57 protein-coding genes (2 of these 57 running past the window's edge) are annotated in these 57369 nt (G+C 57.8%); 40 read left to right on the forward strand and 17 right to left on the reverse strand.

The genetic code is table 11. The features are described 5' to 3' along the window. The 3 genes in view from FIU94_RS17060 to FIU94_RS17070 are tightly spaced (at most 2 nt apart) and all read left to right on the forward strand, a layout consistent with a single transcriptional unit that may run on beyond the window. Positions 1-491 carry the end of an acetyl/propionyl/methylcrotonyl-CoA carboxylase subunit alpha gene (locus FIU94_RS17060; RefSeq protein ID WP_136340206.1) on the forward strand. The gene continues 979 nt to the left of window position 1, outside the view, so only the last 491 of its 1470 coding nucleotides appear in the window; its start codon lies off the left edge, out of view; it ends in the stop codon at positions 489-491. Next, the gene (locus FIU94_RS17065) at positions 479-994 is read left to right on the forward strand and encodes an acetyl-CoA carboxylase biotin carboxyl carrier protein subunit (protein WP_152467140.1); all 516 of its coding nucleotides are present in this window, start codon (positions 479-481) and stop codon (positions 992-994) included. The genes FIU94_RS17060 and FIU94_RS17065 overlap by 13 nt, the downstream gene beginning before the upstream one ends. A 2-nt stretch (positions 995-996) precedes the next feature. Further along, complete coding sequence (locus tag FIU94_RS17070) at positions 997-2604, forward strand: acyl-CoA carboxylase subunit beta (RefSeq protein WP_043753618.1); 1608 nt, start codon at positions 997-999, stop codon at positions 2602-2604. Between the two features lie 111 nt (positions 2605-2715). Here the strand turns inward: FIU94_RS17070 and FIU94_RS17075 are convergent, their stop codons facing one another. Then, a complete protein-coding gene (locus tag FIU94_RS17075) occupies positions 2716-3327 on the reverse strand; it encodes a transferase hexapeptide repeat family protein (protein ID WP_043753615.1) in 612 nt (203 codons plus the stop codon). Between the two features lie 253 nt (positions 3328-3580). Here FIU94_RS17075 and FIU94_RS17080 point away from each other — a divergent pair, with 253 nt between their 5' ends. The 9 genes from FIU94_RS17080 (at position 3581) to FIU94_RS17120 (ending at position 13634) form a co-directional block, all read left to right on the forward strand. Further along, positions 3581-4765: a lipid-transfer protein gene (locus FIU94_RS17080; protein WP_152467141.1), complete on the forward strand. Its 1185-nt coding sequence runs from the start codon at positions 3581-3583 to the stop codon at positions 4763-4765. A gap of 24 nt (positions 4766-4789) precedes the next feature. After that, positions 4790-5620 (forward strand): SDR family NAD(P)-dependent oxidoreductase, encoded by an 831-nt coding sequence (locus FIU94_RS17085; protein ID WP_027264429.1) that lies wholly within the window; start codon positions 4790-4792, stop codon positions 5618-5620. Positions 5621-5800: 180 nt separating this feature from the next. After that, entirely contained in the window at positions 5801-6430 is a 630-nt protein-coding gene (locus tag FIU94_RS17090; RefSeq protein ID WP_152467142.1) for a TetR/AcrR family transcriptional regulator, read from the forward strand. A 4-nt stretch (positions 6431-6434) separates the two neighbouring features. Continuing rightward, positions 6435-8033: an acyl-CoA carboxylase subunit beta gene (locus FIU94_RS17095; protein ID WP_043753606.1), complete on the forward strand. Its 1599-nt coding sequence runs from the start codon at positions 6435-6437 to the stop codon at positions 8031-8033. Between the two features lie 9 nt (positions 8034-8042). After that, entirely contained in the window at positions 8043-8837 is a 795-nt protein-coding gene (locus tag FIU94_RS17100) for a crotonase/enoyl-CoA hydratase family protein (protein WP_028288551.1), read from the forward strand. After that, positions 8834-10837 carry a biotin carboxylase N-terminal domain-containing protein gene (locus FIU94_RS17105; RefSeq protein ID WP_254702676.1) on the forward strand — a complete coding sequence of 668 codons (2004 nt, stop codon included), beginning with the start codon at positions 8834-8836 and terminating at the stop codon, positions 10835-10837. Before FIU94_RS17100 ends, FIU94_RS17105 begins: the two co-directional genes overlap by 4 nt. Next, on the forward strand, positions 10834-12000 hold the full coding sequence (locus FIU94_RS17110; protein ID WP_152467144.1) for an acyl-CoA dehydrogenase family protein: 1167 nt from the start codon (positions 10834-10836) through the stop codon (positions 11998-12000). Before FIU94_RS17105 ends, FIU94_RS17110 begins: the two co-directional genes overlap by 4 nt. A gap of 47 nt (positions 12001-12047) precedes the next feature. Next, positions 12048-12614: a biotin transporter BioY gene (locus tag FIU94_RS17115; RefSeq protein ID WP_136340106.1), complete on the forward strand. Its 567-nt coding sequence runs from the start codon at positions 12048-12050 to the stop codon at positions 12612-12614. A 201-nt stretch (positions 12615-12815) separates the two neighbouring features. Continuing rightward, entirely contained in the window at positions 12816-13634 is an 819-nt protein-coding gene (locus tag FIU94_RS17120) for an MBL fold metallo-hydrolase (RefSeq protein WP_136340210.1), read from the forward strand. Positions 13635-13700: 66 nt separating this feature from the next. Here the strand turns inward: FIU94_RS17120 and FIU94_RS17125 are convergent, their stop codons facing one another. The 3 genes from FIU94_RS17125 to FIU94_RS17135 form a co-directional block, all read right to left on the reverse strand. Continuing rightward, positions 13701-15035 (reverse strand): DUF6880 family protein, encoded by a 1335-nt coding sequence (locus tag FIU94_RS17125; protein ID WP_254702677.1) that lies wholly within the window; start codon positions 15033-15035, stop codon positions 13701-13703. Positions 15036-15222: 187 nt separating this feature from the next. Further along, complete coding sequence (locus tag FIU94_RS17130; protein WP_152467145.1) at positions 15223-16023, reverse strand: endonuclease/exonuclease/phosphatase family protein; 801 nt, start codon at positions 16021-16023, stop codon at positions 15223-15225. Between the two features lie 355 nt (positions 16024-16378). Then, a complete protein-coding gene (locus FIU94_RS17135) occupies positions 16379-16774 on the reverse strand; it encodes a RidA family protein (RefSeq protein WP_007120572.1) in 396 nt (131 codons plus the stop codon). A gap of 87 nt (positions 16775-16861) precedes the next feature. On the opposite strand from FIU94_RS17135, the gene FIU94_RS17140 reads away from it, so the two are divergent. Then, positions 16862-17581 (forward strand): YafY family protein, encoded by a 720-nt coding sequence (locus tag FIU94_RS17140; RefSeq protein WP_040701630.1) that lies wholly within the window; start codon positions 16862-16864, stop codon positions 17579-17581. A gap of 243 nt (positions 17582-17824) precedes the next feature. Here the strand turns inward: FIU94_RS17140 and FIU94_RS17145 are convergent, their stop codons facing one another. From FIU94_RS17145 to FIU94_RS17155, 4 genes are all read right to left on the reverse strand, one after another. Beyond that, positions 17825-18394, reverse strand: a complete 570-nt coding sequence (locus FIU94_RS17145; protein WP_007120574.1) for a contact-dependent growth inhibition system immunity protein — start codon at positions 18392-18394, stop codon at positions 17825-17827. Continuing rightward, positions 18391-18738 (reverse strand): hypothetical protein, encoded by a 348-nt coding sequence (locus tag FIU94_RS17150; RefSeq protein WP_040701632.1) that lies wholly within the window; start codon positions 18736-18738, stop codon positions 18391-18393. Before FIU94_RS17150 ends, FIU94_RS17145 begins: the two co-directional genes overlap by 4 nt. A 15-nt stretch (positions 18739-18753) precedes the next feature. Continuing rightward, positions 18754-18882, reverse strand: a complete 129-nt coding sequence (locus tag FIU94_RS21145) for a hypothetical protein (protein ID WP_007120576.1) — start codon at positions 18880-18882, stop codon at positions 18754-18756. A 258-nt stretch (positions 18883-19140) separates the two neighbouring features. Next, positions 19141-20514: an aspartate aminotransferase family protein gene (locus tag FIU94_RS17155; RefSeq protein WP_040701702.1), complete on the reverse strand. Its 1374-nt coding sequence runs from the start codon at positions 20512-20514 to the stop codon at positions 19141-19143. A 551-nt stretch (positions 20515-21065) separates the two neighbouring features. Between FIU94_RS17155 and FIU94_RS17160 the strand changes: the two genes are divergently transcribed. From FIU94_RS17160 to FIU94_RS17200, 9 genes are all read left to right on the forward strand, one after another. After that, positions 21066-22028: a helix-turn-helix domain-containing protein gene (locus tag FIU94_RS17160; RefSeq protein WP_152467146.1), complete on the forward strand. Its 963-nt coding sequence runs from the start codon at positions 21066-21068 to the stop codon at positions 22026-22028. Positions 22029-22115: 87 nt separating this feature from the next. Further along, positions 22116-24143: a hydantoinase/oxoprolinase family protein gene (locus tag FIU94_RS17165; protein WP_152467147.1), complete on the forward strand. Its 2028-nt coding sequence runs from the start codon at positions 22116-22118 to the stop codon at positions 24141-24143. Positions 24144-24147: 4 nt separating this feature from the next. After that, entirely contained in the window at positions 24148-26103 is a 1956-nt protein-coding gene (locus FIU94_RS17170; protein ID WP_152467148.1) for a hydantoinase B/oxoprolinase family protein, read from the forward strand. 89 nt (positions 26104-26192) lie between these two features. Further along, the gene (locus tag FIU94_RS17175) at positions 26193-26927 is read left to right on the forward strand and encodes an ABC transporter ATP-binding protein (RefSeq protein WP_232272177.1); all 735 of its coding nucleotides are present in this window, start codon (positions 26193-26195) and stop codon (positions 26925-26927) included. Continuing rightward, on the forward strand, positions 26927-27661 hold the full coding sequence (locus FIU94_RS17180) for an ABC transporter ATP-binding protein (protein ID WP_007120582.1): 735 nt from the start codon (positions 26927-26929) through the stop codon (positions 27659-27661). The genes FIU94_RS17175 and FIU94_RS17180 overlap by 1 nt, the downstream gene beginning before the upstream one ends. Beyond that, entirely contained in the window at positions 27658-28572 is a 915-nt protein-coding gene (locus FIU94_RS17185) for a branched-chain amino acid ABC transporter permease (protein WP_007120583.1), read from the forward strand. The genes FIU94_RS17180 and FIU94_RS17185 overlap by 4 nt, the downstream gene beginning before the upstream one ends. A 3-nt stretch (positions 28573-28575) precedes the next feature. Further along, positions 28576-29604 carry a branched-chain amino acid ABC transporter permease gene (locus FIU94_RS17190; RefSeq protein ID WP_007120584.1) on the forward strand — a complete coding sequence of 343 codons (1029 nt, stop codon included), beginning with the start codon at positions 28576-28578 and terminating at the stop codon, positions 29602-29604. A gap of 41 nt (positions 29605-29645) precedes the next feature. Next, positions 29646-30815 (forward strand): ABC transporter substrate-binding protein, encoded by a 1170-nt coding sequence (locus FIU94_RS17195; protein WP_152467149.1) that lies wholly within the window; start codon positions 29646-29648, stop codon positions 30813-30815. Positions 30816-31333: 518 nt separating this feature from the next. Next, positions 31334-32608 carry a hypothetical protein gene (locus tag FIU94_RS17200; RefSeq protein WP_007121030.1) on the forward strand — a complete coding sequence of 425 codons (1275 nt, stop codon included), beginning with the start codon at positions 31334-31336 and terminating at the stop codon, positions 32606-32608. Positions 32609-33185: 577 nt separating this feature from the next. Here the strand turns inward: FIU94_RS17200 and FIU94_RS17210 are convergent. Then, on the reverse strand, positions 33186-33518 hold the full coding sequence (locus FIU94_RS17210; RefSeq protein ID WP_007121032.1) for a type II toxin-antitoxin system HicB family antitoxin: 333 nt from the start codon (positions 33516-33518) through the stop codon (positions 33186-33188). Beyond that, positions 33515-33769, reverse strand: coding sequence for a type II toxin-antitoxin system HicA family toxin (locus tag FIU94_RS17215; protein WP_007121033.1), 255 nt, complete (start codon positions 33767-33769; stop codon positions 33515-33517). The genes FIU94_RS17210 and FIU94_RS17215 overlap by 4 nt, the downstream gene beginning before the upstream one ends. 154 nt (positions 33770-33923) lie before the next feature. Here FIU94_RS17215 and FIU94_RS17220 point away from each other — a divergent pair, with 154 nt between their 5' ends. Further along, positions 33924-34376: a helix-turn-helix domain-containing protein gene (locus FIU94_RS17220; protein ID WP_083790418.1), complete on the forward strand. Its 453-nt coding sequence runs from the start codon at positions 33924-33926 to the stop codon at positions 34374-34376. Positions 34377-34393: 17 nt separating this feature from the next. Here the strand turns inward: FIU94_RS17220 and FIU94_RS17225 are convergent, their stop codons facing one another. Beyond that, positions 34394-34972: a hypothetical protein gene (locus FIU94_RS17225; protein WP_007121035.1), complete on the reverse strand. Its 579-nt coding sequence runs from the start codon at positions 34970-34972 to the stop codon at positions 34394-34396. A gap of 132 nt (positions 34973-35104) precedes the next feature. Here FIU94_RS17225 and FIU94_RS17230 point away from each other — a divergent pair, with 132 nt between their 5' ends. From FIU94_RS17230 to virB11, 13 genes are all read left to right on the forward strand, one after another. Then, positions 35105-35419, forward strand: coding sequence for a hypothetical protein (locus FIU94_RS17230; RefSeq protein WP_007121036.1), 315 nt, complete (start codon positions 35105-35107; stop codon positions 35417-35419). 253 nt (positions 35420-35672) lie between these two features. Further along, the gene (locus FIU94_RS17235; RefSeq protein ID WP_007121037.1) at positions 35673-36056 is read left to right on the forward strand and encodes a lytic transglycosylase domain-containing protein; all 384 of its coding nucleotides are present in this window, start codon (positions 35673-35675) and stop codon (positions 36054-36056) included. Between the two features lie 47 nt (positions 36057-36103). Further along, a complete protein-coding gene (locus FIU94_RS17240) occupies positions 36104-36352 on the forward strand; it encodes a TrbC/VirB2 family protein (protein ID WP_007121038.1) in 249 nt (82 codons plus the stop codon). 15 nt (positions 36353-36367) lie between these two features. After that, complete coding sequence (locus FIU94_RS17245) at positions 36368-36646, forward strand: type IV secretion system protein VirB3 (protein WP_007121039.1); 279 nt, start codon at positions 36368-36370, stop codon at positions 36644-36646. Then, positions 36621-39011, forward strand: coding sequence for a type IV secretion system protein B4 (locus tag FIU94_RS17250; RefSeq protein ID WP_007121040.1), 2391 nt, complete (start codon positions 36621-36623; stop codon positions 39009-39011). Before FIU94_RS17245 ends, FIU94_RS17250 begins: the two co-directional genes overlap by 26 nt. Positions 39012-39210: 199 nt before the next feature. Then, positions 39211-40323, forward strand: coding sequence for a transglycosylase SLT domain-containing protein (locus tag FIU94_RS17260; RefSeq protein WP_007121041.1), 1113 nt, complete (start codon positions 39211-39213; stop codon positions 40321-40323). Continuing rightward, on the forward strand, positions 40320-41087 hold the full coding sequence (locus FIU94_RS17265; RefSeq protein WP_007121042.1) for a type IV secretion system protein: 768 nt from the start codon (positions 40320-40322) through the stop codon (positions 41085-41087). The genes FIU94_RS17260 and FIU94_RS17265 overlap by 4 nt, the downstream gene beginning before the upstream one ends. Beyond that, a complete protein-coding gene (locus tag FIU94_RS17270; protein ID WP_254702678.1) occupies positions 41087-41506 on the forward strand; it encodes a hypothetical protein in 420 nt (139 codons plus the stop codon). The genes FIU94_RS17265 and FIU94_RS17270 overlap by 1 nt, the downstream gene beginning before the upstream one ends. Next, positions 41507-42520 carry a type IV secretion system protein gene (locus FIU94_RS17275; RefSeq protein WP_007121044.1) on the forward strand — a complete coding sequence of 338 codons (1014 nt, stop codon included), beginning with the start codon at positions 41507-41509 and terminating at the stop codon, positions 42518-42520. It abuts the gene before it with no gap. Positions 42521-42539: 19 nt separating this feature from the next. Further along, positions 42540-43211, forward strand: a complete 672-nt coding sequence (locus tag FIU94_RS17280) for a virB8 family protein (RefSeq protein WP_007121045.1) — start codon at positions 42540-42542, stop codon at positions 43209-43211. Positions 43212-43215: 4 nt separating this feature from the next. Further along, on the forward strand, positions 43216-43947 hold the full coding sequence (locus tag FIU94_RS17285; protein WP_007121046.1) for a TrbG/VirB9 family P-type conjugative transfer protein: 732 nt from the start codon (positions 43216-43218) through the stop codon (positions 43945-43947). 2 nt (positions 43948-43949) lie between these two features. After that, positions 43950-45383: a TrbI/VirB10 family protein gene (locus FIU94_RS17290; RefSeq protein WP_007121047.1), complete on the forward strand. Its 1434-nt coding sequence runs from the start codon at positions 43950-43952 to the stop codon at positions 45381-45383. An 11-nt stretch (positions 45384-45394) separates the two neighbouring features. Continuing rightward, complete coding sequence (virB11, locus tag FIU94_RS17295) at positions 45395-46360, forward strand: P-type DNA transfer ATPase VirB11 (protein WP_040701958.1); 966 nt, start codon at positions 45395-45397, stop codon at positions 46358-46360. Between the two features lie 139 nt (positions 46361-46499). On the opposite strand, the gene FIU94_RS17300 is transcribed toward virB11, so the two are convergent. The 4 genes from FIU94_RS17300 to FIU94_RS17315 form a co-directional block, all read right to left on the reverse strand. Further along, on the reverse strand, positions 46500-47318 hold the full coding sequence (locus FIU94_RS17300; protein WP_007121049.1) for a hypothetical protein: 819 nt from the start codon (positions 47316-47318) through the stop codon (positions 46500-46502). A gap of 397 nt (positions 47319-47715) precedes the next feature. Beyond that, positions 47716-48705, reverse strand: a complete 990-nt coding sequence (locus FIU94_RS17305; RefSeq protein WP_083545780.1) for a TniQ family protein — start codon at positions 48703-48705, stop codon at positions 47716-47718. Further along, on the reverse strand, positions 48651-49508 hold the full coding sequence (locus FIU94_RS17310; protein ID WP_071974414.1) for a TniB family NTP-binding protein: 858 nt from the start codon (positions 49506-49508) through the stop codon (positions 48651-48653). Before FIU94_RS17310 ends, FIU94_RS17305 begins: the two co-directional genes overlap by 55 nt. After that, positions 49486-51114, reverse strand: coding sequence for a Mu transposase C-terminal domain-containing protein (locus tag FIU94_RS17315; protein ID WP_093455154.1), 1629 nt, complete (start codon positions 51112-51114; stop codon positions 49486-49488). The genes FIU94_RS17310 and FIU94_RS17315 overlap by 23 nt, the downstream gene beginning before the upstream one ends. Positions 51115-51297: 183 nt before the next feature. On the opposite strand from FIU94_RS17315, the gene FIU94_RS17320 reads away from it, so the two are divergent. Both FIU94_RS17320 and FIU94_RS17325 read left to right on the forward strand, forming a co-directional pair. After that, positions 51298-52137 carry an NAD(P)H-binding protein gene (locus FIU94_RS17320; RefSeq protein ID WP_152467151.1) on the forward strand — a complete coding sequence of 280 codons (840 nt, stop codon included), beginning with the start codon at positions 51298-51300 and terminating at the stop codon, positions 52135-52137. Then, positions 52137-52784, forward strand: a complete 648-nt coding sequence (locus tag FIU94_RS17325) for a glutathione S-transferase family protein (RefSeq protein ID WP_051372683.1) — start codon at positions 52137-52139, stop codon at positions 52782-52784. Before FIU94_RS17320 ends, FIU94_RS17325 begins: the two co-directional genes overlap by 1 nt. A gap of 568 nt (positions 52785-53352) precedes the next feature. Here the strand turns inward: FIU94_RS17325 and FIU94_RS17330 are convergent. Then, positions 53353-53691 (reverse strand): DUF736 family protein, encoded by a 339-nt coding sequence (locus FIU94_RS17330; RefSeq protein ID WP_065331505.1) that lies wholly within the window; start codon positions 53689-53691, stop codon positions 53353-53355. 1238 nt (positions 53692-54929) lie between these two features. Here FIU94_RS17330 and FIU94_RS17340 point away from each other — a divergent pair. Together FIU94_RS17340 and FIU94_RS17345 are read left to right on the forward strand one after the other, a co-directional pair. Next, positions 54930-56111 carry a Fic family protein gene (locus FIU94_RS17340; protein WP_152467152.1) on the forward strand — a complete coding sequence of 394 codons (1182 nt, stop codon included), beginning with the start codon at positions 54930-54932 and terminating at the stop codon, positions 56109-56111. Between the two features lie 44 nt (positions 56112-56155). Then, positions 56156-56590, forward strand: coding sequence for a hypothetical protein (locus tag FIU94_RS17345; RefSeq protein ID WP_254702672.1), 435 nt, complete (start codon positions 56156-56158; stop codon positions 56588-56590). 124 nt (positions 56591-56714) lie between these two features. Here the strand turns inward: FIU94_RS17345 and FIU94_RS17350 are convergent, their stop codons facing one another. Further along, positions 56715-57369 carry the 3' portion of a TniQ family protein gene (locus tag FIU94_RS17350; RefSeq protein WP_254702667.1) on the reverse strand. 68 nt of this gene lie beyond the right edge of the window, so only the last 655 of its 723 coding nucleotides appear in the window; its start codon lies beyond the right edge, outside the window; the stop codon is at positions 56715-56717.

The raw sequence follows: 57369 nt of genomic DNA on the forward strand, positions 1-57369 counted from the left end.
ATATTCCCCAAACCGGACACTCGATCGAACTGCGCATCTGTGCCGAGGATGCGACCGCCGATTTTCGCCCCGCGATCGGCAATATCCTGCTGCTGGACGAACCCCAGGGCGAGGGGATCCGCGTAGACAGCGGCATTCTGGATGGCGGCAAGGTAACGACCGACTTCGACCCGATGTTGTCCAAGCTGATCGTGCATGGCCCGGATCGCGCGCAGGCCATCGCCCGTGCCCGGAGCGCGGTGCAAAGCTATGTGATTCTCGGGGTAACGACCAACACCGGTTACCTGGATGCAATCCTTGCACATCCGGATTTCGCCTCTGGTGACGTTTCAACTGGCTTCCTGGCTGAACAATCCGAAACGCTAACCGCGCCGGGCGAAGATGTCTCTGACTTGCTGATAGCGGCGGCGGCCCTATCGGACGAGCGCCTGGTGAGTGACGTAATGCAGATACCGGAAATGTACCGCAAGATGGGTGGGTGGAGAAACTGATGCAACGGATTTTTCAGATCGACGGAGAAGAGACTGATTGCTGGCTGGGTCATGATGGCAGCCGGTTCGTGCTCAACACCCCCACTGGCGCTGTTGCCTGCCAATTGGATCCGACGGGTCTGCCGGGCGGTTACAAGCTGCGGGCCAAGGGTGTTGTGCGCGAATTGCGACTGGCCGTGGGGCCGGAAGCAACTTTTGTGCACATGGACGGGCGAACCTACGAAGTCGGGCGGGTTGATCCCGCCGAACGCCTGGCCGGAAGCGACGGTGGCGCGAGCGACGACCGATTGGTGGCGCCCATGCCGGGTGTCGTGGTGTCAGTTGCGGTTAAACCCGGCGATGCGGTTGAAGAAGGCCAGCCACTTCTGGTGATCGAAAGCATGAAGTTGGAAACCACACTGACGGCGCCGCGCGACGGGGTCGTTGCCGAAATGCCATTCGCCGAAGGCGACAGTTTTGGTCTGAAAGACATCCTGGCCCAATTGGCTCCGGAGGAGGAGTGACCATGCGCAGAATTGAAAGTCAGATCGACACCAATGCCGCCGACTACAAGGCAAATTTCGCCGCCATGTCTGAACGGCTGAAGGAATTCCACGCTCGCCAGCACGCGGCGCGTTTCGAACGTCCGCAACGCGATATCGACCGCCTCGCCCGCCAGAACAAACTGGGCGTGCGCGAGCGGTTGAAACTGCTGCTGGACCCCGGCACTCCGTTTTTGGAATTTTCAACCCTGGCGGCCTGTCGTGAATATGACGGGGTGGTGCCCGGCGCAGGCGTGGTTACGGGGATCGGCATCGTGCAAGGCCGCGAGGTCGCCATTCATGCCAATGATGCCAGCGTCAAGGGCGGTGCCTGGTATCCGCATACCGTGAAAAAGGTCGTGCGTCTTCTGGATGTCGCGCTGGAAAACCGTCTGCCGGTCATCCATATCTGCGACAGCGCGGGCGGTTTCCTGCCGCTGCAGCACGGGGTGTTTCCCGACCGGTATCTGGGCGGGCGGGTGTTCCGCAACCAGGTCAAGCTGAGCCAGGCCAATATCCCGCAGATTGCCGTGGTCGGCGGACACTGCACGGCTGGCGGTGCCTATGTGCCGACGCTGAGCGACTACAACATCATCATCGAAGGCACAGGCGCGATTTTCCTTGGCGGTCCCCCGCTGGTCAAGGCGGCTACCGGCGAAGAGGTCGGTGTTCAGGAGCTTGGCGGCGCGGTCATGCACACCTCGGTATCGGGCACCGGCGACTATCGCGCCGCGACCGAACAACACGCCTTTTCACTGGCGCGCGAGATTGTCAGCCAATGGATGCGCACCCCGAAAACGATCATCGAAACCGCCGCTTTTGAAGAGCCATACTACGACCCCAAGGAGCTTTATGGGATCATCCCCAAGGACCGGAAAACCCAGTTTGATATGCGCGAGGTTCTGGCGCGGATCGTCGATGGCTCGCGCTTTCACGAATACCAGCCCGACTATGGCACCACGATGGTTTGCGGCTTTGCCCATATCTGGGGTTACAAGGTCGGCATCCTTGCCAACAACGGGGTGCTGTTCAACGACAGTTCGCTCAAGGCAGCGCATTTCATGCAGTTGTGCAACCAGAACCGCACGCCTCTGGTCTTTTTCCAGAACATCACCGGCTATATGGTGGGCCGCGAATACGAAGAACGAGGCATCGCCAAGGATGGCGCCAAGATGCTGATGGCGCAGGGCGGCTCGGTCGTGCCGAAGTTTACCGTGATCGCCAATGCGTCTTACGGGGCCGGCAACTACGGGATGTGCGGACGGGCCTGGGACGCGCGCACGCTGTTCATGTGGCCCCAGGCCGAGATCGGCGTGATGGGGGCGGATCAGGCCGCAAATACCATGGCGGACGTCAAGATTCGGCAGCTTCAGCGCGAAGGCAAAGAGCTGACCGAAGAAGAAATCGCCGCGATCCGCGAACCGGTGCTGGAAAAATACAAGCGCGATGTCGAGGCTTATACCTCGACCTCGGAATTGTGGGACGACGGCATCCTCGATCCGGCGGACACACGCAACGCGCTTGGCATGTCGATTTCTGCCTCGCTCAATGCACCGATCGACGATCCGCACTACGGGATCTTCCGTCTGTAAAGGCTTGAGGGACGGCACACCGGGTCGGGGAGTGCCGTTCCGCGTCAAGGCGCTTCCATCTGGTGCTTTCGGAATCTGAAGTAGTCCTGACCGGTCCGGTTCCCGGACCGGTCAGGACGATGTCCGCCGCGCCTCCTGAATGGAGACGACGTCAGAGGCCGCCATGCCGGGCCGGTTTGCCTCGACCGCCTTCAGCGGCTCGACCGGCGTCAATCCGGCCAGACAGTCGCGCGCAAGTTGCTGGTATTCCGCGGTGCCGCGCGTTTTCCACGCGATTTCTTTCTCGCTGACCTCGCGGATCACCTTTGCCGGCGATCCCACCACCATCGAACGCGGCGGAATCACGGTTTCGCCACGCACAAACGCCTGCGCGCCGACAATCGATTCCGCCCCAAGCTCTACACCATCCATAATGACGGAATTCATTCCGACCAGAGCGTTCCGGCCCACTGTGCAACCGTGCAGGATCGCGCCATGGCCGATGTGGCCGTCGCTTTCCACCACGGCGTCGCGGCCGGGAAAGGAATGGATGATGCAATTGTCCTGAACATTGGCTCCATCCCCGATCACGATCCTGCCGAAATCGCCCCGCAAGCTTGCTCCGGGGCCGATGTAGCATCCATGACCCAAGATGACATTTCCGATCAGAACGGCCTGGGGGTGGACATATGTATCCTCGGGCACGACGGGTATAAAACCCTTGAACTCATAACAGTATGCCATTCCGACCACCTTTCGTAAGCTGAGTGCTAAACGCTTGTCAGCGGTTGCGCCGGGACCAGAATCCCTCAATTGTGCCGCCGATCAGGGCGTGTGGCCCGAAAACAAACACAAGTTAGAAAATAGCGCAAGCTCCCTACGTCACAGCTTGGCGATATTGACACTTCCCAAGGTTGGGATTTAAAATCTAACAAATGGTAGAAAATAGGCTGGCGGACCGATTAGGGTGGCCTGACCGAACTTGGGAGAGAGAGAAATGACAGACAAAGCCTATGTTGCAGGCGTTGGGATGGTCCCGTTCCAGAAGCCGGGAAAATCCGAAAGCTACGATGTGATGGCGACCGCTGCGACCCGGTCCGCTCTGGCAGACGCGGGGTTGGATTATGATAAAGTCCAACAGGCCTATGTTGGCTATGTCTATGGCGACAGCACCTGCGGTCAGCGCGCCCTGTACCATGTCGGAATGACAGGCATCCCGGTTCTGAATGTGAACAACAACTGCTCGACCGGATCGTCCGCCCTGTTCCTGGCCAGGCAGGCAGTTGAAAGCGGCGCGGTCGAATGTGCTCTGGCACTTGGGTTCGAACAGATGCAGCCCGGCGCAATCGGTGCGATGTTCCATGACCGGGTCAGCCCGTTTGCGGCATTCGACAGTGAAACCGACGATCTGGTTGGCCGTTCCGAAATCCCGCTGGCACTGCGGTACTTTGGCGGTGCGGGCAAGGCGCATATGGACGAGTTCGGCACACCCGTCGAGACCTTCGCCAAGATCCGCGCCAAGGCCAGCCGACATGCTGCGAAGAATCCGGTTGCCCTGTTCCGGCAGGAGGTGACGGCGGAAGATGTCATGGCCGCCCAGGTCGTCTGGCCCGGCGTCATGACCAAGCTCATGGCCTGTCCGCCAACCTGTGGCGCGGCGGCGGCGATCATTTGTTCCAAGGAATTCGCCGACAAGCACGGATTGGACAGTTCCGTTCGGATCGCGGCGCAGGCCATGACAACAGACGGACCGGAAACTTTCGAAGCCCATGACATGCGCGAAGTGGTCGGCTTTTCGATGGCCAAGCGCGCCGCCGATCAGGTTTACGAGGACGCGGGCATCGGGCCCGAGGACGTGGATGTGGTCGAACTGCACGACTGTTTCGCCCACAACGAGCTTATCACCTATGAGGCGCTTGGCCTTTGCGGTCGCGGCGAAGCGGCGAAATTCGTTGATGATGGCGACAACACCTACGGCGGAAAATACGTGACCAACCCGTCGGGCGGTCTTTTGTCCAAAGGCCATCCGCTTGGGGCGACCGGCCTAGCGCAATGTACCGAGCTCGTTCAGCAGCTTCGCGGCCAGGCAGATGCGCGCCAGGTTGATGGCGCACGTCTGGCGCTTCAGCACAATCTGGGCCTCGGCGGGGCCTGCGTCACCACGCTTTATGAAAAAGCCTGATAGCGCCTTTCGGGAGGAATCAATATGACTGGAAAACTCGACGGGCGCGTGGCGCTGGTCTCGGGCTCGGGCCGGGGCATTGGCCGCGAAATCGCTCTCAAACTGGCCTCGGAAGGGGCCCGGCTGGTGATCAACGATCTGGATGCGGATCCGGCCAATGAAACCGCCGAGGCGGTGCGCGCAATGGGAGCTGAGGCCGTGGTCTGTGCCGGCAGCGTCACCGAAGACGGTTTTGCCGAACGGTTCATCAAGACCGGCGTGGACAGCTTTGGCGGGTTAGACATCATCGTGAACAACGCAGGCTACACTTGGGATAGCGTCGTTCAGAAGATGTCCGACGAACAGTGGCAGGCGATCATCGACGTCCACCTGACGGCACCTTTCAAGATCCTGCGCGCTGCCCAGCCGGTGATCAGCGCCAAGGCCAAGGAAGAGGCCGCCGCCGGGCAAGAGGTGTTCCGCAAGGTGGTCAACATCTCGTCCATCGCAGGGACCGGCGGCAATGCTGGCCAGATCAACTATTCCGCCGCAAAGGCCGGTATCCTAGGGGTCACCCGGACGATGGCCAAGGAATGGGGCCGCTATAAGGTCAACGTCAACGCCGTCGCCTTCGGCCCGATTCGCACCCGCTTGACCGAAGGCAGCGCGGATGGCGACAGCACGATCAAGGTCGAAGAAAAAGAGATCAAGGTCGGCGTGAATCCCGATCTCCTGTCCCAGATGGAGCGCATGATCCCGCTGGGCCGGGTCGGCACTCCGGAAGAAGCTGCCGGTGCCGTCTATCTGTTCTGTGCGCCGGAATCGAACTTCATTTCAGGCCAGCACGTCATCTGCGGTGGCGGTTTCGTGATCTAAGGCATTTGCCCGGACCCGATGACGGGGTCCGGGCAAGCACATTAATGTCTGGGCGGCCTCTTGGCGGTCGCCAATGCGGAATTTTCCGCAAACTCTAGTCTGGCACGATCACGACGATTTACTCATTTGCGTTATTAACCTAACAGGCGTTAGTTAGGCGTTGGGGCGATACGAAAGTATATGGCACAAAACACGGCAATCAAAATCAACGAGACATCGCGCAGCGCGGTTGGACGGGATGGGGTGCTGGACATTGCCGCGCGGCTTTTCCGCGAACAAGGCTACGGGTCCGTTTCGCTCCGAAAAATTGCCGAGGCCGCCGGGATCAAGGCGGGTAGCATATATTATCATTTCGGTTCCAAGGACGAGATCGTCGCGACCGTTCTTGATGCAGGGATTCGAGTCGTTCACGAGAGCATGAGAGACGCCGTCACCGACCTGCGGGCCGATGCCGACGGCGAAACGGTACTGCGCGCCGCGATCCGGGCGCATCTGCGCGCGCTTATTGATGTGAGCGATTATACATCGGCGAATGTGCGTATTTTCGGGCAGGTGCCGCAATCCGTCCGGGATGCCAACTTGCCCACGCGCAGGGCCTATGAGGCAGAGTGGGACAGTCTTCTGTCCCAGCTTAAGAAAGATGGCACGCTGAAGCAAGACGTCGATATCCGTCGCCTGCGCCTGATGCTGATCGGTACATTGAACGCCACGCTCGATTGGTTCGACCCGGACCGCGGTAGCGCCGATGCGTTGTCACGCACCTATGCCGATGTGTTCCTCAACGGGATACTCCAAAGACAGGATACCTGACTTCATGGCACGTCTTGAAACAGCGGTGCTGACCGCATCAGAGACCTACACCCGCAACCACGCCGCACAAAGCGAGCGCGTCGAAACGCTGCGTGCGCGGATCGCCGAAGCAACGGCTGGCGGCCGCCCCGATATGGTCGCGCGGCATCGCAAGCGCGGCAAGCTGTTGGTCCGCGAACGGATCGACCTGCTGGTGGATCCGGGCACTGCGTTTCTTGAGCTGTCGTCGCTTGCCGCCTACGGTCAATACGGGGGCGAGGTGCCCGGTGCGGGGATCGTGACCGGTATCGGGATCGTCCACGGGCTGCCCTGCGTTGTGATCGCCAACGATGCGACAGTGAAGGGTGGGTCTTTCTATCACGAAACCGTGCAGAAACACATCCGCGCCCAGGAAATCGCAGCCGAGAACCGGCTGCCCTGCCTCTATCTGGTGGATTGCGGCGGTGCCTATCTGCCAGAGCAGGACCGGGTTTTCCCCGATGCCCGCCATTTCGGCAATTCCTTTTATCGTCAAACCAACATGTCCGCGAGCGGCCTGCCGCAGATCTCGGCGGTCTTTGGAGGCTGCACGGCCGGTGGGGCCTATATCCCGGCCCTGTCGGACGAAGTCATCATGGTACGCGGCAACGCACGCATCCATCTGGGCGGCCCCTCGATCGTCAAGGTGGCGATCAACGAAGAGGTTGATGGAGAAACATTGGGGGGGGCCGAGATGCATTCGCGCGTCTCCGGTGTGTCTGACCATCTGGCCGAGGACGAGTATCATGCGCTTGCTCTGATGCGCGACATCGTATCCGAACTGGGCCTGTCGCGCCCGATGGGTCCCGATGCAACCTGCGCGCCGCCGGCGCGCAACCCAGAGGAACTGCTTGGCGTCATCAGCGCCGATCGCAAACAGCCCTATGACATGCGCGAGGTTCTGCTGCGCATGATCGACGCCGGCGAATTCCGCGAATTCAAGCCCGGATGGGGTGAGACGCTGGTCTGCGGCACCGCGCGGATTCACGGCTATCGAGTGGGCATTCTCGCAAATAATGGGGCGCTTGTGTCCGACAGTTCGCTCAAGGGCGCGCAATTCGTGTCGATGTGCGATCAACGCAACATCCCGCTTTTGTTCCTCCACAACATCTCGGGCTTCATGGTCGGCACCGAAGCCGAGCGCGGCGGCATTGCCAAAGACAGCGCCAAGCTGGTCTATGCCATGTCGGTTGCCAAGGTGCCGCGCCTGTCGGTCCTCTTGGGCGGCTCATACGGGGCAGGCAACTACGGCATGTGCGGACGTGGTTTCGCCCCGAATTTTCTCTTTGCCTGGCCCACGGCGGAACTGGCCACCATGTCTGCCGACATCGCCACAAATGTGATGCTGGAACTGCGCCGCCAGAAAGGGGGCGACCCGGGCAAGATGGAGGCCGACATGAAGCTGATCGAGGAGCAGGTTCGGGCCCAGTACGGTGAACAGTCCGATCCCTATTATGCCACCTCGCGGCTTTGGGATGACGGGCTGATCGAACCCGCGCAAACCCGCGATATCCTTGGCCTGTGTCTGGCCATCGTGACATCGGTGCCCGAAGCCGGTCGCCATACGCCTGTATTCAGAATGTGAGGCTTCAAGTTGACCAATACCTACAACACGATCCTTATCGAAACCGATGCGCGTGGCGTCGCCACGCTGACGCTCAACCGCCCCGACAAACACAATGCGCTGAATGGCGAATTGATCGCAGAGCTATACGATGCCGCCGAAAAGCTGGCTGCAGATGACGATGTGCGTATTGTGGTCCTGACCGGCGCGGGCAAGAGCTTCTGCGCGGGCGGCGATTTCAACTGGTTCGCCTCTAATGTCGAGAAAACCCGTAGTGAAAGGGTCGCACAAAGCGCCACGCTGGCGCGGCTGTTGCGCCGTCTTGACACGCTGCCCAAACCCTTGATCGGGAGGATCAACGGCCCGGCTTACGGTGGCGGTGTCGGCATGATCTCCGTCTGCGACTACACCATCGGCGCCGAAGGCGCGCGCTTCGGTCTGACCGAGGTAAAACTGGGCCTTCTGCCCGCGAATATATCGCCTTATGTGGTGGCCCGCATCGGCAAGGTGCATTCGCGTGAAACCATGCTGTCGGGGGCGTTGTTCGACACGGCCCGCGCCGAGCGGATCGGTCTGTTGACCGAGGTTGTCGCGCCGGGCGACCTGGACGCCACGGTGAACCGGGTGGTGCATGATCACCTTCAGGCCGCGCCGGGTGCCGTGGCCGATACCAAGGCGCTGATCGCCTATGTCGCGTCCCACGATCTGGAGACCAACATGATCTACACCGCCGACCGGCTGGCCGATGCGTGGGAGACTGAGGAAGGTATCGAAGGCATCAACAGTTTCATCAACAAGGGCGTTCCGTCATGGCGGGTGAAATGAGCTTCACCCGCGTTCTGATCGCCAACCGGGGCGAGATTGCCCGGCGCATCCAGCGCGGGTGCCGCAAACTGGGGCTGGAAAACGTAGCGGTGTTTTCGGACGCGGACCGCGACGCGCCCTTCGTGGCCGAGGCCGATCATGCCGTCTGCATCGGTGGGGCCGCCCCGTCGGACAGTTATTTGAACGTCGAGGCCATCCTTGAGGCCGCGCGGGCGACGGGCGCGTGTGCGGTGCACCCGGGCTATGGTTTTCTGTCTGAGAATGCCGGTTTCGCGGCGGCGGTCGAGGCGGCGGGCCTTGTGTTCATCGGGCCGGAACCCGACGCTATCGCGCGGATGGGCTCCAAGATCGAGGCCAAGGCTGCCGCCGAAGCCGCAGGCGTGCCCGTCCTGCCCGGCTATCGAGGCGAGGATCAGTCCGACGCGCGCCTGCTGCAAGAGGCCGAGGCGCTAGGCACCCCCTTTCTGGTCAAGGCCAGCGCCGGCGGCGGCGGACGCGGGATGCGGCTGGTCTCCGATCCGGGCGACGCACCCGAAGCGATTGCATCTGCCCGGGCCGAAGCGCAGAGCGCCTTCGACGATCCGGCGGTGTTCCTCGAACGCTATGCACCCCGTGCCCGCCACGTCGAAGTGCAGGTTCTGGGCGACACTCACGGCACCGTGCTGCATCTGGGCGACCGCGATTGTTCGCTGCAACGCAACCACCAAAAGCTGATCGAAGAAGCCCCCGCCGCCGATCTTCCCGAGGCTGTGCGCGACCGCATGCGTGCGGCAGCGGTGCGGTTGGCGCAGGCGATCGGCTATCGCTCCGCCGGGACGGTGGAATACCTCTATGACCCCGGGCGCGGTGAATACTACTTTCTGGAAATGAATACCCGGTTGCAGGTGGAACACCCCGTGACCGAGGCGATCACCGGCATCGATCTGGTCGAATGGCAGTTGCGCATCGCGCGGGGCGAGCCGCTGGCGCTGACGCAAGGCGATGTGCAGTTTGACGGGCACGCCATTGAAATCCGCATCGCCGCCGAAAACCCGGCCGAGAATTTCCGCCCCGAAACGGGCGAGATCAGCCTTTGGGCTCCGCCCGCCGGCGTGCGGCTCGATACCGGGGTCGAGGCAGGCTCGGTCGTCAGCCACCATTACGATTCGATGATTGCCAAGCTGATCGTCCACGCGCCGGATCGGGCCGGTGCGATCCGCCGGGCGGTTGTCGCAATGGATGCCTTTGCAGTCGGTGGCGTCGGTCTGAACCTGGCCTATCAGCGCGCGTTGCTGACACACCCGGATTTTGAGGCGTTCCGGCACCATACCTCAGGCCTGCCCGAGATGTTTCCAGGCGGCTGGACTGAACCGTCCGCTGATCCCCGGGACATGGCCCTTGCCGCGATGGCGCTGCATCTGCATCTCGCCCCGGCGGGCGCGTCGCCCTGGGAAAGCCTGGGGTCATGGCGGCTCACGGCCCCTGCGGGGTGGCCCGGTGCAGCATCCTATTGGGAGACGACCAAAGACGACCCGATCCGCGTAAACGACTCCGGGTCGGTGTTGACAGCCGTACAACTGGACGGCCAGACCATCGCGGTCGAGAGTGCCGCCTTAACAGGATGCCGTCTGAGCGGACGCATCGACGGGGTTCCGTTTTCGCGCACCGCCTATGTCTCGCGCGCGCCGGGTCACTGGCGGGTGCACCTGCAAACCCCTGCCGGAATGACCGCGACAGACCTGCGCACGCTGGAAGACCAGCATCTGCAACGTGCCACCGGCGGGTCTGGCGTCGCTGACCTGTTGTCCGCACCCATGCCCGGCGCCGTTGCCGAGGTGCGTGTCGCACGCGGCGACCGCGTTAAAGCCGGTGACACGCTTGTGGTGCTTGAGGCCATGAAGCTGTTGCAAAGCCTGCCCGCGCCGGTCGCGGGCGTAGTGACGGAAATCTATTGTGCACCGGGCGACACGGTTGCCGGGCACGCCCCACTTATCAAACTCGATCCAGAGGAAAACACATGACCAGACAAGACAACATCACCGCGGCCTCCGGCCCGTTCAACGAAGACCTCAACTTGATCCGCGACCAGCTGCGCCGGTTCATCGAAACCGAGGTGACCGCCAAGGCCGAGCCCTGGGAGGAGGAGGGCATGGTGCCCCGCGACGTGCTGCGCCGGATGGGTGATCTCGGCGTTCTGGGGATGCGCTATGACGAACAGTATGGCGGCGCGGGGCTGGACGTGATGTCCAGCGTGGTTTTGGCCGAAGAGGTCGGGCGATCCACCTTCGGCGGATTCTCGGCCACGGTTCTGGTCCACACCGACATGGCCTCGCCGCATCTGGAAAACGCCGGCACGCCCGAACAGAAGGCGCGGTGGATGCCGTCGATCACCTCTGGCGAAATGATCACCGCCGTCGCCGTGACCGAGCCGGGCGCGGGCTCGGACGTGGCCGGCATGCGCACCCGCGCGGTGCGGGACGGGTCGGATTGGGTGCTGAACGGCACCAAGATGTTCATCACCAACGGCGTGCATGGCGATCTCTACTTTGTCGGCGCCAAGACCGATCCCGATGCCAAGGGGTCGCGCGGGATCACCATGTTTGCGGTCGAAAAAGGCACGCCGGGCTTTTCGGTCGGACGGGCGTTGAACAAGACCGGCTGGCTGTGCTCGGACACTGCCGAACTGATCTTCGAAGATGTCCGCATCCCGGCCGAAAACGTTCTGGGCGAGGTCAACCGCGGCTTCTATTCGGTGATGAAGAACTTCCAGAACGAACGCATCGTCCTGGGTGCGATGGCCTGTGCCGAAGCGCAAACCGCGCTGGACATGACCGTGGATTACGTCAAGCAGCGCAGGGCCTTTGGCGGCGTTCTGTGGGACAAGCAGGCCGTGCGCCAACGGCTGGCCGACTGTCAGACGCGGATCGCGGCAGGACGTCAGCTGGTCTATCACGCCGCCGGTCTGGATGCCGCGGGCGGTGACTGCGTGAAAGAGGTCTCAATGGTCAAAGCCTATTGCGGCGAACTGGTGAACAGCGTGCTTTATGACTGCGTCCAGTTTCACGGCGGCATGGGTTATATGCGCGAAACACCGGTGGAACGCATGTCACGCGATGCCCGTGTGCAGGCCATCGGCGGCGGGGCGAGCGAAGTCATGTTGGAAGAAGTCGCCAAGCGCATGTGAGCTTACTATCCAAAAAATAACAATCTTCAGAAACAAGGACGAAAAAGATGAATCTGGAAACCACTCAAAGCCAATCAGTCGCAAGACTGACCCGAGAAATCTCGATAATACTCGTCGGCACAATTCTTTTGGCACTATCCGCCAAAATCGTGGTGCCGTTCTACCCCGTACCTATGTCTACACAGACCCTGGTTGTCTTGGGTCTGGGCCTTTTCCTGGGGCCGGTGCGCAGTAGTCTTGTTGTTGTGACATACCTTTTTGAAGGTCTGCTTGGCCTGCCGGTCTTCGCAGGCACGCCTCCGGCTCCGGCCGGACTGGCGTATATTGCGGGTCCCACAGGCGGATACCTGATAGGCTTCGCACTTGCAGCGGCGGCTGCCGGTTGGGTTGTTCAAGCACTGCAAGGACTTTGGCCTTCATTCAGAGCATCTGTCGCGGTCTTTTTGGGCTCGATACTCATGTATTGCGCAGGGCTGTTCTGGTTGGGTGGCTTTGTCGGCTATGGCGAAAAGTTGCTGAACGCCGGTCTTTACCCGTTCCTTCTCGGGGATCTGACGAAGGCGACAATTGCTGTAGTTCTGTATACTGCTTACCATAATCGCCGCGCTGTGTGACTGCCAGCCCAAGACTGTATCAGACTGTTTCAGTCTCATACGGTCTTGGTCCAATATAAGTTGAAATGGTCCGATGCCGGATTTGACAGGCACCGGACGCCAGCCTGAGGTTTCCGGCGCCATGCGAGAGCAATGCGCAAAACTGTGCGAACCAAATTGTTCGCAATCAATACCTGGTCGCACACAATGAAAAGAAGCAGCATGTTTTTCTCAGAGCCGGAGCCTTGCCGCGCGAAGGGAGTCGAATTGGCCCCTGGAATTCTGAGGATCGTCGCGAACAATCCCGGAAAGATGACCTACCACGGGACAAATAGCTACATCATTGATACGCCTGATGGTCGGTTCATAATCGACCCCGGCCCAGCAGAAGACAGTACACATTTCGAGGCAATCATCAAAAATTTGGGGGCCAAACCATCCGGGATTCTGCTCACACACCACCATTCTGATCATTTTGGAGTCGTCCCAGCCCTGCGAGCACGGACAGACGCACCTGTTTATGCCTCACGGGCATTCCCTGACGATGCATTTCGACCTGACCGGTTTCTGGAGGACGGACAGGTCATTGCCGGTCTTACCGTCCTGCACACACCTGGTCACGCGAGCGACCACCTTTGTTTCGCGAGACCTGACGGAGTGCTCTTCACGGGCGACCACGTTATGAGTTGGAACAGTTCGATCGTCAGCCCCCCTGACGGAAACATGCACGACTACTGCGCGCAGCTACAGCGGCTGATTGAGCGCGACGATAGGATCTACTTTCCGGGGCACGGACCTATACTCCGGGATCCGCAACCTTACGTCAAACGGTTGCTTTCCAACCGCATGCGTCGCGAGGCGGAGATCCTCGCCCACCTCTCAAACACCCCGGATTCGGTCCAGAATATCGCCGCTTCCGTCTACCAGAAAACCGACCCACATATCGCAATGGCCGCAGAACGAAACGTTGCGGCGCATCTGGAGAAGCTGTTGTCTGAGTCGCGGGTGGTACAAGATGGCGAGGCCTGGAAATTAACATAAACTTCATTATGCGAAAAAGAACAAAGAACGAACACGGGTCCTCTTACCCTCACCGTGAGCTGAACACTAAGCAACCGCCCCCCAAAATGAGGTCTTCTTTCCATGAGACTGTTTCAAGCCATCAAGATAAGCCTCATGCGTATCAAATTGTGCGAAGTCGTCAACTCTCGCGGCTAGGTTCTTGCACTCACGCAAGTGACGCGCAGCATGGCGATACCGTTTGACCCGTGAATTTTGCAACGCAAAATCGATCAAGCCGCGTTTCAAAAGTGTGGCGGCCAGTGGATGGCGATCCTCAAGGGCGTCGGACACCGGTCCCAAAAGCTCATAGTGATTTCCATCAATCTCTGCGGCACGGTTTGTGATAAGAACTGCAGCCTGCTCAATCGCGGGCCAAGTCATCAGAAAATGGAGAGCTGTCGTGAAACTCTCAAACCCAAGCGCGTGTTCAAGGGCTCGGCTCTCTGCTTCGACGTCTTCAAAATCAGGTAGTCCGCTGAGCCATGCGCGTAGATGGTCTGCATTTAGGCTGCGTGCAAAACACGTCCACATAAAGTCCCGCGCCACCTCGGGCTGCCCCATCGCGCGCATCACGCTGATCCGGGTCACTTCCCAGTCATAGGGAATCCATCCGCGATCTTTCTCATCGGGCGCATTGATGGCCTCCCATGCTTCCTCAACCCGCCCCGCTTCAAGAAGACGACGCGCGATTTCAGCAGCAACCTGTGGTGCCTTTCGTGCCAGATCACTTTGTTGGTCAATGTAGGCGTCTACATCACCTTCGACATCCGCAATCTGCTCGAGCGCCATGCGCAGCGCGTAGTTGTTCGACAGATCAATTCCCGAAGTGGTGATCCCAGCTTTAAGGTGCTGCAATCCTTCTGAACCCAAGACTGAAGCAAGACCTGATATCAAAGTTGGATAATGCCCATAATCATCATCGGCCAAGGCCTCCAGCAACTGGTCTGCCAGGACAAGCGGGTCCGGCGCGGCAACCTCGGCCATATCGATCAAGCCTTCACAGGCTTCGTAAAAAATCGACTGCACCTTGCCCGTACTGTCATCGCAACGTTCATAGACCCCATTCGCAAGAGCCACGAACCGCCAAATCAGATCAAACGCCCCTGCTGGATCGACCGGCCCAACTTGAGAAACGATGGCGCGTCTCTGCATGTCTAAGTCAGCCGCGAAAGCATTGCGGCCCTGCCAGTCAATAAACGATCGTGATCTTGCAATGCTACTGAGCCGCTTGCGGATCTCCCGAGCGACATCTCCGGAACCGGCTTCGCTTGCCAGCTCCAGCCTCAGCTGCCGCTTTGCGTCAGCATTACCTTTGGTGATATCAAGAAGAAGGTCGGCCAACCGCTCAGCGCCGAGCGCCGCAAGGTTCTTTGTATTCAATGTAGTCTTCGAAGCCATGCAGGAAATTTAGGTCAATATGCAGCTCGAATGCCAGCCCCCTCCTCAAGTTTATGACCATCGCAGATTTGGGAAGACCTGCCCTTCGCTGCATAGCGCATGAACTGACACAGTGCGGACGAAGCTGCCGTTCGAATCGCCGACGCCAACGGCAGCTATAGGTTTTAGGCTACACTTTCAGAACGAGCGGGCAGTGATCTGAAACCTCAGGATCATGGATCACGTCAAAACTGTTCACCGCATCTTCACAGTCTATGAGCATATAGTCGGCAAAGCGTCCTGGCTTCTTGTATTGCGTGTTGCGTGTGCTGCCGAAGCCGCGCCCCGTCACCAGTTCGGTCAGTCCGGCACTACTGAGGATCGAAAGCGTTTCGCTGTCCGGCTCGACGTTGAAATCGCCACAGATCACCGTGAGATCGTCTGGTTCTGCAAGATTGCGCGACAAGTCGAGCAGCTTCCGAGCTTGTTTCTCACGCTCTGGCGTATCCATTTTCCCATTCAAGTCGCGCAGACCATGCATATGGGTAATGCTGACGGCTCGGTTGGCGTCATAGTCCCATACCCGCACACCATGCGCGCTTCGGGAGCGCGGGTGATCGCCAAAACCCACAGGAGAAAAATCCTTGTGAACGAAGCCCTGCACTTGTCCAATGATCGGGAAGGACCGGTGTACGAAGGTCGCGAGGCCCCATTGCGATGGGATTGAGTCATCACCGTCCCAAAGCACCCCTTGCGCAGCCGGACAAAAGATCGCGACATGCTCCGGCAAAGCAGCGTTGACGTCGCGAAACAAGTTGGCGCGTTGCGGTAGGATGTGATCGCCGTCACGATACGTCAGCCAGTCTTTTTGAGACGCGGGGCTATAGATGACCTCCTGCAAGCACAGAATATCGGGAGCCTTACTGGCGAGGTATGGGAGTAGGGCCTGATGGAGCTTTCCACCCCAGCCATTGAGACACATGATTTCCATTGCGAGCTCCCTTTTCTTGGAGCGGACATTCGCTGCAACGAAGAAATGATGCAACTCGGGCTCACACCCGCCGTTCGCCGCGCGTATCATCAACGGCAGCTCAGGCCAAAACCTCACCCCCACCGAACGCCCCATTAATTAATTTTCCGTGACCAAAACCCCGTTTCAGCCAGTGCACGCTTTGTGCACGGGTTGTGCACGCTTTTCACCCCCCTGTTTCTGGCGATTTGGCCAAAGTTTAACGGGCGGTTTCGCAGCCTTAAGCACTCTGAAAACAAAAAATGCCGTTCCCCGTCAGCGCTTCGCCGTTGCCCAAGGGTGCGCAGCCGCTGCGCACCCTCTTCTCGCACAGGGCCTAGGCCGCCGCTGTCGCCTCGATCTCAAAGAGCAAACCCGGAAGAGCCAAACGCGTCACCCCCAGAAGCGTCATCGGCGGTGCGCAGTTTAGCGGCCCGAAACGCATGCCCAGCAGGTCGAAGTTCTTCAACGCCTCGTCCACATCCGTGGCATAGACCCCAAGCCGGATAACATCTCCAAGCGACATATCCGCTCCGGCCAGCACGGCCTCAAGGTTGTCCAGCGCCAAAGCAATCTGCGCGCGCATGTCGTTCGGATGCTGGGGCTTGCCCTGCCCGTCTACAGCCGTCTGGCCAGCACAAATAAGCTGCCGCCGCGGCCCTTCAATGACTTCTGCCTGATTGTATCCCAGCTTCAAGGACCAGTCCCACGGATTTACGGCTCTGCGTTGCATCTTTGATTTTCCTTTGTTGATTTCGATAAGAAAGCCCTATTGCCAATAAGTGCCAAATTTTGTCACCATATGTGCTAGAGTGGCAAAATGAATATCAGACAGAGACATGACGCCATCGTGCGCAGCCTTCGGCGCAACGGCACATCAACCGTCGCGGAGCTCGCCGAAGAGGTCGGCACCTCCAGACGCACGCTCCTGCGCGACATCGCCGCCTTGCGTGACGAAGGCTTTGTCATCCATTCCGAAAGCGGGCGCGGCGGTGGCGTGCAGCTTGACCCCCAGTCCATGCAAACAACCGCCCGCCTCTCTGTGGCCGAAGTCTTCGCGCTGCTGATCAGCGTGGCCGCCGTGCGCGCCGCCCAGAACCTGCCCTTCTCCGATCTCGCAGATGCAGGCCTCGCCAAGATCGAGCGCGCCCTGCCGTCTGACAAAGTGCGCGATCTGCGCCGCTTCCTCGCCTGCCTGCACATCGGCCAACTCTCGCCCAAACAGGACCTGTCTGACCTGGGCACAATCGACCCCGCCCTGCTGCCCGCTTTTGAAAAAGCCTTTCTGGCGCGCCAGCACCTCCGCTTTGAGTATCGGGATGCCAAAGGCGCGCGCAGCCTGCGCAATGTCGAGCCGCAGGCCATGCTCATCTTGCAACCGCTCTGGTATCTTGTCGCATGGGATCCGGCGCGCGAAGATTTCCGGCACTTCCGCATGGATCGCATCACAGGCCCTGAGCTTGTCAGCGGCCCGCCCTTCCGGCGCAGGCATGTGCCCTTTGAAAAAGATGTTTGTCCCTACAACGACCTGCCGCGCTGACCCCCAAAACCGCGCCACCCTCAGGCGCGCACACATCACGCTCAACATCAGAGGCTTTCGCAATGAAGGAGCGGCCGCCCCACAAGCATGCCCGGCACTCAAGACTGCGTTCCGCGCAAAGGGCAAACCGCAGAAACCACGAATTCGCTGCGTCCGCACCAAAGGCCCGCGGTGCGGTACTTTGTGAGCTTTCGCTGCGTTTGTGCCAATGGTTGCTTTAGCAGGCGTCGTCGACTCAGGGACCTACGCTGAGCGGCTTATGTCCAGTGCGTCCAGAATAGCCCTGCCAAGCTCTTCGACTGACACGTCTTCCGGCAAGACCGTATCTTCTTGGCCGCGAATACCCTCCCAATGGCCATGTCCGCGATAGCGCGTTGGCTTGATTGCGATCTTGCCGTCCCGCAATGTTAACGAAACATGGCCCGCACCGTTAAACAGCGCTTTCAAAGTCTTGACACCAGCGCGCGCCTTGTCTGCTTCCTCCCACGCCTTGAATTCTTCCTTTGTCGGAATCCGGATGACGTCGTCCCACTCTGGATGTTTTGGCGTGATGAACCGGCTGGCCAAAAGGGCGGCCCGCGCGTGGCCAGCGATTTCGAGCGCAGTTAGGTCTGGCGGTAGATACTCATGATATCCCTTGGGGTCCAAATGCGCGCTACCATACACCGCTTGTGAGGCGATTTCCGTGAATTTGCGATAGCTCGTAACAAAGGCACTTTTGCGTTCTTTGGGAGGCTTGGAGCGCTTTTTTCGCTCCGCCGCTTCAGCACGCCGTTTCGCAATCCATTCTTCTGTGGTCAGGACTTTTTTCATCGGATACGGCTCACTTCTACGTCGATCCCCAAACTCTCAGCGTAGTCTATCGCACGTTGAATTTGAGTAAACTGTTCCGGGGTGGTTCCGTCGGGCACGGCAAGTTCCAGGCGTTTGATGTCGATTTCGTCCGCGCTGATTTCAATGCCCTTCTTGTTGTCGTACTCGAAGTGGTCAATTTGGTCGATGTAACGCTTCAAAGCACCAAAAATACGACTGGGCCGGTCCACATATCCCGGCGCGCGGGTTTCGAGCGTCTTTGCGCTTGTGGCAAGGCCTCGATCTTCGTCGAAGAAATCGAACGTCTTGAAGTTGTCGGGCGTGCGCTCTCCCAAACCGCCCAATCGTTCCAGGTGATCCTACCACGGTCCACCCTGCTCCCTGATCGGCCCGCCCCAGGTGAGGCCGGAGTTTTCGATGACGTCCCAGTCAGGATCAGAGGGCAAGCGGCGCGCCTCTGCCGCCTCATGCAGAAGCGCGTCGCGCATGTCGTCCGCGTCCTGCGCGTCACAGCTCGGCCCGCGCCGCCGCAACGCACCAAAGCAACGAAGAGGCCGTCAACAAGAACGGAGTCTCGCCGGTCTGAAAGCCGCTCAGCAAAGGTTCACCCGAAGAAGCTCTTGGTTGAACGAGATTTGTAAAGATCAGCTCGCGTGACAGGCGCCACCCGGAAAATGTGTAGACAGGCCGACCCAAGTTTTTCCCGGATGGGAAAGGGTAAGAGTTCTGGCTTGTCGTTCCCCTGACTAGGCGGCCCCGTTTATGTCTGCGGCCAGTTCCTCCAGACTCTTTTTTGTGATCTGGATGATTTCTCGCACGTCATTCGCGCCCACTATCAATGGCGGACAAAATGCCATCGCGTCTGTCATATTACGTGAGATGAGGCCGTTGCGCAGCATGATTGCGTTCATTTGGGCGCCGAGTTTTCCAGGGGCAAAATCGCCTGATTTACCCTCTGGGGCGATCAATTCAAGTGCGCCTATGAGGCCAATGCCACGTGCCTCTCCAACGAGAGGGTGGGACGTCAGGTCGGTCAATCCAGCTTGCAATTCTGCACCGCGTTCGGCGGCATTGGCCACAAGATCGCGCTCTTCGATAATCTTGATGTTTTCCAGCGCTACGGCTGCGCCGACGGGGTGGCCACCGCCCGTATAGCCATGCCCCAGAACACCGATGCGCCCGCTTTCGTCGGCGATTGGCTGATAGACCCGATCGTTGATCATGAAAGCCGAAAAGGGGAAATAGCTGGAGGTGATCTGCTTGGACATGGTGAGAATGTCGGGCTTTATGTCAAAGGTTGTAGAGCCAAACATGTTGCCCGTGCGGCCAAAACCGCAAATCACTTCATCTGCGATAAGAAGGATATCGTATTTCGCCAGAACCGCTTGGATTTTCTCCCAGTAGGTCGCCGGAGGAACAACAACACCGCCCGCGCCCATGACAGGCTCGGCGATGAATGCGGCTACAGTTTCGGGGCCCTCTGATTGGATCATATCATCAAGATCTTGGGCACAGCGTGACGCAAAAGCTTCTTCGCTTTCGCCGTCCTGACCTTCGCGCCAGTAGTGCGGGCAAGTGGTGTGCAAGATGCCCTCCATCGGCAGATCGAAGGACTTGTGGTTATAGGGCAGACCCGTCATCGACGCGGCTGCGACTGTCACGCCGTGATAGCCGCGCAGGCGCGAGATGATCTTCTTTTTCTCGGGCTTGCCGAGCGCGTTCGAGCGATACCAGACCATCTTGACGATCGTATCGTTCGCCTCGGAGCCCGAGTTGGTATAGAAAACCTTGCTCATTGGCACGGGGGCTATTTCGATCAGCTTTTCAGCAAGATCAATCGCCGGACCATGCGAGCGGTGCGAGAAGTTGTGGTAGTAAGGCAGCTTTTGCATTTGCCGGCTGGCGACATCCACAAGGCGTTGTTCGTTGAACCCGACTGCCACGCTCCAAAGGCCGGACATGCCCTCGATATAGCGGTTGCCGTTTGAGTCGGTGACGTGGATTCCCTCGCCTGATTCAATGATCAGCGGACCAATTTTTTCATGCGCTTCGGCATTGGTATAGCTGTGAAAATGATAAGCGATATCACGGGCTTCGTCTGAATTTGGTCGCACATCCATGGCAGGCATCACTTCTTGTAAGTTGGCGTTTTTCACGCGGCAGGGGGCCGCGATTTGCCCTCAGTGCTATCGCCGCTTTCTTGCTTTTAGCAAGCAGTTTTGTTCCGAGCATCCTGTCTGCGGGCCAGCGAGGCCGCCCATTTGAAGCAGAAACGCCCGCCGGGATTTCGGTCGTGGTTTGAGGACACTTCCATCCTGTGATTCTGTTTGGATGCTTCGTTTTTTTGAAGCGCAGCGGCCGTGAATCTTGGGGAAAATGCGGCCCAATCCCGCTCAGGTTGTTGCCTTCGCAGCTTTCCGTTTCACAAAACCAAGACCCGATTTGGCGGTGTTCTCGCGCTGCAAATGGTTGGTAAAAATATGTTTTAGTTAGATATTTAGGATTTTCCAGGGCCTTTCTGGGCCCGATGAAAGAATCGCAAGTGCGCGAATTGACACGTGACACAAGAGTTTGTGCGTTTTTTGCCAAAGTGGTTGGCCGGAACGGTGCTACGATAATTTTAACACATGAGACAGTTGTGTTTTCGCCATTTGTGTTTTGGGGACGTTAGATGAATCAGAAGGACAAAACTGCAAACAAGCTCATGACTGCCACCCAGTGGCAGGCGGCTGTCTCAGATACGTTCTTTCCCCTAGAGACCACGATGGCGGATGACCAGTCCTTTTCAGGTGATCTCAATACTTGGAACCTCGGTATCGTCGATCTGTCGCAGATGCGTTGCGATGGCATTCTCTACAAAAGGCACAAGCGGCACTTTCTGGACGAAGTTGAAAGCAGTCTGCTGATTACCATTCCAAGATTGGGGACGGTCGGCTTTGACCAGAATGCCCGCCAGGCGAAATGTTCACCGGGCGAGTTTCTGGTAGAACGGGGCGATTTGCCCTACGAGTTCTGGCATGAACAGACGAACGAGCTGTTGGTGCTGAAGGTGTCTTCCGAAAGCGTGCGGGCCCGCATCGGCCCAACAGACCGTTTGGGCGCGCTGAGTTTTGATGGCACAGCCGGCGTGGCCAGTTATTTTCTGGATACCGTCAAGACAACGGCGCTGCACGTCGATTTGCTTGATGAGCAGGCGCGCGCGGCCGCTGGCAAGCACATCCTTGATCTGCTGTGCCTCTCAATCCGCAAAGATGACCGTGTGCTGGACAGCGAAACCTCGACAATCCGCGCAGCACATCTGCACCGCGCAGAACAGTTTATCCGCAACAACCTCTTCAATGAGAATCTCTCCTCAAGTCTTGTGGCAGAGGCCTGCAATGTGTCGCAGCGCTATCTGCAACAACTGTTCTCGGAGTCGGGCAGGTCGGTTTCCGGGTTCATCCGCGAAAAGCGTCTGGTGCGCGCGCGCGAGGACCTGAGCGTCGTAGGGCCCATCACAATTGCCGAGATAGCCCATCGGTGGGGGTTTTCGGATCAATCCCAGTTTAACAAAGCCTATCGTGCGCAGTTCGGCTGCACACCGACCGAAACGCGCAAAGCCGCGCAGCAAGGCCAGAAGACGGCCCCTCCGTAACCCTTAGCTAAAACCGAAAACCCCCAAGTAGGGTCGGCTTTCGCCGGCGCCTTCCTGATGCCCTGTTGTCTTTTGAAGGATGTAGACATGAAGAACACAAGAGTTGCCGTAGATGTGGGTGGGACGTTTACCGACGTCGTCATTATGGACGAAACAACGGGTGCGATCCGCATCGAAAAGACGTCATCGACACCGGATGACCCGATGGTTGCCATTCTCAACGGGATTGATCAGGGCGGCATCGACCTCAGCGAGGTGTCGATGTTTTCGCACGGGACAACCGTGGCAACAAACGCGCTGATCACACGTAATTTGGCGCGCTCTGCGATGATCTGCACCGAAGGGTTCCGCGACGTGGTCGAAATCCGCCGGGCCAACAAGGAGGATCTGTGGGACACCTACAAAGATGTGGCCAAGCCCTACATCCCGCGTCGGGACCGTCTGACCGTCCGTGAATGCGTCGACGCGAACGGCACGGTTCTGGAAAAGCTGGACGAAAAAGAAGCGCTGCGCATCGCGCATGTTTTGAAGAAGCGCAAAGTCGCCTCTGTTGCTGTCTGCTTTATGAACTCTTACACCAATGGGGCCAATGAAGAGCGGATGCGAGACATTCTGCTGAGTGTGATGCCGGATGTGCCGGTGACGATCTCTTCACAGGTCCTGCCGGAGATTTTTGAGCACGAGCGTTTCTCGACAACGATGGCAAACGCGGTCGTGTCGCCTTCGGTCGTTGATTATGTAGCGCGCCTTGAGGGTAAGCTGGCTGACGGCGGCTACGAACGCGATCTGCTGTTGCTGCACACGGGCGGCGGCGTGATGACCCCGGCCAGCGTTAAAGACTTTGCCGCGCGTCTGGCAGGGTCGGGCATTGCCGCGGGCGCGATTGCCAGCCGCTTTATTGGCAACCTTTGCGGGTTTGACAATTCTATCGGTTTTGACATGGGCGGGACCAGCACGGACGTATCCTTGGTGTATGAAGGCAAGTCGCGTGTCACCAAAGACTGGTATATCGAATATGGCTATCCGATCCGGTTCCCGTCGATCGAAGTGCTGACCATTGGTGCGGGCGGCGGATCTCTGGCGTGGAAAGACGAAGGCGGGTCACTGCGCAACGGACCGCAATCTGCGGGCGCCTTCCCTGGGCCTGCCTGCTACAAGAACGGCAATGAAGTGGCCACAAACACGGACGCCAATGTTGTGCTGGGCCGCCTTGGCACATCGCTCGCGGGGGGCAAGATTACCCTTGATCCCGCCCTGGCCGAAGCGTCGGTCAGAGAGACTGTGGCCGAGCCTTTCGGAATGGAGCTGCACGAAGCCGCCGAAGCCGTGGTTGCGGTTGCAAACGCAAATATGGCCAATGCGGTGCGTTTGCTGTCGATTAGCCGAGGTTATGACCCACGGGACTTCGCGCTTGTGGCGTTTGGCGGAGCCGGGGCGTTGCATGGTGCGGCAATTGCCAAGGAGTTGTCGATCCCGACTGTCATTATCCCGCCCAATCCGGGTGTGACATCGGCTCTGGGTTGCCTGCTGGTCGATATCCAGCACGACTTCTCAGACAGCTTCATGGCTGCTGCGGCTGATACCAAGCCGGAGGATTTGGAGGCCGCCTTCGAGCGGCTGGAGGCCATGGCCGCTGATCGTTTGAAGCACGAAGGCGTAGCGCCCAAGGACATTGTCATGCAGCGCACGGTCGAGATGATGTATCAGGGCCAATGGCGTGCCTTGGCAGTATCTGCGCCGTCCAAGGTCACCGATATTGAGGCCTTGATCGACGGGTTCCACAGCGAACACCAGCGCGAATTCAACTTCCGCCGGGATGACGCACCGGTGTCGATCTTCCGTGTGGGGCTGACGGCGACGGGTATGGTTCCCAAGGCCGAGCTGCAAAAGCACGAGGTGAGGAAGAACAAGCCCAAGACCGACAAGACACGCGATGTCTGGTTTGACGGCAAGGCCCACACGGCGATGATTTTCGAGCGTGAAAACCTGACCGCCGGTGCGACCTTTGATGGCCCCGCCATTGTCGAGCAGTTCGATTCAACCACCGTAATTCCGCCGAACACGACTGCTGAAGTCGATCAATACATGAACATTCTCATCCGAGTGCAGGAGTAATACTATGAGTGATTCAAAAGCCCTAGATCCCGTCACGTTTGAAGTTCTCAAGAACTCCTTCATCACATCCGTTGACCAGATGGCCGAGCAGATGCTGCGCACCTGTTACTCCTTTGTGATCTACAACCGCGACTTTTCAAACGCGCTGCATGATGCCGAAGGCAATTCGGTTGCGCAGGGCAACGATGACATCGCGGTGCACGTCGGCACGCTGCACTTTACCTGCAAAGACGTTATTCGCGTCTTCAAGGGCGACATGATGCCCGGCGATGTCTACGCAATCAACGATCCTTACGCAGGCGGCACGCACTTCAGCGATGTCCGTCTGGTGCGGCCGATCTTTGATGAAGACGAGCTGATCGGGTTTTCGCAGTCAAACGGGCACTGGTCTGATCTGGGTGGCTCTGTGCCCGGTTCTTTTGATGTGACGGCGAAAGACATGTTCCGCGAGGCGGTTCGGATCACACCTGTCCGGCTATTCCGTGCCGGCGAATTTTGTTCCGACGTTGCCAACCTGATCGCAAACAACACACGCGACCCCGCGTCGATTATCGGTGACATCCACAGCCAGGCACAGGCCACGCAGGTGGCCGAACGTGAAATCCTGCGGCTGGTGCGCAAATACGGGCGCGAGCAGGTCAAGCAGGGCATGAACGAGGTGCAGGACTACGTTGAACGCGCCGTGCGCCAGCGTATTGCGGCGCTGCCCGACGGCACATGGAAATCCGTCGACTACATCGACCGGGACCCGTCAGGTGGCGAGGGGATGATCCCGATCCACATCAAGATGACAATCAAGGGTGATCAGATTCACTACGATTTCGAAGGCAGCCACCCGACGATTGGTTCGATGTACAATTCCGCGCCGGGAGCCACATTCTCGGCTGTCGTCGCGGGGATGAAGACCTTCTTTCCTGACCTGCCGTTGAACTCCGGCTTCTATCGGATGCTTTCTGTCGCTGCGCCGGAAAATTCGGTGGTCAGTGCCCAGTGGCCCACGGCGGTCACCGGCTTCCTGATGCCGTTTGAAAAGATCATGAACTCGGTTTTCGAGATGTGGTCGGAGATCATGCCGGAGCGCGCCATCGCCTGTGCATTCAATCTTGAATACCTGTTGGCGGGGGGCACGGACAAGCGGCGCGAGGAGGACTCTACATTCATGTTCTACGAATGGCTCCCCGGCGGTTGGGGCGGACGGCGCGGTAAGGATGGCAGCGACGTCACCACAGCCTGCTTCGGAACCGGGCTCATGTCTCAGCCCAACGAAGGCAACGAGCGGGTCAACCCGACCCGGACGCTTGAATTTCAGATCAAAAAAGACAGCGCAGGCCCGGGCAAATGGCGCGGTGGGACAGGGGTGCAGAAAACCTCCCTGCTTCTGGAAAGTGAAAAATCCGTCATGTCCTATGTATGCGACCGCGAACGCGCCGTTGTCTGGGGTGTTGATGGTGGTTTGCCCTCCATGCCGCATGGTCTGACCATCAAACGCGCCGGCTCGGACACGCACGAATGGCTTGGGTCGGTCTTCTCCGGCTTCCCGATGTATTCGGGAGATGAGTTTGCGCGCCCGACCGCGGGGGGCGGCGGCTTTGGCGACCCACTTGAACGCAAGACAGAGGCTGTTCTGACGGATGTGGTGGATGACTATGTCTCTATCAAACGAGCCGCGTTGGACTACGGCGTGGTGATCAAAGAGATTGATGCGGACTTGTGTGAATATGAGGTCGATGAGGCCGAGACCGAGAAACTGCGGGCGCATATTCGTGAAAACCGCGTGGCTTGGGCGCGCATTGATCCTGAAAAGGTTGCCGAGATGTATCGCAACGGCGAGATCGACGCGATGGACGCCGTGCGACGCTATGCGGTGATCCTGGATTGGGAAACCGGCGAGCCGCTGCCCAAGACGATCGAACAGTTCCGCGAGAGTTTCGAGCGGCGCAGCGTGGCACACTGGACCTAGTGAGCATCACCAGGACCCACAGCCGCCATCGGTTGGCGGCTGTGGAGCACAACGGTCGGAACAGGAACGCGAAGGATAAGATTTTGTCATTGGAACTGGAATCAATCAGCGTTGCGTTTGGTGGCTTCAAGGCTCTGGATGACGTGACGATTTCGCTAAAGAAGGCGGAAATTGTCGGGTTGATCGGCCCCAACGGAGCAGGCAAAACCACCTGCGTCAACATCATCACAGGCTTTCAGGACCCCACGTCAGGCACGGTCATGCTGGATGGGCAGGACATCAACGCCAAAGCGCCCTATGACATTCGCCGCCGGGGTCTTGCGCGCACGTTCCAGGCCGGGCGCTTGTTTTCCGGGCTGGATGTACTGGACAATCTTGCAGTGACCGGGGTGGGCCTTGGCCATTCGCGGCGCGCCTCCGAAGACGAAGCGCTGCGCGTGTTGTCCTGGATGGGGGCCGGGCATCTTGCCGAACTGCCCGCAGCCGGGCTGCCCTATACGGACGAGCGCAGGGTCGGCATTGCGCGTGCGCTGATGTTTGCCCCCGATTACCTGCTGCTGGACGAACCCGCCGCAGGCATGTCCGAAACCGAAGCGGATGATCTGGCACAAATCATCAGGCGGATCGCGGATGAGCTGAACTGCGGTGTCCTGTTGATCGAGCATAACGTCGGGCTTGTCCTGTCATTGTCAAACCACGTCTATGTTCTGGACGCGGGCAAGATCATCGAAGAGGGCGACAAGACCGAGATCCTGGCCAGCCAGGCGGTACGCGAAGCCTATCTGGGCGCAGAGCATGCGCCAGAAAACATGGAGCACGCGTGATGTCAAAGCTGGGTGTTTTCGATGTCGCGGTTCGGTATGGCAAAGTGCCTGCACTGTCGGATGTTTCCTTTACTGTTCAAGAGGGTGAGAGGCTGTTCATCTCCGGGCCGAATGGGGCGGGCAAGTCCTCTCTGCTCAAGGCGATTTGCGGAGCCGTTGCCACGACCCATGGCCGCATTGAGGTGGACGGCGATGTGCTGAATGGCCGCTCGCCCGAAGCGATAGCGCGTTTGGGTCTGACTATGGTTCCGGAAGGCCGCGAGGTTTTCGGAACGCTGACAGTCGAGGAAAACCTGCGTGTGGGCACGGGCATCCGGAAGGACAAGGCGGCGATTGAAACGGATATCGACGGGATCTACCAGAGCTTTCCTATCCTGGGTGAGCGGCGGCATGCCAATGCCGGAGCACTGTCCGGCGGACAGCAACAGATGTTGGCGATCGGGCGCGGTTTGATGACCAATCCCAAACTGATGATGGTGGATGAACCTTCGCTTGGGTTGGCTCCGAATATTGTCGATCAGGTCTATGAAACGCTCGTCAATCTGCAGGCCGAACGCGGCTTGACCCTGATCATCGTTGAACAGAGCTCGGCCCGCGCGGCCCGGGTTGGCGGGCGCATGGTGTTGCTGCGCGGGGGTCATGTTGCCGGCGATGGCGATGCGGCAGGCTTTGCGGAAAGCGATCTGCTTAAGGAAGCCTACTTTGGGCAAAACCAGTCGGAGGATGCGACATGAACGCCGTTCCACAGCTGCTCTTTGATGCGCTGAGCCTTGGGGGCATCTATGCCATGGCCGCACTTGGGATTGCTCTGATCTTCGGGGTGATGAAACTGGTGAATTTCGCCCACGGCGAATACATCGCCTTTTGCGTTTTTGCATTGATTGTGCCCTCGACGGACGCAGTTGCCGTCATGTTCTTGGGCAAAGCGCCGGCGATTTTGCTGATCCCGCTGCTGCTGCTGATCGGCGCTGCAATCGCCGTCGCCTCCGAGTTCTTTGTCTTCAGGCACATGCGCAATGCCACGCCTGTGGCGATGATGATTTCATCTTTTGCCTTGGGGTTCGTGATCCAGAATACACTGCTGTTGGTCTACAGCAGCCGTCCCAAGGCAGTAAGCCTCTGGCCAGAGTTGAACCAGCCCGTCAGCATCGCAGGGGCCTCGATCCCTTTGCTACAGATCATCGTCATTTGCACCACTTTGCTCGTTGTTGTGACGCTTGCCTTGCTTTTGAAACGCACGCGGATCGGGCTGGAAATGCGCGCGGCGGCTGAGAATTTCACCATGGCGCGGCTTTTGGGTGTGCGGGCCAATGTGGTTATCACCGGCGCCTTTGCCCTGTCTGGCGCGCTGGCTGCCGCTGTGGCGCTGATCATGGTCACACAAACCGGTGTGGCAGACATTCGCATGGGCGGGCAGATCATGTTGGTTGCCTTCATTGCCACAGTGATCGGCGGTTTGGGCAGTTTGCCCGGTGCTGTAGCGGCGGGATTTTTGATTGGCGCTGCTTCGGTCATTTTGCAGGGGTTCCTCCCGCTCGAAGCACGGCCTTTCCGTGATGCGTTTCTTTATACGCTGGTCATTGTCAGCTTGCTGCTGCGCCCCGACGGATTGTTCGCTCCGAGATCTACGAAGCCGAGGGTTTAGCACATGGCACAAACACATAAACAAAAGCGCCTGAGTGCTTGGTCCACGCCAATCTTGCTGATCGCCATTCTGGTGGTGTTCACATTGCTGGTCACGCTTCTGGGTGACAAATCATTGGCGCGTATGGCGGCGCAAACCCTGATCCGCGTGACCTTTGTTGTCGGGCTTTGGATATTCGTTGGCAACTCCGGCCTCGTCAGTTTCGGACATGCCGGTTACATGGCGATCGGGGCCTATTGCTCTGCATGGCTGACCCTGAGGCCCCAGATGAAGGGGATGTTCCTACCTGATCTCTGGCCGTATCTGGCGACTGCTGAATGGCATGGTTTTCCGGCTGCTGTTGCTTCGGGCCTTCTGGCGGCTGTCATTGCACTGATTTCAGGTGCTGCGATCTTGCGGCTCTCCGGCATCGCCGCCTCTATCGCGACATTCGCATTTCTGGCAATTGTCTACACCGTTTATTCCAGCTGGGAAGGCGTCACGGGGGCCACGTCTTCTGTTGTCGGCCTGACACGATATGCCGATCAATGGGTTACTCTGGGGTGGGCCTCTGTCACAGTTCTGGCCGCTGCGTGGTATGCCAACTCCGCATCCGGACTGGCCTTGCGTGCCAGCCGCGAAGACGAAGTGGCCGCAGACGCCAGCGGTATCAACATGTATGGCCATCGGCTCATTTCTCTTGTGGTCTCTGCCTTCTTTGCGGGTGTCGCGGGTGCGCTCTTTGGCCATTCGCTTGGTGTTCTGAACCCCAACAGCTTCTACCTCGGCATTACCTTCATTACCCTTGCAATGCTTGTCGTGGGCGGCATTGGCAGCCTGACCGGCGCTGTCATGGGGGTCCTTGTTCTGTCCATCATCATCGAGGGGCTCGTGCGGATGGAGCGGGGCATGGAGATTGGCGAGACGACATTGGCTCTGCCAACGGGTGCTCAGGAAATCATCATCGGGATCATCATGATCCTGGTTCTCATTCTACGCCCTGCCGGTCTGACTGGCGGGCGTGAACTCCGGCTGCGGATCGGTGGCCGCTAACCGGAAAATCAAACACATCGAAACCTAAAGGGAGACGACTAATGAAACACTTCTTCACTGCAACAGCCCTCACGTTAGCGCTTGGCGCGCCCGCCATGGCCGATGACATAACAATCGGTTTTGCCATTGCAAAATCCGGTTGGCTCGAAGCCTATGACGCCCCTGCCGTCGCCGCGGCGCGCATCCGGATTGATGAGATCAATGCGGCCGGCGGTCTGCTTGGCAAGCAGATCAAATGGATCGAAGCCGATACCAAGAGCGATCAGGCACAGTCCGCAAGTGCCGGTCTGCAACTGGTCGATGAAGGCGCGGAAATGCTGATCGTGACCTGTGACTACGACTTTGGCGCACCTGCAGCCTTGGCGGCTGAGGCGGCGGGCCTGAACTCCTTCTTCCTCTGCGCAGAAGACATCAAGGCAGGTATCCAAGGGGTTGGCCCGAACAGTTTCTCCGCCTCTGTTCTGGCGGCTGTTCAAGGGGCGACGATGGCGGAATGGTCCGTTAAGGAGCGTTCAGCAAAAACCGGCTATGTGCTGCTTGATACGACAATCGAATACAACAAAGGTATCTGCACCGGATTCGACTGGATGTTCCCCAAAGCGGGTGGCGAGATTGTCGGTCGTGATACCTTCCTCAATGGCGATGCCTCCATCGCCAGCCAGATCACCCGGATCAAAGGCCTTGAGAGCGAACCAGACGTGATCATGCTGTGCTCCTACATTCCGGGGGCTGCGTCTGCTGTGCGCCAAATTCGGGCAGCGGGCATCAACTCGACCATCCTGAACGGCTCTGCGGTTGATGGCTCCTACTGGCTGGACGCCGCACCTGATTTGTCCAACTTCATTGTGCCGGTTCAAGGGTCTATCTACGGCGATGATACGCGTCCTGCCGTAAACGAACTCCGTGATGCGTTTGAGGCGGCTACAGGCGCTGGTCCGTCCAGCACATACGCGTATCCGGGTTATCTGCTGATTGATCTATGGGCCAAAGCGGTCGAACGGGCCGGAACTGTCGAAGCATCAGCCGTAACAGCCGAACTTGAGAAGATGGATGGCGAACCAACAGTCTTTGGTCCGCGCAGCTTCTCTGATCAGATCCACCACCAGAACTCTGCTGAAATGCAGATTGTCGAGATTACAGATGGCAAACCAGGTGTCATCGGCAGCTTTACAATCAGCGAACCTGTGCCGCTGGACGTGCTGCTGAAGTAAGCCGGCTCTGGATGCAAAACAATGCGGGTGTTCCATGTTTGGAGCACCCTTTTTCATATGCTTCTGGTGGCCAGAATGATTTGCACCCTAGGCTCGACATCGCAAATCAACGAAGAGAGACAACAGAGACGAGACAGTTATGCAGTGGAGGTGCTGCACCAAGGTGTCGCAACGTTCTCCCAATGCCAGATTTGGGCTGCCGTTTTTGAGGCAATTCCGCCTTCCCCAGACTGCAGACTTTAGCTCTACTGAAGAAAACCGTGCGCTCTGGGCTCTTGTTCCTGTTTCGCTGCATTGTGCACGAAGGTCCGGTTTCAGTTTTGGGTGAGTTAATTACGCCCTTGCTGACTACCGCGCGAGGCTAGGCCAGCCTGTTTGCCCTAAAGGCCGAATGCAGATGGCCCTTTAACCGCTTGCTCGGTTCGCAGAAGATAACTACGATTCAACACAGCCGGAGGATTGGTCCACTGGCTTTTGGTTTCAAGTCCAGTTTCAACAACAAATGGAGGATTATCGCTATGGATAATCGGTTCGCTTACATGCGCAAATACCTTGGGTTTTCCCAAAAGGATGCATCCAACATTTTTTCCACTCGGCTCGATACGATCAAGAAATGGGACAGCGGCAAACTGCTAGTGCCGGGTCCGGTTTTGGAAGAACTTTATGATTATATACGGTTCACAAATGATATGGTTGTCGAGTTTTGCGACGAGCGCCAAGCGGAAGATGAAGACGAGGGGATCGACGAAATCTACCTGCGCACCTTCACAGTTGAAGGTCTTGCCGAGCAAGGCTTGCCGCCCTCCCTTGGTTGGCAAGATCAAGTCATTGGTGCAATTATCGGTCGTCTTGCTTCCATCCACGTCTACGGCGCGGATACGCTGCCAGAGCATCATGACCCCGACTATCATTGGTATGAGTATTGGGGCCTTGAGCCAGTAAAGAAGCCAACAGAATTTTTCACCATCCAGGACGAAGCATTGTTCGCGAATGAACTTGCAAAAGCTGTTGAAGGTAACTTTTGGCAAGTGGATTTTGACCCAGACGAAAACTACTATTTGATTGGATTCCGAACAAAGTCAGTGTCCAAAGTTACACGCCATATTTGGATCAGAGCTGTTCGCGCTGGTCGAGGTTCGGAACTTGTAGAACGTTTCGCTGGTGAACCACTACGATATTGCGATTCATTTGGCGAAGGTGCCCCATACATCGAAGGACCAAACAAGGCCAAAATCCCTGTCGGTTTTGCGTCCGGCCATGACGATGACACCGTTGATCCGCATACATTAGCGGAGACACTTTTTGCGGCCCTCGCAACATCCTACCCAACCAAAGGCGCTATGCGTGAAGCGTGCCGCGACCGATATGCGGCATTGGTCGGTGCTGACGAGGGCTACACAGCCGATTTTATGAACGATTGGGACGTGAAAGACACTCGCTTTGTTTCTCACAACTTTATCGCAGCCCTGTTTTTTGAAACCCAAAAACAGACCGGCTTGACGTTGCACCCCGAAGCTATGGTTGAACTATGCTCGATACTCGCCAAGTCGGAACCGTCGATACGCAGCATGGATCACGAAGTTGTTGTGATCGACATGGGCGAAATGGTGTTCACCATCACGCTTGATCTACGCGACGTTCTTTCCCAATCGGGTGATGGCAGAGACTTTCACACCGAAGCAAGCAAAGCCCTTGATGTTATCCAAGCGTCAATCGGAAACGATGGTCTGACCCGTATAGAGCCGTTCAGCACAATCGAAATCGAATTTACTTCGGACGACGCAGAAGGATAGGACACCTACCTTTATCTTCCCCGAAATAATCCTCGGGGGAGCGCCACTGGCGCGGGGGCAGATAGCCCCCTTCGTAGCTTGTCTTAGGGACCGGTGTTGGTACAATAAAGCATTATTGACCGATTGAGAGTGGATTGAATCTTGCCGTTGAACCCACCAGAAACACCCAATGTATTAACAGAGGTCGCATTGAAACAGCGCCTTGAGACGGGTTCGAAACTCATCATTACATGCAACGTATCGCCAACGCGCAAAGCATCATCATGGTTTGGAGTTTGGACGATGCACGCAGAACATGCCGATGGGACTACGCAAATGTTGGTCACGGCGCGCTCTAGGATGGCAGGTGAAATTTCCATTCGTGAGTTCAAAACCGTGACGGGAATCGTGTCTTTTCTGACCGACTGCGGTTTCACCAAAATTTCCTTCCCCGTGATTGAGGGCGACACCGTGAGACTACCGCTGGATACTTAAATCTAAGCATACCCAGCAGTAAGTTTGGTTGCCAATGCCCCGCCCTGTTGGGCGGGCAGCGCGTTACCCACAATCCCGACGCTTCGATGTTCAGTGTCTTCGTTTACTCCGCCGCGCGACCAAGAACTTCTTCGGCCCATTGGTTCAGGCTTTTGCCAGACAGCTCCGCCGCGAGTGCCGCCTTGCGGTGTACCTCGGGATCGACGCGAAACATGACTTGACCCGAGAATGCTTTTTGCGGCTCCTTGCCGACCTTTGCGCAAGTCTCAACGTAGTCTTCAACCGCTTCATGAAAGGCATCCCGCAACGCTTCAACCGTGTCAGCATGAAATCCGACACCATCGCTGATACCGGCAAGGCGGCCAGTGAAAATGCCATCTTCATCATCATACTCGATGCGGGCTGAGTAGCCTTTGTAGGTCATGGTATTGGTCATGGCGTTACTCCGATCCGTTCCAAGAATGCGCGGGCGGCGCGCACCTGATAGCGTTTGGCTTCCTTGGCGGGATGCGGACGATGAAACGTCTCGACCTCGCCGTCCTTTTCGAACCGCACTCGTGAACCGCGTCCTTCGATGACCTGCGCACCAGCTGCGACAAGTAATCTCTCAACAGCGGACCATTCGACTGTTCCCGACACTGGGTCGGCAAAGACAACGGCCAGAGTCTTGCGGTGTTTGCTATTCATGGGTCTATATAGGTCATGCTTGCATATATTGCAAGCAAGTTGCTCACTAGGGTGTGTGCCGGTTTCTCATGATGCGCCGCACCAAACGTCAAAACAACAGAATCTGTAGTATACTCCGTCGCACTATCAGCCAAAATCAAGCCATTGATCTCGCATGGATTTACGAGATCGCGTTGGTGCAAATTTAAGAAAACTAAGGCGGCTTCAATCCCTTAGCCAAGAAGCCCTGTCACTTAAGGCAGGACTTGAACGAGGCTATGTTGGCCGACTGGAACGTTCACAATATTATACCTCAATGGCGACCGTGCAAAAGCTTGCTTTTGCTCTCGAAGTTGACCCCATCGAGTTAATCGAGCCAGTTCTGATAACCCGCGGTAAAAAGTCAGGAACCGCCGATCATGAAACCTCAGATGATCAAAAGGTGTCTGGAGGCTCACAGCTGCTTGCTGTGCCGTTTCAAGAGGGATTTGAGAAGCGGCAAGACGATCTTACCCTCGTATTGATCGACTATAGATGGAACGACGGATCAACTGTTCGCCGCTGGCTTGTCGATCCGAAGAAGGTCAAACAATCGGCCATTGTCGTGAAACCTTGCATACTGCTTTGACAAAGGCAGATACCTGCTCAGTAGGAAAACCAGTCTGAATGACCCATATTGCCTCCGTAGTCGCCATATTCGACCATGATATCGCGCGAGTAGAAGTTTCCAAAACCACGCCCAACGGGCAACAAAATAGTTTGCCCGCTTTCGGAGACAAATGAGCTCGGCCAACGCGTGTGCGAGCCGTAGACACGTGCGATATATCGGCAGGTTCGGTTTTCACGGTCACAAGACCGAATACTCCAGTCCCACTGCCTTGGATCGTCACGCGGCGTGTAAGAGCGGCCTGTGAACCAGATCACATGTGTGCGGTTGAGCCATTCGTATTCTGGAAGGTCCGTATCAACCTCGCCCTCACCGCCGGGGCCACCCAATTCAATCGGTACTGCGGCGAAGGTGCAAATCCCGAACGGAGGCCTACTCGGCCACGGCGTGATGCGGCGGATCATTGTGCGATAGGCCCGCGCGCAGACCGCGCTCGGAGGAAATCCACCCGCCATACAGAGCATAATCGCGCAATCTATATCGTAGGCCTGCGCCTTTTTAGGTGCGCCAAATGTCATCAAAACACCAAAGATTGCTGACAAAATAAGCCGTTTCATCGGAGACTCCTTTGTTTGGTTTCGTCCTATGGTTTAGCATTTTGTTAAATTCTGCAATATATCATATTGACTCAATGTGTCTTTCCGCTTGTACTAGGTCGGACTAGAAGGGCTCTCAGGGGGAGAGTCCAAATGCCGATAGCGCGCAATCAAATCTTGATCACACTCGATGGGGTCAAAGACCTTCAAAAGAGGGAAGTTGCGTTCCGCTGCCGGTATGAACTCGTGGGGTTCACGGACGATGGCAAGCCGCGCTACCAGTGCATCTACCTGCGTGAGGGCGAACCCGAAGCCATTCTTGTGTCCACGCGGATCACGCCTCTCGGGCCAGAAGCGCGATACTTCAATATCTGGCCGGGGCTTTTCAAACACCATCTCGAGTTTGGCGACGGGCGCGATTTGCGCTTTGGTGCTGACTACAACATTACCCTCGAGGGCAACGGCTGACGTTCTAGCCTTTCGCGCTGACGGAACGGCTACGGCGTCTGGGTGGACGTTTCACAGAACACGCCCGAGCTGGGCCACGTCCGACGATGCTGTGGAAGCGCAACCTGTTGCCGTTGCACCAATTGCGCCTGCGGCGGGAGCCTCTGCCCAAGTTCTCTCACTCATTCGTCAGACGGCCAGCCGGCACCAAAACAACAGGGCCATCGCGCAAGCAGGCCTTTCGACGCGAGACTGGCACGTTCTGTTTCAAGCGATGATTGAAGCGGAGAGCAGTTACAATCCGACTGCCATCAGCCCCAAGGGTGCCTATGGCTTAGGGCAATTGATGCCTGCTACGGCACGCGAGCTTGGTGTGGATCCCCGCGATATCTCTCAGAACCTCGACGGCGCAGCACGCTACCTGCTAACCCAACTGGCAGAATTCCGAAGCGTCGAACTTGCCTTAGCCGCCTATAACGCTGGGCCCCATCGCGTTGAGCAATACTCAGGCGTACCGCCGTTTTCTGAAACACGCGCCTACATTGCACGCATCCACGACATTCGTGAACGGCTGTCCGGTGGAACGTCGCAGCCAGCACCAATCCGCGTCGCCAATACAGCACCCACACGCGCTCCCGTCATTATTGAACTGAACTGATCAAGGACATTTTCATGCCAAGACACCACTCACGATACTTGCCACTCATGGTCGCAACCTTAGCGCTCCTTGCCTCCCCTGCCTTCGCGCAAGACTTGTCGCCCATTCAAACAATGTTGGAGACGGTCGAAGCCGCACTCACAGGACCAATTGGCATTGCCGTGGCTACTCTAGCGGTCATTGGCACAGGCTTCATGTGCATGATGGGGCGGCTGAACTGGGGATGGTTCGCCTCCGTGATCATCGGGATCGTGTTGATTTTCTCGGCGGGCACCATCGTCGACGGCTTCACCTAAGAGCAGGCAGAGCAGATGGCAGAACGTTCCCCACTTTTCCTCGGCCTCGCACGCCCACCCAAGTATCTGGGTCTCCCTGTCGGATATCTGGTGGTCTTGGCCATGGGGGTCGTTCTGCCATTTATCTGGACGAAATCTCTGATCTTTTTCCTGATCGGGATCATTGCCTATCCAGTCCTTTGGTTCGTTGCGGACAAAGAGCCTCATTTCTTTGAAGTGCTGCGCATCTCCTTTGGCACCGTGCGCCCGACCAAAAACCGCGCACATCATGGGGGTGACAGCTTTGGCGCTTGATGGTGGAACTTTGAGCGGCATCGGCCCTGCGGTGCGTGAAGCTGGGGGAACAGGATTTGCCCGTGAAAGCTACCTTGCGGAGCACCTGCCCTATTTTGCTTTGGCAACGGACGATGTGATGGTGCTGCGCGAAGGCGATCTTCTGGCAACCCTACGCCTTGATGGTCTGAACCCGATGACTACCGAGGACGATCGCCTTGATGCGCTCAAGCGCGCGGTTGCCGCAATCGTGGCCCAAACCGGGAATACGTTCGGTTTTTACATCCACCGCGTCTCTGTTCCACAAAACTTAGACCTTAAGCCCGTCGAGGGTGATACCTTCGCGTCCCAAGTCGATGCCCGTTGGGCAGCTCACATCAAAGGCCTGCGACCTTCCAAGCGGCAGATGTATCTCAGCGTCATTCGCCGCCCCAATCTCGCAGCCCGCATCCCATTTTTGCGCGCACTCGCCCGCAAAGCTTGGGTCAAAGACCGCGCAGCGCGTGTTCAAGAGCTCAACGAGGTTATGGGCTTCTTTGCGGTGGCCCTCTCTTCGGCAAACCCTGTTCGCTTAACAAAGACGGGCGGTGAATGGCTCGGGTATCTGAACACGCTCAACGCAGGCAGCTTTTCACCCATCGCATTTGGTCAAAGCCCCCTGCCCCTGTCTCATACCATCAGTGATTGCCGCGCGACGTTCGATGGAGATGTGGCGACGATTACATGTGCCACAACAGGTGCCGTCAAATATGGCGCGCTCTTTAGCATCAAATCCTATCCCGCACTGACAGACGTGACGCTTCTCGATGCGTTAGATCTGCCTCTCGATATCGTACTGACCAATTCATTCAGTCCAATCCCGAACAACATCATGGCCGAGCGCATCCAGCGCATCATCAGACAGATGCATGCGTCAGATGATGCCGCCGTGTCATTGCGCGACCAATTGGCCTTGGCTGCAGACGATCAAGAGGCGGGACGCATCGCCTTTGGCGACCATCACCTTTCCATCGCCGTCTATGCGCCTGACCGCGACACACTTGAACGCGCCGCCGCACAGATCAAACGGGTCGGCCAAGAAATCATGGCTGTGATCGTGCGCGAAAACATGGCGCTGAAAGCCACCTATTTTGCACAGAGCCCGGGCAACTTTGGCTATCGCGCCCGAAAGACACCAATCTCATCGACCAATTTTTCTGATTTTGCAGCCCTTCACGGCAGTGTTGAAGGGCGTAGCAATGACGAGAGCCCGTGGGGTCAGAGCATTGCGGTTCTGCCAACAGTGGGTACATCAGGCTACCGTTTCAACTTCCACGAAGCGGGTTCTGCAAGCAAAGAACCTACTGTGGGCCACACACTGGTTTTAGGGCGCACGGGAACTGGCAAAACATTGACGACTGCCTTCCTCACCGCGCAAGCGCAACGGATCGGCGCACGCCTGTTCTTCTTTGACAAAGATCGCGGCTTGGAAATGGCAGTCCGAGCTTTGGGTGGCCGTTACAATGAAATCCGCGCAGGCGTGCCCACAGGCCTCAACCCGCTCGCCTCTGAAATCGATGAACGCGGACGCGCTTGGTTATCCGATTGGTTGGCCACCTTGCTGACGCGCAGCGGTGCCTTATCCGGAGAACAATCGCGCCACATCCAGGGTGCGGTAACACAGAATGCAGATGCTGGCGCAGCCTTACAGCGCTTTGCCAGCTTTGAAACCTTGTTCCAGTCCTTGGATGATGATGGCGAGCTGCAGTCCCGCGTCGCAGAATGGGCCCCCGGCGGTCGGTTTGGCTGGGTATTTGATGAACCCGACCGTGGGCAGCGCCTCGATCTCTCTGGCGACATCGTCGGGTTTGATATGACTGAGATCCTCGACATGACAACGGAGCGCATGGCTGTGCTTTCATACATTTTCCGCCAGATTGAACGCGTAGTTGAAGACCGTCGACCCACCATCATCGTCTTGGACGAGGCGTGGAAACTACTGGATGATCCTTATTTCGGCGCACGGTTGGAAAACTGGCTCGTGACCCTGCGCAAGATGAACTGCGTCGTGATCATGATGACGCAGTACCCCAGCCAGTTGCGCGACAGCCGCGTTGGCAAAACCATTGTTGAAACCGTCCCGACGCAGATCCTGTTTCCCAACGACCGCGCCACGGTGGCCGATTACGATTTTCTGCGCGTGAACTCCAAGGAAGCTGCTTTGCTCGTCCAACCCACCATTGGCCAACGCATCGCGCTGGTGCGCTCCGCGGGTGACAGCGTCTTTGTCGATGCTGACCTCTCTGCCCTTGGCGACTTGCTGCCAATCTTGGGCGGCGGTGCCACAGGTGAGGCCCGCGTGCCAGCCGACTGGCGTTCAAACCCAGATTTTTGGAGACCACAATGAGATATTCCCAAACCATTCTTGTGCTTTCGGCTGCGCTGTTGCTATCGGCCTGCGCGCAATACACCGAGAAAACGTCCCCATGCTTTAACCGAAGCGGTGACCCGGTGGTGACACGCGCAACGCTATCCTTCGCGGCCACGGCACCAGTTTCAGCTGCGAGCGGCAAAGATTGTACTTTCGAAGCCCTGCCGCGCCCAGAATGATCCGCCCCGTCATCATATCTGCTGGGCTTTGGCTTTGCCTGCATGCAACCTCGGGCTTCGCCCAAGGTGTACCAACGCAAGACAACGCCGCAATCGGGCAAACCATTGCGCGTGTGACCGCATTGGTTCAGGATTTGGGAACCCAAGGTGACAAAGAAGCCGAGCGTTCTTCCATCGCCGAGGTGCAGGCAGATCAGCTGCGCACGCTCGAGGCAATTTCTGCCGCTATGACGGGTCCGGGCTTTGATATCAGCGCCCTTGAAGGCAACGCTGATTTTGGGGTCGCTTCCGTCTATCCCAACACCGATACAAGTCCGATGAACAGCCGCCTCTTTGGCGAGGGCCGCGAAACCGTCGAAATGATGATTGTGCGCGTTGCAGGCGAATATGCTGGCGCACCAGGCGTCGCACGGGCTGGTCTTTCCGCCACGCAATGGCGCTGCTTGTTTCAGGCACTGATCAAACAGGAAAGCCGCTTCAATATCACCGCCGAAAGCCATGTTGGCGCTTACGGACTGACACAGCTCATGCCCGGCACCGCATCGGACATGGGCGTCAATCGCTACGATCCTATGGACAACCTGCGTGGTGGCGCGCGCTACATCACGACCCAGCTGAACCGCTTTGGCAACATCCCCCATGCGCTCGCAGCCTATAACGCAGGCCCCGGACGCGTGATCGAGTATGGCGGCGTGCCGCCTTTTACCGAGACCCAAGGCTATGTGCGCAATATCTCCAAATTCTACAACGAATACCTTGCCGTTGTCGGTGGTGCGGAGGCGCTTGGCACATTGTCATCCTCAGATTTCGCCCTCGCTGAATACGCCAACATCTCGGATGCAGGCGTCTATTATGCGGCAAGCAGCCACGCCACGACGATGCAGGTCATCAACCGCCTGCGCGCGATCATTCTGCAAATCGACGCCCAACCAAATGCGAAAGCCGCGTGGGAACTCAACACCTACGCCAAAGCTGAAATCGCCCGCATCCTAAATCTGCGCGTCAGGCTGATGGCAGCCAATCAACAACGCGAAGCGACCCATGCCCAACATCTGGTCGCGGACCGCCTATCCGAGCGTGAATTCATGCAAATGGGAGTGCCAAATTGAAACAGCTTCTTCTTTCGGTCGCGGCGATAACCGCCCTTGGCCTTTCGACGCCAGCGCGCGCACAAGGCGTGCCAACGTTTGACGGCTCACAGCTTGGCCAGTTGGTCGCGCAGCTTGAGCACATGGCCGAAGACCTGAATGTTCAGCTGCAACAGCTGGCCACCATGCGGTTGGAGCTCGAGACCCAGCTTTCCCAGCTTCTTAACTTGGACGCCCAGTTGGCATCTCTTATCGAAGGCAGCGGGCTGAGCGGTCTCTTTGCATCGGTTGAAGAATTCCGCGCCTTGCGGGGCAAACTTGTTGGCCCGTTAAATACAGCGCGCTCACTGGCGAGCGGAGATTTCCTGAGTGGCTTTAATCCAGGCGCGGAACTGGAAGCATCAGTAGAGCGTGTGCTCTCCGGCAGTGGGTTCACGCCTGAGACGCTCAGCACTCTTTCGTCATCGCCACAACCTGCTGACAACCGCATTGCGACGTCCGCAGGCGCCAGCGCTATGTTGTCGGTAGCCGCGCAAGAAAGCCATGCAGAAGCAGGCCAAAGTCTGGAACGCCTTGAAACAATGGTTGGCTTGATCGACGATCAAGACGGCTTGAAAGCGGCCGTTGATTTGAACACGCGGGTCACTATCGAACTCGGGATTATCCTGACGCAAATCTGGCGCTTGGAAGCGGCACAAGGTGTTAGCGCAGGACAGCTCGGTGTGGTTGATGCGGCGACACTGGCCGATGAGCGCCGGTTCAGATCAATGGCGGTGGATCCGTGATGATGCGCCTCCCGCGTTCAATTCGGTCTACAGTTGCAGCGCTGCTTATCGCGCTGCCTGTCTCCGCTTTTGCTGAAACACCTGATTCAACATCCGGTGGGCCAAAGCCATTCAGTTCGATGGCTATTACCCCTGATGCTGGGGAGGCCTGCCGCATTCCGCGTCCTCCGGTAGATCTTGCGGAGACGGCTTATCTACGCAACGGATACCGCGCAATATTGCGTATTCTCGTTGCCGAACGGCAGTTGGAAACCGAAACCTGTGATTGCCTCTTGGGAGAATTCACATGGGACATTGCTCTCGCAGAGCTGCCGCGCTTTCGAACGTCCGACAATCCGCGCCTGCCGTTCAAAGTCCTCGACCTCTATGCCATGGCCGATGCGCTCGAGGCTGAGCACGCCGAGGGTTGTGCCGAATAGATGGGGATTATCAGCGATATCCTCGACCAGGTCGATGCAGCTGTAGACAGCGTCGCACAAGATGGCTTCATCTCGTCGGCTGCAGCAGTGGGCAATGTCATCACAGCAGGTGCTGTCCTGTTGTTGATACTGCTGGGCATCAATGTTGTGATGCAACTCAAGCCCATGACCTTTGGCAGCGCATTTGCATTTGGGATCAAAATCTCGCTGGTCGCCATTTTCGCCCAGAGTTGGGATAATTTTAGCGTTATCTACGGCATTGTAACGCAAGTACCGGACTCAGTCGGCGCATCCATTCTCGCTCTCACGGGATCTGGCGATGAGGCCGGCGTATACGAAAGTCTCGACAACATGGTGGCCCGGATCACGGCCTACGGCGACACGATCGGCGATCAAGCCGGCTGGGTCTTTGGGGCTGTGCTTGGCGCAATTTTCTTCGTTCTTTCCGCACTCTTCGCAGCCGTTACTGCTGGGATCATTGCATTCGCCAAAATCGTCTTTGCGCTGATGATCGTGATTGCCCCATTCATGATCATCACATCGCTGTTCAAGCCAACCCAGTCTCTCTTTGAGGCCTGGAGCCGTGCAACTATCGGCTACGCCTTGATGCCCGTCGCCGCTGCAGGTGCTGCTGGCATTATCGTTGCGATCGCAGAAGCCATTGGCGATGCGTCCGCCGATCCCGTCGATGTCGAAACCGTCAGTCTCATCTTGCCATTCTTGGTCATTCTGCTCCTCAGCGCCGGGATTATGGCATCCGTCCCTTACATCGCCTCCAACCTAACCGGCGTGATGGGCATCGCCTCCAACGCTGTCGGCCTGACGGGGCTGGCACGTCGCGGCATCGTCAACACGAGCGATTATGGCACGGGCAGTGCCACGCGCCTCGCAACAGGCAAATCACCGCAAGAGCTCCAGCAAGCGGTGAACAGCGGCGTTGTCAAAACCGGCGAAGCGATCCGCAGAACACCAGCCTCAGCCCTGAACACCGTCAAATCCTTCCGCGCCTCATGATGAAAGACCAACACCAAAAATGAAAAGCCAAACAAGCCAAGATCAAAGTGACGCTTTTGCAGTGGATTTTATTTACGGCCCGCGAAGACGCGAACGCTTTGCCTATTTTGTGGCCGCCGCTGGCGTTCTGGTCGGGCTGGCAGGAATTGTCGCTGGAGCGAGTGTGTTTCCACTCAAGTCGATCGAGACATTCGTTGTCGTCGTGGACAAGGAAACCGGCCAAATGGACCGAGTGGCTGCAGTCCAAGCACTGTCCCTGTCCGAGAGCGATGCCATTATTCAGGCCAACCTTGTGGCTTATGTGGATGACCGAGAAACCTATGACCTGACCGACGGCGAACAACGGATCAATTCCGTTCTTGAACGATCCGACGGAGATGCCGCACGCACCCTGCGCGACCTTTGGACCTCGTCCAACGAAGATTACCCAATCGCTGTTTATGGCCGCGATGCCGTCATCGAAGTTGTGATCAAGTCCGTGAACCAGATCGAACCTGGCGTCGCACAGATCCGCTTTACCCGCACCCTGCGCCGCACGCGCGATACCCGCACCGTGACGCGCAGCTATGTGGCCACTGCTGGCTACGCCTTTGAACCAGAAACTCGCCAGCGCCTTCAGGATGTCTGGGCCAACCCCTTGGGCTTCGTGGTCACCTCATACCGCGTCGACGCCGAGACTTTGGAGAACTGATCCCTTGAATATCGCTGCCCGTTTGATCTGCGCTGCCGCATTGCTTTCGGCGTCCCCTGCCCTGTCAGAGTCCGTGCCGCGCAGCGGCGCGCTCGACGATCGTGTGCGCATCGCCACTTACTTCGAAAACCAAGTCTTCGTCATCGAGACTGATCTGCGCCACTCAACAACTATCCACTTCGGGCCAGGCGAACGGTTTGATGCGGTCATTGTTGGCGACACCGAGAGTTTCCAAGTCGATCCGATCCCCGAGCTCGGAAACGTGCTGACCATCAAGCCGCATGTGCAAGGTGCCTCGACCAACATGACAGTGATCACCAACCGCAGGACCTATTCCTTCCATCTGCGCGAAGGGGCCATTCCGGGTCGCTCGGGCATGTTTTTTGAGGTGCGGTTTCTCTATCCAGAGGATGAGCGTCGCGCGGCAGCTGCTAGTACCCAACCCAAAGGCTTTGAGGCCCCGCGCAACTACAGCTACCGCGTCGCGGGCGAAGGGGATTTCCGTCCAACCCATATCTACGATGACGGGCGGTACACATACTTCACCTTCCCCGAAAACGGACGCCAACCCGCAGTCTTTAAGGCCGACGATCAAGGCCGGGAGCGCACCGTGAACTGGACTCAACAAGGCAACATCGTGCGCGTGCTTGGCGTGAACCAATTCTGGACCTTGCGGATTGGCGACGAGGCCATCTGCGCCTTGCGCGATGACAGCGCAATTTATGTGAGCAACTGATCATGGCTGATGAGAACACACCCGACCTTCAGGACCGCCTGAGCACGTTCAGCCAGAAGAACAAGACCAAACGCCGTGGCGGTAATATAGGTGTCGGGGCATTGGCGATCGCGCTTGCGCTTGGCGGCGGTGGTGCTGCCTACTTTCTGGCAACAAATCTGCAAGAAAGAGCCAAAGGCTTAGAAACGTCTGACGTTGAGACCTTTCAGGATCAACGCACCGGAAATGGTGGGCGGTTGGAATTTCCGCCGGATGAAGCGGAACAACGGGTCAACGATGCACTTATAGCAGTTGAAGAGGCGCTCGATGTGCCGGCCCCTGCGCCGGCACCCGCAGAACCCAGTGCAGCGGTGCTGGAGGAAATCGCGAAACTGAGGGAAGCGCTTGCTGCGAGCCAATCTGCCCGCAACGCCGAAATTCAGGAAGCCGTCTCTGATCTGCGAGAGGCGTTCCAAGTCCAAACCGATGCGCTTGAAGCCTCCATTGCCGCCAAAGACACCGAAATAGAAAACGCGCAGCGGCAGAACGAAGCACGTTTGGCCGGCCTGCAGGCCATGCTGGACGCTGAACGTGCGCAGCGCGAAGGTCTTGAGGCAGAAATGGCGCGCGATGGTCTGATTGCAGATCAACGGTTGCTTGAAGAACGCCAGCGGCAGGAGGAAGAGCAGCGTCAGCGTGAAGCCGAACGTGTTGCGCAAGAATTGCTGACCGCCCAGATCGTTTCTCCTTCGGTCGTTTATGCAGATGGCCCACGGACCGCATCCGCTGACGGAACAAGTCCAAATGCTGCTGTGGCAGGAACAGATGGACCCACCCTGACCGAAAACGAACAGTATCTCCGGCAAGGCGCAAGGCCACTGGAAATTCAAGAAGCGTCCCAGATGGCCTTTCCAGAGAGAACGCTCTCCCAAGGCTCTGTCATTCAAGCTGCCTTGCAAACAGCTATCAACAGCGACTTGCCGGGCTCTGTTGTGGCGGTTGTGTCTGAACCGGTGCCTGCCTTTTCTGGCGATCAAATCCTAATCCCGCGCGGCTCGCGTCTTTTTGGCCAATATCGGTCTGGAATTGAGTTGAACCAGAAACGTATCCTGATCCTATGGACCCGCGTTCTAACCCCAGATGGGACGTCGATTGAAATTGCCTCTGTTGGCGGCGACCAGCTTGGGCGCTCTGGGTTAACTGGGATCGTCGACACAAAGTTTGCTGAACGTTTTGGTGGGGCCGCGCTGATCTCCCTCATTGGCGCAGCACCAGCAGTTGCCGCAAACAGTACTGACAATGAAACAGCCAGCGAAGTGCTTGAGGGGGTTTCCGGAGATCTGGAAGACGCTGTGGGGTCTGTGATCGCCGAGCAGGTTTCGATCTCACCCACTATTTATATTGATCAAGGTGCATCCGTGACAGTTCTCGTCGACCGCGATGTGGTGATCTATTGAGCCAACCCCCGCTGCCTGCGTCCTACTTAGAGCGATATCTTGAGCCGTTTCGCGATTTGCTGCTGCGCGACGATGTCGTCGAAATCGCAATCAACCCTGATGGAAAAGTCTGGGTCGAAGCCGCAGGTGACGCGGCAATGCGTCATGAAGGTCAGACAGTTGACCGTAGCACGGCATTCAATATGGCGCAGACAATCGTCGGTGATGCCAATGCCCGCGTATCAGAGAAAAACCCGCTGGTGTCTGGCAAAGTTGAATATGCAGGCCGACCTCTGAGAGTTCAGGTCGCGGTTCCACCTGCCATTGAACAGGGTGCCTCGATCACTATCCGTCTGTTCGCTACAGCGGGCGTGCAGGGGTACAAACCATCCTATCTTTTTGGCAAAGCTGTCTCGCTCGACCAACTGAGAGCTGAAAAGATGAAAGACATTGCCAGCCAAGCTGAAGAAAACCTCGAAGCCGCGTTAGAGGCCTTGGTACATCAAAGGCTCAATATATTGATCAGTGGTGGCACATCGACTGGCAAGACCACCTTTGCCCGACATCTTCTTACTCATGTCGATGATGGCGAACGGCTGATCACGATTGAAGATGCGTTTGAACTGTTCCCTAGCCAACCCAACACCGTAGCCCTGCTGGCAAGTCGCAGCACTGGATCACAGAGAAGCGCTCACGCGCTTCTGCAGGCGTCTTTGCGGATGCGCCCGGACCGTATCATCGTTGGGGAACTGCGCGGGGACGAAGCCTTAACTTACCTCGAAGCGATCAACACCGGACATGGTGGGTCAGTCTCAACCATCCATGCGGAAACAGCTGAGCTGGCAATCGATCGGTTAGCCATAATGGTCTTACAAGCGGGCACGCCGCTCACCTTCGCTGAGGTGCGGAAGTACATTCAGAAGTCGATCGATGTTATCGTCCAATTGGGTCGAATGGACGGGAAACGTGGAATCGCTGAGTTCTATTTGCCCAACTAGGCTCAATAAAGCGCGACGATTGCGGCCATTCGCTGCGCACCGTATCAACTTACACTACGCGGGACATTTCAGACCTTCGCTGCACGTGCGCGAATGTCCTGTCCAGCGAACCGTTCAACAAACGGTCCTTTTTGGAAGGCTATGTTCGTCTAGCTAAAAACCAAAGAACCAAACAACAGAGTGCCGGCGCTATGTACCATATTTCTGGGCCGTCCAAAAGTTCTAAAAAACGTGTCGGAAAGTCTTTGTCCGGCTGCAAGGCGGGGTCAAAAAATACGGTCCCAAAATTCCGATCCATACTTATGAATCCCAGAAAATAGCTTAGCCGTGAGATGAGCATCCAGGTCATCCAGATCATCAAAGTGGCGAAACCTATTCGCACGACCTTTGAAAAGGTGGAGCGCAGTCGATTAAATCCGGCAATTGTAAAACCGAACAGGCTTAGGGCTAAGAGTATCGCAACTACCACCTTGTTCATTTGTAGCGAATTAAGGATCGCATCAATTTGATAAGACGAGGAGGATGACGACAAAGGTGGATAAAGCGTCCAGCCATCTGGCGCGACAGGACCCGATAACGATGAGGGGAAATTTATACTGGTGATTGGAACGGCGAGGTAACATGCAAGAGCTAGCCACATCGCCGCAACGACCCATGCCTTGAAATGAAGTGGCATGGTTTTTTGTAGGCGCATCACAAGCACTGCGAGGAATGCGGGAATCAGAGCCAAGTAAACTAGGAATGCCAAAGGGGCGCGCGAAATCGCGCTGGCTTGATCAACATTTGCAAAGCAAAATGTTAACTGGCCCTCAGCGCAAATATACTGAAGCCCAGGGGCCATCAACTCCATCCGTAGGATCATCTGCAACGCTAAAAGTGCAAGCCCGACAAAAAGGGCAACTACCGTAAATATTGCTGCAGGGATCTTCGCATTCCTGCGGACATCGGCGCTCATCATTCCTTAAACTTCCATGTCGTTGACGTGCTCTGATCACTGATGGTCGATGCACTGTTTCTCTTCAAGTAGATTTAAATTCTGCCTTGTTCCAAAAACCCTCCTTTTTGGCACAACCACGAAACTCCTCGTTCGATGCTGCCTTAAACCCCGTTCAAAACCCAAGTGGTTGTTGAACGTTTTTGCCTCCACCGGGATAGCAGACTTTAGCTGCATCGCAGAAATTCGGCAAAGAGGGCTCAATCAGAACCACCGCTGCGCCGCGTACGCAAGTCCGGTCTGGATTGGCGAACGGCACATGCCGTCTGTCACTGTACCCTAATTAATCAGATTCTGCGGATTGGAAGCGTTTTCGGCAGATTCTGTACCCTTAATTGCAATATATCCACAGGGCGCTGCGTCAGTGGCTGACACAGCTTTGGCGCTTCCAGATTGCATCGGCTCGTGCCAGAAGCGCTTGACGATCTGCATCGGCACCGAGCTCGGAGATGGCCTGACGGGCAGCGTCTAGGGCCTGCGCAGACGTCTTTTTGGGCGACGTCGCCCTGGCAGATCGGTCAACGGGACTGCTTTCCTGCCGACGTCTTCGCGGAAGTCGCATATCGAGGTTCATCGACAGCTTGCGCACCTTCTCAATCAAACGTCTGCGCTGAGGAAAGGCGCGTCGGAGATCCCAGAATGCTTGTTCATTTCCGCGCAGCAAGATGGCCACTCCCAATAATGGACGGGCTGAGCAGACATCGACAGCTGCGAGTGCTATTGACCGCTCCAGTTGACACCGCGACGTGAGTGGCACGCTGTATACCAACTCAAGTACTTGTAAGAGGCACAGCGTATGGCTGATCCGCTGCATGTGCCTCAGATCGGCGGCGGCAACCGCCGTCTTCAGCAATGCCGCGCCCCGAGCGGCGCGGACACGTAGCCTGTTTGATAGACCATCGGCCGGATGCCTCGCCACAAGAGGTCGACCACAGTTTTCGCAAGTCAGCGACCAGGCGAAGCGCCAGTGGCGCAGGACCAGTCCCGAGGTTTGTTTCGAGCAGTTTGCGCAACTTTGGAAGTCATCGCTAGATACGCATTGAGCGGGATGATGCGTCGTGTCCGGGAGGGTCATGGCCGCGATCTCATCCCGGGTCTGCTGAACCGCCGGACATAGCCGAGCCCAGTTCACATGCCCAAGGTCACCCGCATGCTCCGGCACCCTGCCCTGCCCCAAACCGAGATAGCCGCAAAGCTCTTCGACGGAACAATGATTGGCCCGGGCCAACCGCCCGATCCAGCTCGAGAGAAGCTCGTCGGATACCGGTGGCGGTCGACGCGGCAATGGGTTCACGGTCACCCGAACTCCGCGATGGGTTGGCGCGGAATGCTCCAAGCATGCTTCGCCCATACCGGCTGCCAGGCCTGAACGGCCTCATCGGTGATCCGCTCCTCACCCGTCTCGATCGCATCGATGGCCAAGGACTTGATCATGATGAACACGCGCGAGGTCACACCGCCCGTCACTTTCAGGATTGTCCGAAGCGACGCAACCGTGAGGCCCGACCGCTGCTCAAGTGCCATCGCGGCAATCAGCGTTTGGATGAGCCGAGAGAACTCCACGTCGTCCTCCCAGAGCGGCAGGTAGTGTTCGTCCAGGCGACGGGCCAGTTGGTCGTCACCGCGGACGGCCTCGAGCGCTTCGTTGACACCGAAAACGACAAGCGAGGCACAGAGATCGTTGGCCAAGAACCGCAGCATGTTCAGGAACCGGCGTTGCTCCCGGTAACTACCGGCAAGCAGATTGTGCACCTCGTCGATCATCAGCATCTTCAGGTCCATATCCCGAAGATGACTGAGCGCGCGGACCTCAAGTTCGGACACGGTATGCCGCCCCCACATCGGCGCCCCGATCGTCGAAAGGATGTGCTGGTAGAAGCGTCGCTCGTCCGGCGCTGGCGGCGCCTGAACCAGCAGGATGGGGGTCTTCGTGATGCCCAGTTCTGCGTTGTACTGCGTCGGATACTTGCTGGCCATGCGCTTGGCGATCATCGTCTTGCCAATACCGGAACTGCCATAGACCATCAGGCCAGGCATCCGGCTCTGCTGCGGCATTTCCATCAGGGACGTCAATCGGTTGAGAACAATCGTGGCACGGTCGAATGCGATCCAATGATCGCTGCGGATGCGGTCAATTCTTTCTTCTGGGGTCATCAAACTCTTCAATCGGATAAGTGGGGAGGTCTGGGTTACCAGTGTCGATGGCGAACATTTCTCGGGACGGATCGCGGCGCGGCTGGTGCTTGGGAAGCCGCGTCTCGCGTTCGCTCTCCAGACGGGCGGTCCTTGTCTTCTGACGCGCCGCCTCGGCCAGTCGTCTCTGCGCGTCGATCACCTGGAACAAGGCCTTCTCGTTGATCCGACCGCCATGCCTGTCTTGCCATTCCTTCCGCGCCCGACGACTTTCCCAAAGCGATATCCGAGGGTGGCTCAGATCCCGATACCGAGCCGGGATCATGCGGCCATCATTGACGAGAACCCAGACCTGCGACAGGTCCCGCGGGTCGTACTTCACCTGCACCTTGCCGCTGCCCCGTCCGACCAACGACGCGAAGGCATCACTCCAGTAGTGCACCCCAAAGAGAGTGATCCCAGTGCGCCCGAGCTGGCGCAACTCAAAAGGCAGGAAGCTTGTCCGGAAGGCTTCGACATCGACAACCTGCCGCCCCGCAGTGTCTCCGCCCAAGTCAGCCCAAGCGGCCAGCGGCGTTCGCCCGAGGGCTTCGTGGCGGGTATTGTGGTAGCGGCAAATCTCCAGATGAAGCCAGTCCTCGAACTCGGCCAGGGTCAGAGCCGCATGTTTCTCGCTGTCATAATCGCCCTTCTCGGCAGCGGAGGATTGCGTGGTCCCGGGCAAAACATGAACAGCCCCCATGGCCGTTCCGATCAAACGTTCGATATGACCTCCGAAGTGCGTTGCACCAGGCGGGCGGTACTCGACGGCAATGCCCCAATCTTCGCAGGCCGATGAGAAGGCGTCGCTGTGGAACTCCTGCGCGTTATCGACATGGATCGCCTTCGGGATGCCGGATGTCGGCCAGACCAATTCTTCCAGCTTCCCTGGGACGTGGATCGATTTCCGACGCACACAATGATCGAGGCAGAGCGCGATCGAAAGAACTGATGGTGCATCAAAGCTGACGAAGACCCCGAGAACGATCCGGGTTGCAACATCGATGGCTACCGTCAAATATGGGCGCGCAAGCGGTCGCCGATCCACGTGATCGACCAAAATGATGTCGGCCAAGGTGTGATCGATCTGAACAATTTCCAGTGGCGTTCCAACCGCAAGCCGGCCCGGACGTGCCGCAAAAGTCTTGTTCGCCTCCTTGGCACCACGGCGCTTTCTAACAATCTCTTTCTCGTCCATTGCATCGAGCCGAGCTTTCAGCGTTTTTCGTGCCGGTGGCTGGAAGCCCTTTGCCTCGCATTCCGAACGGATCTCACGCCAAATTCGCAGAAAGCTGGAGCGTTCGCGGACCAGATAATAGCGCCGTAGGCGTTCATCGATGAGGTCTTCGACTTCTCGCGCGATCCGTTTCGACCCCGGTTTCGGCCCCCGGCGACTGAGTTCCAGTGCTGCGGCCCGCCCATCGTTCTCGCGCAAACGGCGGTAAAGCGACCAGGTGTGGCTCTTCGCCAAACCTAGTTCCCAAGCAGCATCTCCGATTGCCGCACTGATCGGCTCACCCTTCTTCTCAAGTTCCAGGATCGGACGGAGGACTGCTGCTCGATGTTTTGCAAGACGCTCGCTGACCACGCCAATCCCTGCCCTATTCCTGTCAGCACTTATCCACAGAACTGACCGTATGCTAATAAAGGGTACAGTATGGCAATTAACGGTACAATATGAAAATTAAGGGTACATCGTGCCGCTGAAAACAAACGATAATTTTAAAGGCAATTCTGATTAATGAGGGTACAGTGACAACTTGGCCGGCAGGTGGTCGACCTGCTGGTTCAGGCAGGTGCCGGGCCGGTCATCGCGATCTCGCGCACTCCCGACAAGCTTGCCGATCTGGCGGGAAAAAGAGTCGAGGCGCGCGAGGGCGATTTCAACGACCCGGCTTCTCTTGAAGCAGCCTTCGCGGGCGGCAAGCGTCTCCTCATCATCTCCACCGACGATCTGGAGCCGGGCAAGCGGCTCGCAGCTCATTCCAATGCGATTGCTGCGGCCAAGACGGTAGGTATCGACCACATCGTCTATACCTCCTTCGCAGGCCCAGTCGCGGAAAGTCCAATCGGATTCGCTCAAGACCACGAAGGGACCGAGAAGCTGATCACGGAAAGTGGGGCGGATCATACGATCCTGCGCAACAATATGTACACCGACTTTCTGTTGATGGGCGGCCAGCAGAGCGTCGCCATGGGCACGCATTTCTCCGCCGCAGCAGATGGCAAGACCGGATATGTGACACGCGCGGATTGCGCCCGTGCCGCAGCCGCGGCGCTAATGAAAGCTACGGGAAGGGAGACCCTCGATATCACCGGGCCGGAGACGGTCAGCCAGGCCGAGGTCGCGGCGATCTTGTCCGAAATTGCGGGTAAGGAAATCCCCTATGTCGCCCTGCCCGCCGAGGATCTGGTGCAGGCGATGATCGCAAATGGACTGCCGGAGTTCATGGCGAGGGTCTTTGCCTCCTTCGACGAAGCAATCGCGCAGGGCTATCTCGATGTGGCCAGCGGCGATCTCGAATCGCTCACCGGCAAGCCCGGACAGTCGGTGGCCGATTTCCTGGCCGCTAACCGCGCGGCGCTTCTTCAGGCGCCGCAGGAACAATAATGCTGGAAAATGTCATGAGGCTTTACAACGCGAACTTCTCACCGAATGCGCTGCGTGTACGGGCGGTGGCGCACGAACTGGGCGTGGAACTCGAAATCGTCGAGGTCGACATCCGTGCCGGGGACAACCGCGCGGCGGAATTTCTTGCCCGCAATTCAAATGCAAAGGTGCCTGTTTTGGAGGACGGGAATTTCGTGCTCTGGGAGTCCCGGGCGATCTGTGCCTATCTGGCCGGGATCCGGCCCGAGGCAGGGCTCTATCCTGATGGCCTCAAGACGCGGGCCCTCGTCGATCAGTGGGCCTGGTGGCAAGCCATCCACCTAGGCCCGGCGATGCAGAAGTTGTCCTTTGAGCTGTTCCTCAAAGAGAAATTCGGCATGGGCGATCCTGATCCTACTGTGGTCGAAGCGGAACGGAAAGCCACCGATCAGTTCCTTGCCGTTCTGGAAACCGGACTCGACGATAAGGATTGGATTGCAGGCGCACTCAGCCTTGCCGACTTCTATCTGGCGACCACATTCATGTATCGCGACCAAGCGGGGATTTCGCTGGACGAATTCCCCAGAATCGCGGGCTGGATCGGCCGGCTTGAAGCGCGTGACAGCTGGCAGAAGGCCGTAGCACCGCTTCTTGCGCTCTTCGCCTGACATCGCGCTCGCCGCGATGATTGAACGATCTGCATCACGTCCGGCGATCGGCGCGCTATCAGATTTAGACATGAGCAGGAAGCGTCGCATGACAGAAATTAGCCGCAGACAGCCGCGACAACCAACCTGACAAGAGTTCCTCCGGAAGCAATGCGGCGGTTTTGGGATGTAGATGCTGTGTCTCATCCCGATCTTTAGAGTTTTCGCGCGGAGTGTATTCATCAGGTCCGATAACTCAGCATCCGTCGCGCCAATTGAGCACGTGCCGTTCGTCCAAGACAAAGACTGATCTCACGGCCTCCGCGAGCGGGATGCCGAGCACAGTGTAACCGTGCAGGACAGCTATGCGGGTGTCACTGTTCCCTTAATTCTTGGACGCTGATGTATGTGACCGTTCAGAACCGCGGGGTCATGCTGCCCTGAGCAAGGGTGGTGTAGGACTTATGAAGCTCGCAATGTTGCCCGCAATAGGCTGCTTCGGGGCTTCATATTTCGTTCGTTCACTCAAACCGCTGTCGTTCCCAGGAACAAGAAAAAACCAGACCGCCGGAGCGGTCTGGCCGTTGGCTTAGGCGGCGTCTTTGGGGCCCCAAGGGATGACAGCCTGCAGGGACAGATCGTCCTGGTTTGCGGCCTTGCCGAGGTTGGCGTTGAAGCCGTGGTCGCGGATGGTCAGCGTGTAGTAGTCGGCGCCGGTCTCCTTGTTCTGCTTCTTCCAGATGCCGCCGCACTCGACCAGCTTGCCGCGCGGGGAGCGGCCGAGGACGCGGTGCGTGGGGGCCATCGGGTTCGTGCTCGCGACGGGTTCGACCGTGATGTCGAGGTCGAAGGTCAGGGTCGAGATGGAGCCGACGCCCTTGGCGGTTTCGATGTCGGTGCTGGTGAATTTAATGCAGTTCGTGGTCATTGCTCTTCTCCTTGTTTGCATTGCAATGATGGTCACCTTGCAGCTGGCCAAGGCCCGGCCACACCGAAGGCGAAGCGTAGCGGAGAGGGGCAGGCGCCGGTCTTTTTGGCGCGCGAGGAATGACCCGTAGGGTCAGGGGAAAAAGATCGGCGACAACCTTTGTGGACGGGACGACAGCTGCGACCAGCATGTCATGCAGAGCAACACATCGGGAGAAGTGCGGTGGCCGCGAAGGACACCCAGGTGAACAGCCGATGAAACTGCCGGGGGCGGTGTCCTTTCTGCCCTCTCACCCCGAGCCGCAGCCGGACGGGTTCGCGCTTTGCCGAGCCTTGCCTAACGTGGCGCGACCGCTTGCCCGTGGTAAGTTGGTCGAGTGAGGTGCCATCTGGCTGAGCGATTTCAAGCAGACCGCCGTGGCATCTGCACCGGGCGCGGGTCATCCCGATTTCGGACCAACCCTCTTCGGCATCCCAATAGTTTGCGATTTTTTACATCGCGTCCAACACCGACCCTCTGCCAGCTTTGGCCAGAGCGATCCGGCGGTTGTCGAAACTCCTTTGCGGTCAATGATGGCAGAACAGCATGTCCGGCAAAGCGAGGACTAACACCGGCTGACACGGGAAAAACGAGACTATTGAAGCGACCCGCCCCGCCCCAGCGACCGTTACCGAATGGCCGAGATGAAGCGTTGCCACGACCATGCGACGGCTGGTCGGGCTGGCTCCGGAGGAGACGGCACGGCCAGCGGTACGTCGCAGGGAGAGGCAGCGTTTCAGCTCGGGGAGGGCGGCTGCATGCAGCCGACCGAGTAGGGCGCGGTCCTGACCAAAGGGCAGGATGATTTATGGACAACAAGCACCCACGAATTCCGTTCGCCGATTTGATGAAACTAACCCCGACTCGGAATGTAACAGATACGACCTTTGGCCTTCTTCAGCCATCCGAGTTGTCGTGCGCGTAGCTGCCATATCGCGTAGGACGCCCGTAATGCGGGCCAATGAGCCGAAAGGTCTCGATTGGCGACTCGTGATCGATGGTGTTCTCTGGAAGAGGCTATTCCGCACAGGCATCGGGAAGGATTCCTGCAACCGAGAGCAGTAGGAAGCTGCCATGAACCCGCTCATATTGCCACTGACCTACTCTCACCACGTTAATTAAACCCGCTTATCTTAGCCTACCCACTATTTAAGCGAAGCCCGTATTGCTTAAATAAAAGAGGGGCATCATAGTGAGCTATGACCGATTCAGACCCCAACCAACGCCTTGGCCGCTTTGTCGAAACCCCCGTTGCAGGAGAGACGGTCCGCGCCTTCGTACCACCTCCCCTGCCTCCAGTCCCAACAATCGACGTACTGGGGCTTCTCGACCGACTCAGCCTCGCGGAGCGCGCCTTAGGGCGGCTGGATGGCATCACGATGCTTCTGCCGCGCCAGGAACTGTTCCTCTATATGTATGTCCGCAAGGAGGCCGTACTTTCCTCACAGATCGAAGGAACGCAATCGACGCTGACAGACCTGCTGCGTTTCGAGACCGAAGCACAGGCGGGCCAGCCAATCGATGACATCCGCGAGGTCTCGAACTACGTCGATGCCATGATGTACGGGTTGGAGCGCCTCGAAGACTTGCCACTGTCCCTGAGGCTAATCCGCGAGATGCATGCGCGTTTGCTGCAAAGCGGACGTGGCGGCACCAAGGACCCCGGGGAGTTTAGGCGCTCCCAGAACTGGATCGGAGGGACACGTCCCGGTAATGCGCTGTACGTTCCACCCCCCGTCACGGAACTGGACAATTGCCTCGGCGCGTTTGAACGCTTCATGCACGACGACCAGTCCCGCCTTCCTGCTCTCATCAAGGCAGGACTGCTGCACGTCCAGTTTGAAACCATCCACCCTTTTCTCGACGGCAATGGCCGCATCGGCAGGTTGCTGGTAACATTGTACCTCTGCGTCAATGGGGTGCTGCAAAAGCCTCTCCTCTATCTGAGCTTGTTTCTTAAGACGCATCGCGCTGATTACTATCGCCTGCTCCAGGAGGTTCGTGAGCATGGTCAGTGGGAGGCTTGGCTTGACTTCTTCCTCGCTGGCGTGGCGGATACGGCAAACCAGGCATTTGATGCCGCCACGCGGATTGTTGACCTGTTTAAGGAGGATCGCGAGCGCATTTCAGCGCAAAGCGATCGCGCCGGTTCGTCACTGCGTATCCATGAACTGTTCCAGCAGCACCCCTTCCTGACCGCGAACCAACTGGTCGAGTACACCGGTCTGTCGGCTCCGACGGTGAACGCGGCCCTCGCCGACCTCCAACGCTTCGGAATTCTTGAGGAGATTACTGGGAGGAAGCGGGGGCGTGTTTTCAGCTATCGCGCCTATCTGACCATCCTCAGCGAGGGTACCGATCCGCTACCCACCACTGCCTAGAGAAAGGTGCGATGACAATTGCCATTCGACCATGAATGTCAATCGTGGCTGGGTTGCTCCCCTACAAGTTCGGGCAATGGCTCGGCGTGCCCATGACTCTCAAACTCGTTCCAATAGATCATGGCGAACTCTGCCACGGCTGGGCGTGGTCCATCGATGATGAGGACGCACTCGCCGAACAGGTTGCACGTATAGTTCTCGGCCAATATCGCCACGTCGCCAAGATCCTGAGCGGTGCGGGGGTGCCGGGACCTGCTGCCAATGCCGAGCAGGCGACTGCAGCGATCAAACAACTGACGTTGGCGGAGGGTGACGATCCTTGGCACCGTGATGGCTGGCTGTTCCAGGCGATATCGTGGATCGCCGCGCACCAGCAGCCTGCCGCTTCGCTCACCCGGATGCCTCATATTCGCAAGGCCGATGTCGCGTTTCCCTTAAATCTGAGACGAGACGCTTTCGGCATTGAGTTTTGCCTTTAATTGCGAGATTCGGCTGTCATGGGGCCTTTGCTTCTCGCGTGCCTTTGCGCGATGTGATCGACCGCGGCTAGCAATCGATGCTCCTTCTCGAAGGCGCGCAAGAGAGCAACCTTGGCAAAGTCGTCTATGGCGGAGCTGACGATGGCTGCCTTAGCCAAGGATGAGATCGCGCGGCGGCGATTGCGGCAAGGCACAACAGCCTCACTTCCGGTCTGTGGCTCTGAAGAGCGAACAAGGGCTCCCCGTGGAAGGTTTTGAGTGACATGGCAAAGGTGACTGCGCGCATTGCGCGCCGAAGTTGCCTGGGGCCTTGCGATCGCGCGGCGCATTCAAGCATCCCTGCCCCGCGGCGCGCTCGGTATATCAGTTTGTCGGATATTGGTTCGTCACCGGCTTTGCCGAGGGTCTGCACAAGTCTCGTCCCGCAAACCCGACAGTCGAATGCCCAGGCCCGCCTCCAATGCCTGAGCGAAAGGCCCTCTCGGGAGCATTGCAGACAATGCTGGAATGGCATCTGGGCCGTCAGCGATGCTTCTCGTGGCGTCATTGCCGGAAAGGTCAAAGATCGCACGACATCTGGGGCGACCCGTGCGGCATTGGCAATCTTCTCTGCCGCAGCCGCGTCGATGCTGAAGTCCAAGGCGGTGCCATGCGTGGTATCGATTTCGATATGAGCCAGCAGTTCCGCGTCATTACAGTAGTTGGCCGCAGCCAACCGAGACAACCAACCTGACAACAACTCGTCTGGAAGCGGTGCGACAGTCTTTGGCAGCGGTCGC

This window comes from Sulfitobacter sp. THAF37 (assembly GCF_009363555.1).
Classification (GTDB): domain Bacteria; phylum Pseudomonadota; class Alphaproteobacteria; order Rhodobacterales; family Rhodobacteraceae; genus Sulfitobacter.

Excerpts from the sequence above, each read along its gene's own strand:
- FIU94_RS17070 (WP_043753618.1), top strand. The coding sequence starts at position 997 with ATGCGCAGAATTGAAAGTCAGATCGACACCAATGCCGCCGACTACAAG.
- FIU94_RS17075 (WP_043753615.1), bottom strand. The coding sequence starts at position 3,327 with ATGGCATACTGTTATGAGTTCAAGGGTTTTATACCCGTCGTGCCCGAG.
- FIU94_RS17080 (WP_152467141.1), top strand. The coding sequence starts at position 3,581 with ATGACAGACAAAGCCTATGTTGCAGGCGTTGGGATGGTCCCGTTCCAG.
- FIU94_RS17085 (WP_027264429.1), top strand. The coding sequence starts at position 4,790 with ATGACTGGAAAACTCGACGGGCGCGTGGCGCTGGTCTCGGGCTCGGGC.
- FIU94_RS17090 (WP_152467142.1), top strand. The coding sequence starts at position 5,801 with ATGGCACAAAACACGGCAATCAAAATCAACGAGACATCGCGCAGCGCG.
- FIU94_RS17095 (WP_043753606.1), top strand. The coding sequence starts at position 6,435 with ATGGCACGTCTTGAAACAGCGGTGCTGACCGCATCAGAGACCTACACC.
- FIU94_RS17105 (WP_254702676.1), top strand. The coding sequence starts at position 8,834 with ATGAGCTTCACCCGCGTTCTGATCGCCAACCGGGGCGAGATTGCCCGG.
- FIU94_RS17110 (WP_152467144.1), top strand. The coding sequence starts at position 10,834 with ATGACCAGACAAGACAACATCACCGCGGCCTCCGGCCCGTTCAACGAA.
- FIU94_RS17115 (WP_136340106.1), top strand. The coding sequence starts at position 12,048 with ATGAATCTGGAAACCACTCAAAGCCAATCAGTCGCAAGACTGACCCGA.
- FIU94_RS17120 (WP_136340210.1), top strand. The coding sequence starts at position 12,816 with ATGTTTTTCTCAGAGCCGGAGCCTTGCCGCGCGAAGGGAGTCGAATTG.
- FIU94_RS17130 (WP_152467145.1), bottom strand. The coding sequence starts at position 16,023 with ATGGAAATCATGTGTCTCAATGGCTGGGGTGGAAAGCTCCATCAGGCC.
- FIU94_RS17135 (WP_007120572.1), bottom strand. The coding sequence starts at position 16,774 with ATGCAACGCAGAGCCGTAAATCCGTGGGACTGGTCCTTGAAGCTGGGA.
- FIU94_RS17140 (WP_040701630.1), top strand. The coding sequence starts at position 16,862 with ATGAATATCAGACAGAGACATGACGCCATCGTGCGCAGCCTTCGGCGC.
- FIU94_RS17145 (WP_007120574.1), bottom strand. The coding sequence starts at position 18,394 with ATGAAAAAAGTCCTGACCACAGAAGAATGGATTGCGAAACGGCGTGCT.
- FIU94_RS21145 (WP_007120576.1), bottom strand. The coding sequence starts at position 18,882 with ATGCGCGACGCGCTTCTGCATGAGGCGGCAGAGGCGCGCCGCTTGCCC.
- FIU94_RS17155 (WP_040701702.1), bottom strand. The coding sequence starts at position 20,514 with ATGGATGTGCGACCAAATTCAGACGAAGCCCGTGATATCGCTTATCAT.
- FIU94_RS17160 (WP_152467146.1), top strand. The coding sequence starts at position 21,066 with ATGAATCAGAAGGACAAAACTGCAAACAAGCTCATGACTGCCACCCAG.
- FIU94_RS17165 (WP_152467147.1), top strand. The coding sequence starts at position 22,116 with ATGAAGAACACAAGAGTTGCCGTAGATGTGGGTGGGACGTTTACCGAC.
- FIU94_RS17170 (WP_152467148.1), top strand. The coding sequence starts at position 24,148 with ATGAGTGATTCAAAAGCCCTAGATCCCGTCACGTTTGAAGTTCTCAAG.
- FIU94_RS17180 (WP_007120582.1), top strand. The coding sequence starts at position 26,927 with ATGTCAAAGCTGGGTGTTTTCGATGTCGCGGTTCGGTATGGCAAAGTG.
- FIU94_RS17185 (WP_007120583.1), top strand. The coding sequence starts at position 27,658 with ATGAACGCCGTTCCACAGCTGCTCTTTGATGCGCTGAGCCTTGGGGGC.
- FIU94_RS17190 (WP_007120584.1), top strand. The coding sequence starts at position 28,576 with ATGGCACAAACACATAAACAAAAGCGCCTGAGTGCTTGGTCCACGCCA.
- FIU94_RS17195 (WP_152467149.1), top strand. The coding sequence starts at position 29,646 with ATGAAACACTTCTTCACTGCAACAGCCCTCACGTTAGCGCTTGGCGCG.
- FIU94_RS17200 (WP_007121030.1), top strand. The coding sequence starts at position 31,334 with ATGGATAATCGGTTCGCTTACATGCGCAAATACCTTGGGTTTTCCCAA.
- FIU94_RS17210 (WP_007121032.1), bottom strand. The coding sequence starts at position 33,518 with ATGACCAATACCATGACCTACAAAGGCTACTCAGCCCGCATCGAGTAT.
- FIU94_RS17215 (WP_007121033.1), bottom strand. The coding sequence starts at position 33,769 with ATGAATAGCAAACACCGCAAGACTCTGGCCGTTGTCTTTGCCGACCCA.
- FIU94_RS17220 (WP_083790418.1), top strand. The coding sequence starts at position 33,924 with ATGGATTTACGAGATCGCGTTGGTGCAAATTTAAGAAAACTAAGGCGG.
- FIU94_RS17225 (WP_007121035.1), bottom strand. The coding sequence starts at position 34,972 with ATGAAACGGCTTATTTTGTCAGCAATCTTTGGTGTTTTGATGACATTT.
- FIU94_RS17230 (WP_007121036.1), top strand. The coding sequence starts at position 35,105 with ATGCCGATAGCGCGCAATCAAATCTTGATCACACTCGATGGGGTCAAA.
- FIU94_RS17235 (WP_007121037.1), top strand. The coding sequence starts at position 35,673 with ATGATTGAAGCGGAGAGCAGTTACAATCCGACTGCCATCAGCCCCAAG.
- FIU94_RS17240 (WP_007121038.1), top strand. The coding sequence starts at position 36,104 with ATGGTCGCAACCTTAGCGCTCCTTGCCTCCCCTGCCTTCGCGCAAGAC.
- FIU94_RS17245 (WP_007121039.1), top strand. The coding sequence starts at position 36,368 with ATGGCAGAACGTTCCCCACTTTTCCTCGGCCTCGCACGCCCACCCAAG.
- FIU94_RS17250 (WP_007121040.1), top strand. The coding sequence starts at position 36,621 with ATGGGGGTGACAGCTTTGGCGCTTGATGGTGGAACTTTGAGCGGCATC.
- FIU94_RS17260 (WP_007121041.1), top strand. The coding sequence starts at position 39,211 with ATGATCCGCCCCGTCATCATATCTGCTGGGCTTTGGCTTTGCCTGCAT.
- FIU94_RS17270 (WP_254702678.1), top strand. The coding sequence starts at position 41,087 with ATGATGCGCCTCCCGCGTTCAATTCGGTCTACAGTTGCAGCGCTGCTT.
- FIU94_RS17275 (WP_007121044.1), top strand. The coding sequence starts at position 41,507 with ATGGGGATTATCAGCGATATCCTCGACCAGGTCGATGCAGCTGTAGAC.
- FIU94_RS17280 (WP_007121045.1), top strand. The coding sequence starts at position 42,540 with ATGAAAAGCCAAACAAGCCAAGATCAAAGTGACGCTTTTGCAGTGGAT.
- FIU94_RS17290 (WP_007121047.1), top strand. The coding sequence starts at position 43,950 with ATGGCTGATGAGAACACACCCGACCTTCAGGACCGCCTGAGCACGTTC.
- FIU94_RS17300 (WP_007121049.1), bottom strand. The coding sequence starts at position 47,318 with ATGATGAGCGCCGATGTCCGCAGGAATGCGAAGATCCCTGCAGCAATA.
- FIU94_RS17305 (WP_083545780.1), bottom strand. The coding sequence starts at position 48,705 with ATGGGCGAAGCATGCTTGGAGCATTCCGCGCCAACCCATCGCGGAGTT.
- FIU94_RS17310 (WP_071974414.1), bottom strand. The coding sequence starts at position 49,508 with ATGACCCCAGAAGAAAGAATTGACCGCATCCGCAGCGATCATTGGATC.
- FIU94_RS17325 (WP_051372683.1), top strand. The coding sequence starts at position 52,137 with ATGCTGGAAAATGTCATGAGGCTTTACAACGCGAACTTCTCACCGAAT.
- FIU94_RS17330 (WP_065331505.1), bottom strand. The coding sequence starts at position 53,691 with ATGACCACGAACTGCATTAAATTCACCAGCACCGACATCGAAACCGCC.
- FIU94_RS17340 (WP_152467152.1), top strand. The coding sequence starts at position 54,930 with ATGACCGATTCAGACCCCAACCAACGCCTTGGCCGCTTTGTCGAAACC.